68 protein-coding genes and 1 pseudogene (1 of these 69 cut by a window edge) are annotated in these 53,080 nt (G+C 74.7%); 42 read left to right on the top strand and 27 right to left on the bottom strand.

All coding sequences use genetic code 11. The annotated features are described in order from the left end of the window. Positions 1–660 carry the 5' portion of a class I SAM-dependent methyltransferase gene (locus ACL02T_RS31595; RefSeq protein ID WP_412834468.1) on the bottom strand. The gene continues 138 nt to the left of window position 1, outside the view, so only the first 660 of its 798 coding nucleotides appear in the window; it begins with the start codon at positions 658–660; its stop codon lies off the left edge, out of view. A 256-nt stretch (positions 661–916) separates the two neighbouring features. On the opposite strand from ACL02T_RS31595, the gene ACL02T_RS31590 reads away from it, so the two are divergent. The 3 genes from ACL02T_RS31590 to ACL02T_RS31580 all read left to right on the top strand — a co-directional run bounded on the left by ACL02T_RS31590 (position 917) and on the right by ACL02T_RS31580 (position 2,577). Next, positions 917–1,756 carry a SigB/SigF/SigG family RNA polymerase sigma factor gene (locus tag ACL02T_RS31590; RefSeq protein ID WP_412834467.1) on the top strand — a complete coding sequence of 280 codons (840 nt, stop codon included), beginning with the start codon at positions 917–919 and terminating at the stop codon, positions 1,754–1,756. A gap of 82 nt (positions 1,757–1,838) precedes the next feature. Beyond that, positions 1,839–2,141, top strand: coding sequence for a hypothetical protein (locus ACL02T_RS31585; RefSeq protein ID WP_412834466.1), 303 nt, complete (start codon positions 1,839–1,841; stop codon positions 2,139–2,141). Positions 2,142–2,268: 127 nt separating this feature from the next. After that, the gene (locus ACL02T_RS31580; protein WP_412834465.1) at positions 2,269–2,577 is read left to right on the top strand and encodes a hypothetical protein; all 309 of its coding nucleotides are present in this window, start codon (positions 2,269–2,271) and stop codon (positions 2,575–2,577) included. Between the two features lie 177 nt (positions 2,578–2,754). On the opposite strand, the gene ACL02T_RS31575 is transcribed toward ACL02T_RS31580, so the two are convergent. Continuing rightward, entirely contained in the window at positions 2,755–3,636 is an 882-nt protein-coding gene (locus tag ACL02T_RS31575; RefSeq protein ID WP_412834464.1) for a manganese catalase, read from the bottom strand. Between the two features lie 235 nt (positions 3,637–3,871). Here ACL02T_RS31575 and ACL02T_RS31570 point away from each other — a divergent pair, with 235 nt between their 5' ends. Beyond that, positions 3,872–4,456 carry a hemerythrin domain-containing protein gene (locus ACL02T_RS31570; RefSeq protein ID WP_412834463.1) on the top strand — a complete coding sequence of 195 codons (585 nt, stop codon included), beginning with the start codon at positions 3,872–3,874 and terminating at the stop codon, positions 4,454–4,456. A 75-nt stretch (positions 4,457–4,531) separates the two neighbouring features. Here ACL02T_RS31570 and ACL02T_RS31565 read toward each other — a convergent pair whose 3' ends face one another. Continuing rightward, the gene (locus ACL02T_RS31565; protein WP_412834462.1) at positions 4,532–5,332 is read right to left on the bottom strand and encodes a sigma-70 family RNA polymerase sigma factor; all 801 of its coding nucleotides are present in this window, start codon (positions 5,330–5,332) and stop codon (positions 4,532–4,534) included. A 167-nt stretch (positions 5,333–5,499) separates the two neighbouring features. On the opposite strand from ACL02T_RS31565, the gene ACL02T_RS31560 reads away from it, so the two are divergent. Beyond that, a complete protein-coding gene (locus ACL02T_RS31560; RefSeq protein ID WP_412834461.1) occupies positions 5,500–6,279 on the top strand; it encodes an ATP-binding protein in 780 nt (259 codons plus the stop codon). Positions 6,280–6,358: 79 nt separating this feature from the next. Further along, positions 6,359–7,075 carry an ATP-binding protein gene (locus ACL02T_RS31555; protein ID WP_412834460.1) on the top strand — a complete coding sequence of 239 codons (717 nt, stop codon included), beginning with the start codon at positions 6,359–6,361 and terminating at the stop codon, positions 7,073–7,075. A gap of 25 nt (positions 7,076–7,100) precedes the next feature. On the opposite strand, the gene ACL02T_RS31550 is transcribed toward ACL02T_RS31555, so the two are convergent. From ACL02T_RS31550 to ACL02T_RS31540, 3 genes are read right to left on the bottom strand one after another with little or no spacing between them, the layout of a single operon-like run. Continuing rightward, positions 7,101–7,469 (bottom strand): hypothetical protein, encoded by a 369-nt coding sequence (locus ACL02T_RS31550; RefSeq protein ID WP_412834459.1) that lies wholly within the window; start codon positions 7,467–7,469, stop codon positions 7,101–7,103. A gap of 18 nt (positions 7,470–7,487) precedes the next feature. Then, complete coding sequence (locus ACL02T_RS31545) at positions 7,488–9,383, bottom strand: CheR family methyltransferase (protein WP_412834458.1); 1,896 nt, start codon at positions 9,381–9,383, stop codon at positions 7,488–7,490. Positions 9,384–9,426: 43 nt separating this feature from the next. After that, positions 9,427–10,536, bottom strand: coding sequence for a chemotaxis protein CheB (locus ACL02T_RS31540; RefSeq protein WP_412834457.1), 1,110 nt, complete (start codon positions 10,534–10,536; stop codon positions 9,427–9,429). Positions 10,537–10,671: 135 nt separating this feature from the next. On the opposite strand from ACL02T_RS31540, the gene ACL02T_RS31535 reads away from it, so the two are divergent. Next, a complete protein-coding gene (locus tag ACL02T_RS31535) occupies positions 10,672–11,658 on the top strand; it encodes a chemotaxis protein CheB (RefSeq protein ID WP_412834456.1) in 987 nt (328 codons plus the stop codon). Positions 11,659–11,712: 54 nt separating this feature from the next. Here ACL02T_RS31535 and ACL02T_RS31530 read toward each other — a convergent pair whose 3' ends face one another. Together ACL02T_RS31530 and ACL02T_RS31525 are read right to left on the bottom strand one after the other, a co-directional pair. Continuing rightward, a complete protein-coding gene (locus ACL02T_RS31530; protein WP_412834455.1) occupies positions 11,713–12,822 on the bottom strand; it encodes a GAF and ANTAR domain-containing protein in 1,110 nt (369 codons plus the stop codon). A 93-nt stretch (positions 12,823–12,915) separates the two neighbouring features. Next, positions 12,916–13,497, bottom strand: a complete 582-nt coding sequence (locus tag ACL02T_RS31525) for a DUF6328 family protein (RefSeq protein WP_412834454.1) — start codon at positions 13,495–13,497, stop codon at positions 12,916–12,918. 201 nt (positions 13,498–13,698) lie between these two features. On the opposite strand from ACL02T_RS31525, the gene ACL02T_RS31520 reads away from it, so the two are divergent. From ACL02T_RS31520 to ACL02T_RS31470, 11 genes are all read left to right on the top strand, one after another. Then, positions 13,699–14,232: a CinA family protein gene (locus ACL02T_RS31520; RefSeq protein ID WP_412834453.1), complete on the top strand. Its 534-nt coding sequence runs from the start codon at positions 13,699–13,701 to the stop codon at positions 14,230–14,232. A 191-nt stretch (positions 14,233–14,423) separates the two neighbouring features. Beyond that, positions 14,424–15,266: an oxygenase MpaB family protein gene (locus tag ACL02T_RS31515; protein WP_412834452.1), complete on the top strand. Its 843-nt coding sequence runs from the start codon at positions 14,424–14,426 to the stop codon at positions 15,264–15,266. 88 nt (positions 15,267–15,354) lie between these two features. After that, positions 15,355–15,561 carry a hypervirulence associated TUDOR domain-containing protein gene (locus tag ACL02T_RS31510; protein WP_412834451.1) on the top strand — a complete coding sequence of 69 codons (207 nt, stop codon included), beginning with the start codon at positions 15,355–15,357 and terminating at the stop codon, positions 15,559–15,561. Positions 15,562–15,608: 47 nt separating this feature from the next. Then, a complete protein-coding gene (locus ACL02T_RS31505; protein ID WP_412834450.1) occupies positions 15,609–16,439 on the top strand; it encodes an SDR family NAD(P)-dependent oxidoreductase in 831 nt (276 codons plus the stop codon). A gap of 17 nt (positions 16,440–16,456) precedes the next feature. Then, positions 16,457–16,888, top strand: a complete 432-nt coding sequence (locus ACL02T_RS31500; RefSeq protein ID WP_412834449.1) for a ChaB family protein — start codon at positions 16,457–16,459, stop codon at positions 16,886–16,888. A 105-nt stretch (positions 16,889–16,993) separates the two neighbouring features. Then, entirely contained in the window at positions 16,994–17,557 is a 564-nt protein-coding gene (locus tag ACL02T_RS31495) for a hypothetical protein (protein WP_412834448.1), read from the top strand. Positions 17,558–17,616: 59 nt separating this feature from the next. Beyond that, a complete protein-coding gene (locus ACL02T_RS31490; protein ID WP_412834447.1) occupies positions 17,617–17,811 on the top strand; it encodes a hypothetical protein in 195 nt (64 codons plus the stop codon). Further along, the gene (locus ACL02T_RS31485) at positions 17,811–18,662 is read left to right on the top strand and encodes an SDR family oxidoreductase (RefSeq protein WP_412834446.1); all 852 of its coding nucleotides are present in this window, start codon (positions 17,811–17,813) and stop codon (positions 18,660–18,662) included. The genes ACL02T_RS31490 and ACL02T_RS31485 overlap by 1 nt, the downstream gene beginning before the upstream one ends. 59 nt (positions 18,663–18,721) lie before the next feature. Beyond that, positions 18,722–19,687: an SDR family NAD(P)-dependent oxidoreductase gene (locus ACL02T_RS31480; RefSeq protein ID WP_412834445.1), complete on the top strand. Its 966-nt coding sequence runs from the start codon at positions 18,722–18,724 to the stop codon at positions 19,685–19,687. Between the two features lie 23 nt (positions 19,688–19,710). Continuing rightward, on the top strand, positions 19,711–20,142 hold the full coding sequence (locus ACL02T_RS31475) for an SRPBCC family protein (protein ID WP_412834444.1): 432 nt from the start codon (positions 19,711–19,713) through the stop codon (positions 20,140–20,142). Further along, complete coding sequence (locus tag ACL02T_RS31470; RefSeq protein WP_412834443.1) at positions 20,139–21,740, top strand: phytoene desaturase family protein; 1,602 nt, start codon at positions 20,139–20,141, stop codon at positions 21,738–21,740. The genes ACL02T_RS31475 and ACL02T_RS31470 overlap by 4 nt, the downstream gene beginning before the upstream one ends. Before the next feature lie 181 nt (positions 21,741–21,921). Here ACL02T_RS31470 and ACL02T_RS31465 read toward each other — a convergent pair whose 3' ends face one another. From ACL02T_RS31465 to ACL02T_RS31455, 3 genes are all read right to left on the bottom strand, one after another. Continuing rightward, positions 21,922–22,182 (bottom strand): hypothetical protein, encoded by a 261-nt coding sequence (locus ACL02T_RS31465; protein WP_412834442.1) that lies wholly within the window; start codon positions 22,180–22,182, stop codon positions 21,922–21,924. A 111-nt stretch (positions 22,183–22,293) separates the two neighbouring features. Continuing rightward, positions 22,294–23,757, bottom strand: coding sequence for an MFS transporter (locus ACL02T_RS31460; protein ID WP_412834441.1), 1,464 nt, complete (start codon positions 23,755–23,757; stop codon positions 22,294–22,296). Positions 23,758–23,901: 144 nt separating this feature from the next. Continuing rightward, positions 23,902–24,297 (bottom strand): STAS domain-containing protein, encoded by a 396-nt coding sequence (locus tag ACL02T_RS31455; protein ID WP_412834440.1) that lies wholly within the window; start codon positions 24,295–24,297, stop codon positions 23,902–23,904. Between the two features lie 199 nt (positions 24,298–24,496). Here ACL02T_RS31455 and ACL02T_RS31450 point away from each other — a divergent pair, with 199 nt between their 5' ends. Genes ACL02T_RS31450 through ACL02T_RS31435 form a run of 4 tightly spaced genes read left to right on the top strand, consistent with a single transcriptional unit; the run spans position 24,497 to position 26,576 of the window. Beyond that, positions 24,497–24,733: a hypothetical protein gene (locus ACL02T_RS31450; protein ID WP_412834439.1), complete on the top strand. Its 237-nt coding sequence runs from the start codon at positions 24,497–24,499 to the stop codon at positions 24,731–24,733. Positions 24,734–24,768: 35 nt separating this feature from the next. Further along, positions 24,769–25,968, top strand: a complete 1,200-nt coding sequence (locus ACL02T_RS31445) for an alcohol dehydrogenase catalytic domain-containing protein (RefSeq protein ID WP_412834438.1) — start codon at positions 24,769–24,771, stop codon at positions 25,966–25,968. Between the two features lie 49 nt (positions 25,969–26,017). Further along, entirely contained in the window at positions 26,018–26,251 is a 234-nt protein-coding gene (locus ACL02T_RS31440; protein WP_412834437.1) for a DUF3140 domain-containing protein, read from the top strand. Between the two features lie 49 nt (positions 26,252–26,300). Further along, on the top strand, positions 26,301–26,576 hold the full coding sequence (locus ACL02T_RS31435) for a DUF3040 domain-containing protein (RefSeq protein ID WP_412834436.1): 276 nt from the start codon (positions 26,301–26,303) through the stop codon (positions 26,574–26,576). Positions 26,577–26,603: 27 nt separating this feature from the next. On the opposite strand, the gene ACL02T_RS31430 is transcribed toward ACL02T_RS31435, so the two are convergent. Both ACL02T_RS31430 and ACL02T_RS31425 read right to left on the bottom strand, forming a co-directional pair. Then, positions 26,604–27,224, bottom strand: a complete 621-nt coding sequence (locus tag ACL02T_RS31430) for a ribonuclease H family protein (RefSeq protein WP_412834476.1) — start codon at positions 27,222–27,224, stop codon at positions 26,604–26,606. 112 nt (positions 27,225–27,336) lie between these two features. Beyond that, a complete protein-coding gene (locus tag ACL02T_RS31425; RefSeq protein WP_412834435.1) occupies positions 27,337–28,302 on the bottom strand; it encodes a TIGR03557 family F420-dependent LLM class oxidoreductase in 966 nt (321 codons plus the stop codon). Between the two features lie 219 nt (positions 28,303–28,521). On the opposite strand from ACL02T_RS31425, the gene ACL02T_RS31420 reads away from it, so the two are divergent. From ACL02T_RS31420 to ku, 12 genes and pseudogenes are all read left to right on the top strand, one after another. Beyond that, positions 28,522–28,974: a hypothetical protein gene (locus ACL02T_RS31420; RefSeq protein ID WP_412834434.1), complete on the top strand. Its 453-nt coding sequence runs from the start codon at positions 28,522–28,524 to the stop codon at positions 28,972–28,974. Between the two features lie 300 nt (positions 28,975–29,274). After that, a complete protein-coding gene (locus tag ACL02T_RS31415) occupies positions 29,275–29,967 on the top strand; it encodes a hypothetical protein (RefSeq protein WP_412834433.1) in 693 nt (230 codons plus the stop codon). Continuing rightward, positions 29,960–31,243, top strand: coding sequence for an SRPBCC family protein (locus tag ACL02T_RS31410; protein WP_412834432.1), 1,284 nt, complete (start codon positions 29,960–29,962; stop codon positions 31,241–31,243). Before ACL02T_RS31415 ends, ACL02T_RS31410 begins: the two co-directional genes overlap by 8 nt. 4 nt (positions 31,244–31,247) lie before the next feature. Beyond that, positions 31,248–31,685 (top strand): gas vesicle protein GvpJ, encoded by a 438-nt coding sequence (gvpJ, locus tag ACL02T_RS31405; protein ID WP_412834431.1) that lies wholly within the window; start codon positions 31,248–31,250, stop codon positions 31,683–31,685. Beyond that, entirely contained in the window at positions 31,682–32,413 is a 732-nt protein-coding gene (locus ACL02T_RS31400) for a GvpL/GvpF family gas vesicle protein (protein ID WP_412834430.1), read from the top strand. The genes gvpJ and ACL02T_RS31400 overlap by 4 nt, the downstream gene beginning before the upstream one ends. 3 nt (positions 32,414–32,416) lie before the next feature. Next, positions 32,417–32,647, top strand: a complete 231-nt coding sequence (locus ACL02T_RS31395; protein WP_412834429.1) for a gas vesicle protein GvpG — start codon at positions 32,417–32,419, stop codon at positions 32,645–32,647. A 12-nt stretch (positions 32,648–32,659) separates the two neighbouring features. Then, on the top strand, positions 32,660–33,058 hold the full coding sequence (locus tag ACL02T_RS31390) for a gas vesicle protein GvpO (RefSeq protein WP_412834428.1): 399 nt from the start codon (positions 32,660–32,662) through the stop codon (positions 33,056–33,058). After that, a pseudogene (locus tag ACL02T_RS31385) lies at positions 33,055–33,375 on the top strand (gas vesicle protein); the annotation flags it as partial. The gene ACL02T_RS31390 and the pseudogene ACL02T_RS31385, both read left to right, overlap by 4 nt. A gap of 251 nt (positions 33,376–33,626) precedes the next feature. Further along, entirely contained in the window at positions 33,627–34,373 is a 747-nt protein-coding gene (locus tag ACL02T_RS31380; RefSeq protein ID WP_412834427.1) for a GvpL/GvpF family gas vesicle protein, read from the top strand. Then, entirely contained in the window at positions 34,370–34,606 is a 237-nt protein-coding gene (locus ACL02T_RS31375; RefSeq protein ID WP_412834426.1) for a gas vesicle protein, read from the top strand. The genes ACL02T_RS31380 and ACL02T_RS31375 overlap by 4 nt, the downstream gene beginning before the upstream one ends. Then, positions 34,599–34,895, top strand: coding sequence for a gas vesicle protein K (locus ACL02T_RS31370; RefSeq protein ID WP_412834425.1), 297 nt, complete (start codon positions 34,599–34,601; stop codon positions 34,893–34,895). Before ACL02T_RS31375 ends, ACL02T_RS31370 begins: the two co-directional genes overlap by 8 nt. Before the next feature lie 134 nt (positions 34,896–35,029). Beyond that, positions 35,030–35,950: a non-homologous end joining protein Ku gene (gene ku / locus ACL02T_RS31365; protein WP_412834424.1), complete on the top strand. Its 921-nt coding sequence runs from the start codon at positions 35,030–35,032 to the stop codon at positions 35,948–35,950. Positions 35,951–35,959: 9 nt separating this feature from the next. Here the strand turns inward: ku and ACL02T_RS31360 are convergent, their stop codons facing one another. Together ACL02T_RS31360 and ACL02T_RS31355 are read right to left on the bottom strand one after the other, a co-directional pair. Next, positions 35,960–37,036 carry a carboxylate-amine ligase gene (locus tag ACL02T_RS31360; RefSeq protein ID WP_412834423.1) on the bottom strand — a complete coding sequence of 359 codons (1,077 nt, stop codon included), beginning with the start codon at positions 37,034–37,036 and terminating at the stop codon, positions 35,960–35,962. A 66-nt stretch (positions 37,037–37,102) separates the two neighbouring features. After that, on the bottom strand, positions 37,103–37,615 hold the full coding sequence (locus tag ACL02T_RS31355) for a hypothetical protein (protein WP_412834422.1): 513 nt from the start codon (positions 37,613–37,615) through the stop codon (positions 37,103–37,105). Positions 37,616–37,749: 134 nt separating this feature from the next. Here ACL02T_RS31355 and ACL02T_RS31350 point away from each other — a divergent pair, with 134 nt between their 5' ends. Then, positions 37,750–38,757 (top strand): TIGR03557 family F420-dependent LLM class oxidoreductase, encoded by a 1,008-nt coding sequence (locus tag ACL02T_RS31350; RefSeq protein WP_412834421.1) that lies wholly within the window; start codon positions 37,750–37,752, stop codon positions 38,755–38,757. Here ACL02T_RS31350 and ACL02T_RS31345 read toward each other — a convergent pair. Continuing rightward, positions 38,735–39,445 (bottom strand): HAD family hydrolase, encoded by a 711-nt coding sequence (locus tag ACL02T_RS31345; protein ID WP_412834420.1) that lies wholly within the window; start codon positions 39,443–39,445, stop codon positions 38,735–38,737. The genes ACL02T_RS31350 and ACL02T_RS31345 overlap by 23 nt on opposite strands. A gap of 172 nt (positions 39,446–39,617) precedes the next feature. Between ACL02T_RS31345 and ACL02T_RS31340 the strand changes: the two genes are divergently transcribed. Further along, positions 39,618–40,799, top strand: a complete 1,182-nt coding sequence (locus ACL02T_RS31340) for an FAD-binding domain (protein ID WP_412834419.1) — start codon at positions 39,618–39,620, stop codon at positions 40,797–40,799. A 7-nt stretch (positions 40,800–40,806) separates the two neighbouring features. Further along, the gene (locus tag ACL02T_RS31335) at positions 40,807–41,427 is read left to right on the top strand and encodes a TetR/AcrR family transcriptional regulator (RefSeq protein ID WP_412834418.1); all 621 of its coding nucleotides are present in this window, start codon (positions 40,807–40,809) and stop codon (positions 41,425–41,427) included. 26 nt (positions 41,428–41,453) lie between these two features. On the opposite strand, the gene ACL02T_RS31330 is transcribed toward ACL02T_RS31335, so the two are convergent. Further along, a complete protein-coding gene (locus tag ACL02T_RS31330; protein WP_412834417.1) occupies positions 41,454–42,215 on the bottom strand; it encodes a DUF1990 family protein in 762 nt (253 codons plus the stop codon). Continuing rightward, on the bottom strand, positions 42,158–42,352 hold the full coding sequence (locus ACL02T_RS31325; protein WP_412834416.1) for a hypothetical protein: 195 nt from the start codon (positions 42,350–42,352) through the stop codon (positions 42,158–42,160). The genes ACL02T_RS31330 and ACL02T_RS31325 overlap by 58 nt, the downstream gene beginning before the upstream one ends. Before the next feature lie 64 nt (positions 42,353–42,416). Between ACL02T_RS31325 and ACL02T_RS31320 the strand changes: the two genes are divergently transcribed. Next, positions 42,417–43,211, top strand: coding sequence for a DUF1990 family protein (locus ACL02T_RS31320; protein WP_412834415.1), 795 nt, complete (start codon positions 42,417–42,419; stop codon positions 43,209–43,211). A 284-nt stretch (positions 43,212–43,495) separates the two neighbouring features. Here ACL02T_RS31320 and ACL02T_RS31315 read toward each other — a convergent pair whose 3' ends face one another. Both ACL02T_RS31315 and ACL02T_RS31310 read right to left on the bottom strand, forming a co-directional pair. Next, on the bottom strand, positions 43,496–44,233 hold the full coding sequence (locus tag ACL02T_RS31315) for a M24 family metallopeptidase (RefSeq protein ID WP_412834414.1): 738 nt from the start codon (positions 44,231–44,233) through the stop codon (positions 43,496–43,498). A gap of 138 nt (positions 44,234–44,371) precedes the next feature. After that, on the bottom strand, positions 44,372–44,695 hold the full coding sequence (locus ACL02T_RS31310) for a putative quinol monooxygenase (protein WP_412834413.1): 324 nt from the start codon (positions 44,693–44,695) through the stop codon (positions 44,372–44,374). A 232-nt stretch (positions 44,696–44,927) separates the two neighbouring features. On the opposite strand from ACL02T_RS31310, the gene ACL02T_RS31305 reads away from it, so the two are divergent. Together ACL02T_RS31305 and ACL02T_RS31300 are read left to right on the top strand one after the other, a co-directional pair. Continuing rightward, positions 44,928–46,166, top strand: coding sequence for an MFS transporter (locus ACL02T_RS31305; protein WP_412834412.1), 1,239 nt, complete (start codon positions 44,928–44,930; stop codon positions 46,164–46,166). Further along, positions 46,163–47,755 carry a thiamine pyrophosphate-dependent enzyme gene (locus ACL02T_RS31300; protein ID WP_412834411.1) on the top strand — a complete coding sequence of 531 codons (1,593 nt, stop codon included), beginning with the start codon at positions 46,163–46,165 and terminating at the stop codon, positions 47,753–47,755. The genes ACL02T_RS31305 and ACL02T_RS31300 overlap by 4 nt, the downstream gene beginning before the upstream one ends. A gap of 114 nt (positions 47,756–47,869) precedes the next feature. Here ACL02T_RS31300 and ACL02T_RS31295 read toward each other — a convergent pair whose 3' ends face one another. Both ACL02T_RS31295 and ACL02T_RS31290 read right to left on the bottom strand, forming a co-directional pair. Next, positions 47,870–48,115, bottom strand: coding sequence for a MarR family winged helix-turn-helix transcriptional regulator (locus tag ACL02T_RS31295; protein WP_412834475.1), 246 nt, complete (start codon positions 48,113–48,115; stop codon positions 47,870–47,872). A gap of 3 nt (positions 48,116–48,118) precedes the next feature. Next, a complete protein-coding gene (locus ACL02T_RS31290; protein ID WP_412834410.1) occupies positions 48,119–48,283 on the bottom strand; it encodes a hypothetical protein in 165 nt (54 codons plus the stop codon). On the opposite strand from ACL02T_RS31290, the gene ACL02T_RS31285 reads away from it, so the two are divergent. Beyond that, complete coding sequence (locus tag ACL02T_RS31285; protein ID WP_412834409.1) at positions 48,284–48,604, top strand: cupin domain-containing protein; 321 nt, start codon at positions 48,284–48,286, stop codon at positions 48,602–48,604. It begins immediately after the preceding gene. On the opposite strand, the gene ACL02T_RS31280 is transcribed toward ACL02T_RS31285, so the two are convergent. The 3 genes from ACL02T_RS31280 to ACL02T_RS31270 all read right to left on the bottom strand — a co-directional run bounded on the left by ACL02T_RS31280 (position 48,594) and on the right by ACL02T_RS31270 (position 49,959). After that, the gene (locus ACL02T_RS31280; protein ID WP_412834408.1) at positions 48,594–48,995 is read right to left on the bottom strand and encodes a DoxX family protein; all 402 of its coding nucleotides are present in this window, start codon (positions 48,993–48,995) and stop codon (positions 48,594–48,596) included. The genes ACL02T_RS31285 and ACL02T_RS31280 overlap by 11 nt on opposite strands. A gap of 104 nt (positions 48,996–49,099) precedes the next feature. Beyond that, positions 49,100–49,330 carry an L-lactate permease gene (locus tag ACL02T_RS31275; RefSeq protein ID WP_412834407.1) on the bottom strand — a complete coding sequence of 77 codons (231 nt, stop codon included), beginning with the start codon at positions 49,328–49,330 and terminating at the stop codon, positions 49,100–49,102. Between the two features lie 209 nt (positions 49,331–49,539). Next, positions 49,540–49,959: a pyridoxamine 5'-phosphate oxidase family protein gene (locus tag ACL02T_RS31270; protein ID WP_412834406.1), complete on the bottom strand. Its 420-nt coding sequence runs from the start codon at positions 49,957–49,959 to the stop codon at positions 49,540–49,542. Between the two features lie 506 nt (positions 49,960–50,465). On the opposite strand from ACL02T_RS31270, the gene ACL02T_RS31265 reads away from it, so the two are divergent. Next, positions 50,466–50,651: a hypothetical protein gene (locus ACL02T_RS31265; protein ID WP_412834405.1), complete on the top strand. Its 186-nt coding sequence runs from the start codon at positions 50,466–50,468 to the stop codon at positions 50,649–50,651. 359 nt (positions 50,652–51,010) lie between these two features. Here the strand turns inward: ACL02T_RS31265 and ACL02T_RS31260 are convergent, their stop codons facing one another. Further along, on the bottom strand, positions 51,011–52,186 hold the full coding sequence (locus tag ACL02T_RS31260; protein WP_412834474.1) for a cytochrome P450: 1,176 nt from the start codon (positions 52,184–52,186) through the stop codon (positions 51,011–51,013). A 226-nt stretch (positions 52,187–52,412) separates the two neighbouring features. After that, positions 52,413–52,985 (bottom strand): DinB family protein, encoded by a 573-nt coding sequence (locus ACL02T_RS31255; RefSeq protein WP_412834404.1) that lies wholly within the window; start codon positions 52,983–52,985, stop codon positions 52,413–52,415. Positions 52,986–53,080 lie beyond the last annotated feature (95 nt).

The following is a 53,080-nucleotide window of genomic DNA, read 5'->3' as shown; positions in this document are numbered from 1 at the left end:
GGTGCCGGTGCAGAAGCCGGCCGCCACCGCGGCGGCGGAGGGCGCGCTGCCGGTCCGGACCACCCGCTCGAGCTCGACGTCGGTGAACCCGGCCGCCGCGAGGTCGGCCCGCACCCGGGCCGGGGCCGGGTAGCCGTGGGGCACGTCCTCGACGAAGCGCGGCGGATCCGTGGGGAAGGCCGCGCGCAGCCCGGCGCACAGGGCGTCGGCGAAGGCGTGGGTCGCCACCTCGTCCCAGGTGGTGAACAGGAACCGGCCACCCGGTGCGAGTACGCGCCGGACCTCGGCGTACGCGGCCGGGCGGTCCGGGAAGAACATCACCCCGAAGCCGCAGACCACCAGGTCCACCGTCCCGTCGGGGGCGGGGAGACGAGCGGCGTCGGCCTGCTCCCAGCGGGCCCGGGGCTCCCGGCGGGCGCCGTGCCCCACCATCGCCGGATTGAGGTCGGTGGCGAGCAGGTCGATGCCCGGCAGCGACTCGGCGAGCGCGCGGGTCACGACACCGGTCCCCGCGGCGATCTCGAGCACCCGCCGCGGCGTGCCCGTGCTCGCACGGCTGGCGAGCTCGGCGGCGAAGGGCGCGAACACCGGCGCCTCCAGCCCGCCGGCGTAGGCCTCGGGCATCGACTCCGTCCAGACCCGGTCCCGCTCGCTCGGCATCGGCCGACGATACGATGTCCGGCCCGGCGGCAGTGCCGCCGGACGGTGCAGCGGCCGAGGTGTGTGTGACGCGCGACACCGATCGTTTGGCGACGCGGGCGGGGTGGGACCCGGGCCGCAGGAGGGTCGAGACCGACGGCCCGTACCGGCGAGACCGCCCCGGGGGGTCGCGGCGTCGTCCGGGTCCCGTCGGGTGACCCGGACGCGTGACCCCACCGCTCCGGCCCGCCCGCCCCCGACCACGGCGAGGAGCGACGTGACCCTGCACGCCCTGTCCGACGTCCGCGACGCGAGCCCCGAGCCGGCCCCCGAGCCGGCGCCGATCGGCCGGCCCAGCGAGTACGCCGACGAGATGCCGAGGCTGCGCCGGTTCGCCGCGCTGCCCGAGGGCTCGCCGGAGCGCGCCCGGCTGCGCTCCGAGCTGATCGTGGCCTTCCTCCCGGTGGTGCGGAACCTCGCCACACGGCACGGCGCGGGCTACCGCGGTGGCCAGGAGGACCTGGTGCAGGTGGGCACGCTCGGGCTGATCAACGCGATCGACCGGTGGGACCCGGAGCGCGCCCAGGGTGAGTTCCTCGGCTTCCTCATCCCGTCCGTGCGCGGGGAGATGCTCCGGTACTTCCGCGACCGCACCTGGTCGGTACGGGTGCCGCGGCGGCTCAAGGAGCTCAGCGTCGAGATCACCCGGGCCACGGGGCCCCTGGCGCACCGGCTGGGCCGTGCCCCGAAGCCGAGCGAGCTGGCCCGGCACCTGAACGCCGACGTCGGCGAGGTCGTCGAGGCGCTCAACGCCAAGGCCAACCAGCACGCCGCGCCGCTGGAGGCCGTCGCCGGCGACGAGCCCGGCACCGGTGTCGTCGACAGCCTCGGCGACCTGGACCACAACCTGGAGAAGGTGGAGAACCGCGAGGCGCTCCGCCCGCTGCTCGCCGAGTTGCCCGAGCGGGAGCGCGGCATCCTCGTGATGCGCTTCTTCGGCGAGAAGACGCAGACCCAGATCGCCGAGCACTTCGGCATCTCGCAGATGCACGTCTCCCGGCTGCTGTCCCGCACCCTCGCCCGGCTGCGGGAGGGGCTGACCGAGGAGCGCGGCTGACCGGTGTCGCACGCGGTGTGATCCGTCGTCGCGGCCGGGGTTGGGAAGGAGGACCAGTGGCAATCCGTGCGGTGTGTCCGGGATGAACGACGACGCCGGGGAGCGGGCGCGGGCGGCGGAGACGATGCGATCGGCACCGGCGTTGCGCGCAGGGTTCGCGCTGTGCGAGCTGACGCTGCGCGAGTTGTGGACCGCGCAGGTCGCCCTGGGCGGCATGCTGACCGAGGACGAGCTCCGGGAGACCCTGGAGCTACGCCGCGAACCCAGCTGGGCGCAGCACGACGTGATCGCGGCGGCGCTCAACGAGTGGTTCACCGAACGCGGCCAGGACCATCCCGTGGCCTACTCCGAGGAACTCCGGTCCGAGGGCGCGGACGGGCTGTGACGAGCGGGCTGTGACGGACGGGCTGTGACGGACGGGCTGTGACGGACGGTTGGCGGCCGGGGCCTGCGGGAACCCGAACCCCGATCGGGTGAGCGTGCCCGAACCGACGGAACCACGGGGAGCGACCATGACCTCGACCGACCGGCCGACGTCCCGCCGGGACGACAGCGACCGTGCGGACGGTGCCGACCGGGGCGCCGACCGCCCGCACCCGCGCGAGATGTTCATCCGCCTCCTGTTCGACACCGTGCGGCAGGACCCGTTCCCCAGCGGCACCCAGCTCGACCTCATCGAGGAGTCGATCCCGGCCCACATGGTGCCCGAGTACGTCGAGCTGCTGATCGACAAGTCGCGGGAGGGGTGCTTCCCCAGCACCGACGTCCTGCGCCGCATCCAGCGGATGTCCGCCGGGCCGGGCCCGGCGTCGCGCTGCTGACCGCCACCTGAGGGTGCGACCGGACTCGGGTCTCGCAGGCGCACGTCGGGTGGCTGCCCGCCCGGTGAAAGCCTGCGCACCGACCTGCTCGACGACGGCCGCCCGGTGCGGGCGGATGAGGCCCGAGCCCGAGCCGGCCGCGGGCGGCGCGCCCGCGCCCGCGGCCGGGGGCGGGGCTCACTCCTTGTGCAGCGTGTCCTGAGCCAGACCGGCGGCCTTCTCCATCGTGTTCGGCAGCTCGGTGGTGCCGTAGAAGCGGCTGTCCGGGTGCGTGGGCGGCGGCATCGGGGCCGAGGTGGTCGGCCCCTCGTGGTAGGTGAACTCGCCGTTGCCGTCCGGTGTGGGTCCCGAGGCCCAGCGGCCCGCTCCGGCCTCGGCGCCGTCGGAGAAGTTCAGGTACTGGTAGGAGACCTCGGTGAACTCCTTGTTCTGCGGGAAGTTGCTCGGCACGGGCAACTTCTCCGCGCCGGCCTCCTTGAGCTCCTCGGCCGCGGCGAGCCACATGTTCTGGTGCATGGTGTCGCGGGCGAGCAGGAAGGACAGCAGGTCGCGCACGCCGGGGTCGTCGGTCATGTGGTAGAGCCGGGCGACCTGTGTGCGGCCCTGCATCTCGGCGTTGGCGTTGGCGGTGAAGTCGGCCAGCAGGTTGCCGCTGGCGGTGACGTAGCTGCCCTGCCACGGGTTGCCCATGCTGTCGACCGGGCGGGCGCCCGCGCCCGCGACCACGGCCTGCTGGATGTCGGTGCCGCCGATGACCGCGGCGACGGTCGGGTCGTCCTGCAGCGCGTCCTTCGTGACCCCGAGCGGGGCCTTCTCCAGCAGCTGGGCGATCATCGTCGCCAGCATCTCGACGTGCCCGATCTCCTCGGACGCGATGCCGAAGACGAGGTCCCGGTACTTGCCGGGGGTGTGCATGTTCCAGCCCTGGAACATGTACTGCATGGCGACGGTGATCTCGCCGTACTGACCGCCGAGCACCTCCTGCAGCTTGCGGGCGTAGACGGCGTCGGGCTTGTCGGGGGTGGCCTTGAACTGCAACTCCTGACGGTGCAGGAACATGCGGGCTCCTCAAGGGGCTTCGACGGCGCCGTCCGTGGACGGCGGGGACACGCGGCGTCTGCTCCACCGCGACGGACCGGCGCGTGCGCTCGGCCGGCGCGGCGCGGATGCCCGCCGCCGGTCGTCGTAAACCGGACCGGTTCCGCGGCAGAGCTCGGACACCGGCCCGGATTGAGGGGGCGTCGGCGGGGTAGCCGCCCGGTCCGGACCGACCCCCCACGAGGAGGCCCCGCCCATGACCGAGACCGTCGCCCGCGACGACGTGCCCTCCGGCGCCGACGTCGTCGACGAACTGACCGAGGACCACCACCAGGTGCTCGACCTCCTGGAGCGGATTTCCGCGACGCGGGACGCGCAGGAGCGCCGGGACATGGCCGACACCGCCATCGCCGAGGTGGTGAGACATTCCGTCGCCGAGGAGATGTACGTCTACCCGGCGATGTCGAAGTCGCTCGACCACGGTGGCGACACCGTCGAGCACGACAAGGAGGAGCACAACACGCTCGAGCGGATCATGAAGGACCTCGAGGGCGTCGACGGCGACGACCCGCGGTTCGACACGCTCGTGGCCGACCTGACCCGGGCCCTGCGCCACCACGTGCAGGAGGAGGAAGGTGAGCAGTTCCCGGAGATGCGCCGACGGATGTCGCAGGAGACCCTGCTGGAGCTGCGGCGCAAGGTCGAGCAGGCGAAGAAGGTCGCGCCGACCCGGCCGCACCCCGGCGCGCCCAACGAGGAGATGTTCCACAAGATGGCCGGGCCGGGCGTGGGCCTGGTCGACCGGCTGCGGGACCGGCTCACGAACCGCTCAACGAGCTGAGCCGACCGCCGTGGCCGACCACCGGTGTCCGGGCGTCGCGATCGCGCCCGGCCGCCGGCGGTCCGGGCCTCGTGTTCAGCGGCGCAGCTCGGCGCGCAGGTGCGCGAGCGTGCGGGCGAGCAGCCGGGAGACGTGCATCTGCGAGATGCCGACCTTCTCCGCGATCTGGGTCTGCGTGTACTCGCCGTAGAAGCGCAGCAGCAGGATCGTGCGCTCCCGCTCGGGCAGGGCGGCGATCAGCCGCCGCAGGTCGCCGCTGTGCTCGACGAGGTCGAGCCCGGCGTCGGCGGCACCCAGCCGGTCCCCGGCGGTGAACCCGGTCTGCGACTCGGGCTCGTCGAGGCTGTCGGCGCGGTGCCCGGCCAGGGCGTCGAGGGCTTCGACGACCTCGTCGAGCGGCCGGTCGAGCTCGGCGGCGATCTCGCTGGGCCGCGGGGCGCGGCCGAGCCGCTGGGTGAGGTCGACCGTGGCCCGGTTGACCGCGACCGCCAGGTCCTTGACGGCGCGCGGTACGCGCAGGGCCCAGGTGTGGTCGCGCAGGTGACGCAGCATGGACCCGCGGACGCTCGGGACGAGGTAGGCGAGCGGCCCGCCCGTCGTCACGTCGGGGTCGTAGTTGTCGATGGCACGGATCAGGCCGACGACGCCGGCCTGCTCGAGGTCCTCCGCCGCCGAGGTCGCGTAGCGCCGGGCGATGTTGCGCACCAACGGGAGGAACTGCGTGATGAGGAACTCCCGGCGCCGCACGTGCTCGGGGTCCCCGGTCCCGTTCTGGGCGTGCGCGCGCAGCAGGGGCTCGAGATCGTCGTAGGCGTGCGGACCGTCCCGGTTCTCGACCGGAGGACGTCCCGGCACGGTGAGCGTGGTCGTGGGCACAGGCTCGCCTACCCGGGTGACCTGCCGGGAAACGGCCCGATCCGCCGCACTCGGCGAGCGGGGCATCCGATGATTGCCCGGATGTTGCGATCGGGCGGCCGCGCGGGGATCGTGGCGGGAAGCCCGCGAGACCGTCGGGAGGACCCGCCACACCGTCGGGAGGACCCATGCGGGGCGAGGCACTGCTCGGCACCACCGTGGCCGAGGCGTCCGGCGCGTGCCTGCTCACAGTCGACGGGGTCCTCGGTACGCGCACCGGCCCGGAGCTCGACGGGCTCCTGCGCAAACAGCTGCTCGACCGCGGGCGTCTGCTGGTCGACGTCACCCGGCTGGAGCTGTCCTCCACCGCGGTGCTGGCCTCCTTCCCGGCTGCGCTGGCCGCCACCGGGGGCTGGCCGGCGGCCCGGCTGGTGGTGTTCGCGGCCGGGGGGCCGGTCGTCGACGGGATGCGGCAGGCGGGGCGGCACCGCGAGGTGCCCGTCGCGCGCGACCTGCCCGAGGCCCTGGCCCTGCTCGAGCGGCGTCCCGCTCGGGTGCGGAGGACGACCGACCTGCCCGGCGGGCCGGAGGCGGCCCCGTTCACCCGCCTCGTGCTGCGCTCGGCGGGCGAGGACTGGGGCCTGCCCGCTGATGTCGTCGACCGGGCGGTGATCGTGGCGAACGAACTGGTCAGCAACGTCGTGGAGCACACGATGGGCCCGGGCGAGCTCGGGCTGGCCCACTCGCGGCGCGGTCTGTGGATCTCGGTACGCGACGGGTCGTCCGCCCGCCCCGTCCTCACCGCGGAGTCCCAGGGTCTGGGTCTGCGGGCCGTCGCCGAGTTGAGCCGGACCTGGGGGGTCACCCCGACGCGCAGTGGCAAGTCCGTCTGGGCCCTGATCGGCGACGGGTCGGCCGGCGACGGGTCGGCGGACGGGCCGGGGCCGGCCTCGGGACGTCGGGCATGAACCGGTGGCGGCGTGGTACGCGCTGCAGACCCGACCGGGAGCGCCATCCGGTGACCCACGACGAGCACGGAGGGCGGGTGTGTCACACGACGAGCTGACGTGCCGCGTCGACGAGGGTGGTGTCCCGGTCCTCGTCCTCGACGGGCCTTTGACGGTCCGCACGGCCTCCCGGGCGGAGGAGGCGCTGCGCAAGCTGCTGCTCGATCGGGGGTCCCTGCTGGTCGACGTGCACGACCTCGATCCGGTGGTGCCCTCGCTGCTCGTCCTGTTCGCGAGCAGCCTGGCGGGTGCGGGCGGCTGGCCCGCCGCGCGGCTCGTGCTGGTCGCGCCCCGGGAGCGGCTGACGGCCGCGCTCCGGCGCAGCGGTATCCAGCGCGAGGTCGGCGTGGCCGAGGACCGCGAGCAGGCGCTGGCCCTGCTGTCGTGCCGTCCGGCGCGCGTCCGGCGCAGCACCGAGCTGCCCGAGACCGTGCTCGCCGTGCGGTTCGCGCGCGCCCTGGTGCGCGAGGCCTGCCGGGAGTGGGAGCTGCCTGCCGGCACCCCCGCCCGTGCCGAGCTCGTCGCGGACGAGCTGGTGGCCAACGCGGTCCTGCACGGCGGTGGGCGCCGGACCCTGCTGCTGACGCTCGACGGTGCCGGGCTGCGGGTCGGGGCGCGGGACGAGGGCCCGGGCGTGCCGGACCCGGACACCGCCACCGGGCAGGGACTGCACGTGATCGCCGAGCTCGCGGACGGATGGGGGACGAGCCGGCACGTCGTGGGCAAGACGGTCTGGGCCCTGCTCCGCACGCAATGACGACCGGGTCACCGGCCGGTCGGGGTCACTCCGTCGACCGCTCCGCGGCTGCGTCGTCGAGGGAGCGGCGCGCCGCACGACGTTGCTCCGCCGCCGCCTTCCGGTGTCGTTCGGCGGCGCCCAGGTCCCCGGTCGCCATGAGGGTCCGGGCCGCGGCCTCGTGCCTCTCGGCGGCGAGCAGATGCCGGCGGGCGGCCCGCTCGTGCGCCGTCTCGGCGTGCCGCCGGGCCGCCCGGGCCATTTCCTCGGCGGCCTCCACGTCCTCCGGGCTCGATCCCCGGCGCCGGCGCGCGGCGAGCTCGCGGCGCCGCGCGCGCAGCTGCTCGAGCCGCGCGTCGATCTCCGCCCGCCGCCGCTCGACCTCGGCCACGAAGTCGGCCTCGTCCGCGCCCACGGCCACCCCCCGCCGTCGCTACCGGGCAGGAGCGCCGTCGGCTGCCGACTCCTCCATCGTCAGGATCGCCCCGACGACCGAGTCGCCCTCGCCGTGCAGCGGGCTCGCCATGACCCGGACGTCGATGCTGCGGCCGCGCCGGTTGATCGCCGGCAGGACCGCCTCCTGCGGTCCGTCCTCGCCCGAGAGGGTACTGCGCACGAGCGGCCGCACGCGGTCCAGCGGCAGGCCGATGTCGAGGTTGAGGAAGTGCTGGCCCACGGCCTCGTCCCGGCGCAGACCCCACAGCTCCTCGGCCTGGTGGTTCCAGATCTGCACGTGCAGCTCGGTGCCCACCACCACGACGCCCGCCCGCAGGCTCGTCAGGATCGTCTCCAGGAAGTCGTTGGTCCGGTCCAGCTCGCCGGTGCGGTCCTGCAGCTCGTCGTTGATCGTCTGCAGCTCGTCGTTGGTGGACTGGAGCTCCTCGTTCATGGTCTCCAGTTCCTCGTTGGTGGACTGGAGCTCCTCGTTGGTGGTCTCCAGCTCCTCCACCGTCGACTGGAGTTCCTCGTTGGTCGTCTCGAGCTCCTCGTTGGTGGACTGGAGCTCCTCGTAGGCGGTCTCGAGCTGCCGGTTGGCCTGCTCGAGCTCGTCCTGCAGCCGGCGGAAGTCCGTGACGTCGTGGAAGGCGACGCTCACGCCGAGGACCTCGGTACCCGATCCGACGAGCGGGCTGACCTGCACCTCCAGGTGCATCGTCTCCGGGCCGCGGTGATAGGTGACGTCGGTGACCCGGACCGTGCGCCGCTCGGTCTGCGCCTTCTCGATGTGCCGGCGCAGCTCCAGCGGCCGGTAGGAGAGCTCGAGGTCCCGGAAGGGTCGGCCGATGTCGCGGGTCGACACCCCGAACAGCACCTCGGCCTGTCGGTTGACCACGGCGGTCACGCCGTCGTCCGTGAGCACCACCTGGGCGAGCGGCGAGGCGAGCACGGCCTCGCTGCGCAGCAGGTCGAGGCCGACCAACGGGGCCCGGCTCGACGCCGGCGGCATGTCGGGGAACAGGGTGCCGTTCGGCGGAGCCGTCCGGGGCGCCTTGCGGAAGGTCCGCCTCTTGAGGTCGATCGGCAGGAACAGCGCGCCGTGGCTGAGCAGCATCTCGGCCTTGCCCAGGAACAGCACGCCGGGCTCGGCGAGGGCGAAGTGGAACCGGGTCAGGATCCGGGCCTGGGTCTCCGCGTTGAAGTACATCAGCGTGTTGCGGCAGACGAGCAGGTCGATCCTGGAGATCGGGGCGTCCTGCACCAGGTCGTTGCGGCCGAAGATCACCGACCGGCGCAGGTCCTTGCGGAAGGCGAACCGGCCGCCGGTCCGCTCGAAGTACTTCTCCCGCAGCTCCGGCGGGATGCCGCGGATCTCGCGGTCGGAGTAGGTGCCGTGCCGCGCGTGGGTCAGGGCCTCCTCGTCCACGTCCGTGGCGTAGATCTTCACCCGGTCACGGAACTCCGTCGTGCCCATCATCTCCGCCAGCACCATCGCGAGGGTGTAGGCCTCCTCGCCGGACGCGCAGCCCGCACTCCACACCCGCAGCGGCTCGGTGGGGCTCTTGGCGGCCAGCAACGTCGGCAGCACCTCGGTGCTCAGGTACTCCCACGCCTCGGGGTCCCGGAAGAACCCGGTGACGTTGATCAGGATGGTGTTGAACAGCGCCGTGAACTCCTCGGCGTGGAGCTCCAGGTAGTCCAGGTACTCGGCGTAGTCCGTGAGGCCGACCTGCGACATCCGGCGGTCCACCCGGCGGATCAGGCTGGATCGCTTGTACCCGGTGAAGTCGAAGCCGCGGTTGACCTTCAGGTGCTGGAGCAGGGCTTCGAAGGCCGGATCCGGCTGGTGCGACAACGACTTCTCTCCCGCTCCCCTCGAAAGGTCCGCCATGAGGCGGGGCGCTCGGGGAGCCTAGCCGATACCGGGCCCGCGCTCAGTCCTCCGGGAGGTCGAGCGTGAGCATCCGGCGCAACAGCCCGGCCTCCGACCCGGTCCGGTCGGCCCGGCGCCGGTGCGCCCGGGCGGCCAGGGGGCGCCCGTTCGCGCCCGCGGAGTCGGACAGCCAGCGTTGCAGGGCCGCCTTCTCCTCCAGCGCCCGCAGCGCGGCCCACAGCACGACATCGACCTTGTCGGACTGCTCGGCGGCCAGGCTCGCCGGGGACCAGGCGTGCCCGACCCGACAGCGGAACCGCGGCCCGGGCTCGCCGTCCAGGCGGAACAGCACCCCGTCGCAGTCCGGGCAGGACAGCGGGGCGGGCTCGCCCAGCTCCGGCAGGGGGCCGGGCACCGTCGCGGCCGCGACACCGGTCTCCTCGACCGCGAGCGGGTCCGCCCCTGGCGGGTCCGGGTCGGCCGGATCGCCGTGCGGGTCCTGGAGGAGTTCGGCGACCGCGGCCCCCAGCTTCGCCGCCGGGAGCGCCTTGGCTCCCGGGACGTGGTCGAGGGCGCTCTGCGGCATCCCGGCGTACAACGCCTCCGCCGGCTCCTGGACCAGCGCCGTGCCGCCCTGGCGGGCGATCACGACGAGGCCCGCGGTCCCGTCGTCGCGGTTGCCGGACAGCACGATCCCGATCGCGTGGGAGCCGAAGTCCACGGCGGCGGAACGGAAGAGCGGATCGATCGACGGACGGTGGCCGTTCTCCCGCGGCCCCCGGGACAGGTGCAGGTGCCCGTCGGCGACCAGCACGTGGTGGTCGGCGGGGGCGGTGTGGATCCGGCCGGGTTCGAGCCGCATCCCGTGCCGGACCGTCACGGCCGGTAGCGGCCCGGCCCGGTCGAGGATCGCGGCGAGCGCGCTGGGCGCGTCGCTCGGGATGTGCAGGACCACGACCACTGCCGCGGGCAGGCCCACGGGCAGCGAGGCCGCGAAGGTGCGCAGCGCCTCCACCCCGCCGGCCGACGCCCCGACCACGACGACGGCGGCGGCCGTGAGGTCCGTGGCGTCCGGGGGCGCGGGGGCATCACCCGGAGGTGGGGCGTGCGGAGGACCCGCAGCGCCCGTCGGTCCCTCCGGGAACGGTCCAGCGGCGGACACGTCCGGCACGGGCACCGCCTCTCGGCTCGTCGTCGGGCGGGTCCGGGCGGGTGCCGTCCGAACCTCGCCGCACCGTACCCGGTACGGGCCCGACCGACCGACCGCCGGACGGTTCGACCCGCACGCCCGGGGAACACCCGGTGCGTGGCCCCCGAACCGCTGCTCGTGCTGGGCGCCTCCGCCGGAGGCGTCGAGGCGCTCCTCGAGCTGGTCGCCGGCCTGCCCGGCGACCTGTCCGCGGCGGTCCTCGTCACCGTGCACACCGGGGACCGCCCGCACAGCACCCTGGCCCGCGTCCTCGACCGCGCGGGGCCGCTCCCCGCCGAGCAGGCGGCCGACGGGGAGGCGTTGCGCCCGGGCCGGATCCTGGTGGCCCCGCCGGACCGGCACCTGCTCGTGAGCCGGGACGGCGTGGCGCTGAGCGCGGGGCCGCGGGTCAACCGGCACCGCCCCGCGGTCGACGCGATGTTCGCCTCGGCCGCACGGGCCGGCGGTCCGCGGGTGGTCGCGGCGGTGCTCTCCGGGGCCCTGGACGACGGTGCCGTCGGCGCCGCCCTGGTCGCCCGCGCCGGCGGTCGGGTGGTGGTGCAGGACCCGGCCGACGCCCTCTTCGGCTCGATGCCGCGCGCGGCGGCGGCGGCCGTGCCGGACGCCCGGGCGGCACCCGCCGCCCGGCTCGGCCCGATGCTCGCGACACTGGTGGAGGAGCTTCCCCTGGGAGGTGACCGCATGGCGGAGACACCCTGGATCCCGACGGTCGACGACGGCATGGCCGGCAGCCCGGACCCGGCCTTCCTCCGGCCGGACGAGAGCGCCACGACCCGGATGGCGTGCCCGGAGTGCGGTGGCGGGCTGGCCCGGATCGACCTGCCGCGCATCGGCTACTTCCGCTGCCACGTGGGACACCAGTACAGCCCCCGGTCGCTCGAGGCGGCCCAGCGCGAGGCGGCGGAGGCCAAGCTGTGGACGGCGATCGCCGCGCTGGAGGAGCACGCGACGATGGCGCGCTACCTCGACGGCGCGCAGGGGGTGGCGCCGCACCCCGACGGGGGCTACCGGCTCGTGGCGGAGCACTCGGCGGAACTGGCCCGGGTGATGCGGGAGCGGCTCATGCGCAACCGTGAGCCCTGAGCGGGTGCCGAGCGGTCGCCGAGCGGGTGCCGAGCGGTCGGTGCCGTTCCGCGGTCAGGGCCGGTCGGTGGGCGGTTCCCCGGGCCGTTCGGGGTCGGTCCGGCGGGACACGCCCTCGACGGCGCGCCGGGCGACCTCGACGAGCTTGGTGTTGGTGTCCCGCGAGCGGCCGCGCAGCATCTCGAACGCCGCCTGCTCGTCGACGCCGTGGGCGTGCATGAGGACGCCCTTGGCCTGCCCGATCAGATCCCGGCTGGCCAGCGCGCGGACGAGGTTCTCCGACTGCAGGGCCCAGGTCAACGCCACCGACGCCTGCGCCGCGCAGAGCCTGGCGCTGACGAGCTCGGTCGCACCGAGAGCGCCCGGCGTGGTCGCGTGCCACAGCAGGGCGGCGGTGGGCCGGCGCGACACCCCGGGGAGGGGGACCGCCGCGACCGACCGGAGCCCCAGCCGCACCGCGGGTCCCGCGAACGCGGGCCACCGACCGGTGACCTCCGCGGCCCGGAGGTCCCGGGCCACCGCCGGAACGCCGTCGCGGAGTGCGTCGGGTCCCGGGCCCTCGGCCAGGCGGGTCTGCAGCGCGCAGGCCAGCTTGCCGAGCGGGTCGCCCGTGGCGCGCACCGAGGGCCCGTCCCCGGTGTCGACCAGGAGCCCGACGTGCGCGGCGGCCGGTACGGCGCGCCGCGCCGCCTCCACGGCCGCCGCGCAGGCGCCGTCGGTGTCGCGGGCGCCGAGGAGGGCGCGGGTGGCCTCCTCGATCCGCGCGACGTGATCGGCCACGGGCGCCGGGCCCGCTGCGGGGCGGCGGAGCGCGCCCGCGTCGCGACGGGTGCTCCGCACGCTCGCCTGCAGCGCCATGAACCGCTCGGCCAGTTCGGCGTGTCGCCGATGCAGCTCCGCGGAGCGGGCCCGGGCGAGCCGGGCCGCGGCGAGCCGGACCGCGCGGTTCTCGTGCGCCTCCGGTCCGCTGCCCGAGACGGACCCGTCGTCGGTCGCGCCACGGGCGGCAGCGCCGCCCGGGCCCGCGGGTCCGTCGCGGCGGCCTTCGACGCCCACGGCTGCCAGCTCGTCGTTCAGCACCTGCAGCGTGCGCTCGACCAGGTCGAAGGCCTCCGCCAGCCCGTCCCGGAGCACGGGTGCGTCGGTGGTGTCGCCGTGCGGCACGTCGTCCCCCTTTCCACTCCTTCCCACTGCTCGGCGACGTTAGCGCCGGTCGTGCACTCCGGCCATCGCTGCCGGGGGCCGGGGGCCGCGGGATCAGGGACCGCCCAGGCGCCGCCGGACGGCGACCGGTACCAGGCCCCAGAGCACACCGAGCAGGGCCAGTGCCACGGCGGCGGCGATCACGCCGGCGGTCGGACCGAGGACGACGTCGAAGATCAGCCCGACCACGCCGACGACGGCGAGCCCGAGCGTCGCCAGCCCGGCGATCGCGAACCGCTGGCCCGCCGCCACGAGCGGGCGCCGCCCGTGCAGCCGGAACAGCACCCGATGCAGCATGACGGGCGCGATGAGCAGCCCGGTGGCGATCACCGACAGGGCCGTGGTGACGAGGTAGACCACCCGCTGGTGGTCCGTGAGCTCCGGGAAGCGGCTCTGGAAGGGCACGGTCAGCAGCAGGCCCGTGAGCAGCTGCACGCCGGTCTGCGCCACCCGCAGCTCCTGGAGCAGGTCGGCCCAGTTCCGGTCCAGCCGCTCGGTCGGGGTCTCCCGCCGCTCCCGGCGGTTCCACGCGGCGTCGTCGGCGGTGCTGTCGGCGGTGCTGTCGGCGGTGCTGTCGGCGACCGCGTCGTCCCCGGGATCGGCCCGGACGTCGCGGGACTCGCGCTCGGCCTCCACGGGCCACCTCCGCTCCGTACGCCGGTACCGAACCTGCCGTCCGGGTGCCCGTTTCGCCCCCGCCGCGGGGGGTATCGCCCGCAGGCCGAACGACTCCCCGACGATCACACCGACGATCCCACAGGTGTCGGCTCCACGGGCGACGACGGCACGGCGACTCCACCGGCACCTGTCCCGAACCACCGCGAGGCAGCACATCCCATGAGCGAAGAGACCCTCGACGACATCGCCGCGACGATCGCGGAGCGCGCCTCGGCGGCCGGGCGCACCGTGGCCGTCGCCGAGTCACTCACCGGAGGCATGGTCGCGTCCGCGCTCGCGCGGGCCGAGGGGGCCTCGGCGTGGTTCCGCGGCTCGATCGTGGCCTACTCCAGCGAGGTCAAGCACGACCTGCTCGAGGTCCCGGCCGGGCCGGTCGTCAGCGAACCCGCGGCCCGGACCATGGCCCGGCGGGTGCGCGAGCTGCTCGGCGCCGACCTCGCCGTCGCGCTGACCGGGTCCGGCGGGCCCGACCCGCAGGACGGTCAACCGCCGGGCACCGTCCACATGGCGGCCACCGGCGAGCCCGGCGGGGAGGAGGTGCTCCGGCTCGACCTCGAGGGCGAGCCGGCGGAGATCTGCGGGTCCGCCGCACGCGAGGCCCTCCGGCTGATCGCGGCCCGCCTGCAGGCGGAGCAGGAGGACCGGGAGGTGTCCGCGCAGGTCGGCGCGGGCCGGGGCGGTGGCGCCGGATGACCGGCGGCGCGACGGGTACCGCCGCCGTCGTCGCAGGCCGAGCGCAGCCGGAGCGGGATGGCGAACGCCCGGCACCGCACCGTGCCCGAGCGCGCGGGCGTGCAGGCCGTCACCGACCTCGTCACCGGCGCGCGCCGTGGCTGCGGGTGCGGTACGCCTGCTGAGTACACCCTCTGCCGAGGAGGCCGCCGATGACCGTCGACACCGCACTCCGGACCGACCACGGCCTCTTCGGGCCGGAGTCGGTGACCTGGCGCGTGCACCTCGAACCCGTCCTGTGGGTGGCGGGGATGCGCGCGCTGCTGCTGCAGTCGCTGCACCCGTGGGTCATGCGCGGCACCTTCCAGAACAGCGCGCTGTTCGACCCGGCCAAGGCCTGGCCGCGCTTCCAGCGGACGGTCGAGTTCGTCGGCACCCGCACCTTCGGCTCGCGCGCCGAGGTGGAGGCCGCCGGCGCCCGGGTGCGCCGGCTGCACCACAAGCTGCGCGGGGTCGACCCGGAGAGCGGCCGGGGGTTCCCGATCGACGCGCCCGAGGGCCTGCTGTGGGTGCACTGCGGGGAGATCGACTCCTACGTCGACGTCGCCCGGCGGGCCGGGATCGTCACCGCCGCGGAGGCCGACGCGTACGTGGCCGAGAGCGTGCGGGCCGCGGAGGTGGTGGGCCTGGACCCGGCCGCGGTACCGGCCTCGCGCGCCGAGCTCGCGGCCTACTTCGCCCGGATGCGGCCGCGGCTGCGGGTCACGGACGAGGCACGGGTCGCGGTGGGCGGGCTGCTCGCGCCCCCGGCCGGTGCCCCCACCTGGACCCGCACGGCGATCTCGGCCACCGCGACGACCGCGCTCGCCACCCTGCCCCGCTGGGCCCGGCGGATGTACGGGCTGCCCGGCCTGCCGACGACGGATCTGGCCGCGTCCGCGCTGCTGGCCGGCCTGCGCCGGGCCACCCACCTGCTGCCCGACCCGCCCGCCCCGCCCGAGGTCCGGGAGGCGCGCCGGCTGGTGCGGCTCGCCCGGGCGGGCGAGCCGGGGTGAGCTCCGCGGCCGTTGCGGGTATCGCCCGGTACGCCCGTTCGGACGCAGGGTCCGGACACTGGGTTCCGGCACGAACCGGGAGGACACGGTGAGCGAGTTCACGAAGGGTGACAAGGTCCGCTGGAAGAGCCACGGGGGCTGGGCCGAGGGCGAGGTGCTGAAGAAGATCACCGAGGACACCGAGGCCGCGGGGCGCACGGTGCGGGCGTCGAAGGACGAGCCGCAGTACCTGGTCCGCAGCGAGAAGAGCGACAGCGAGGCCGTCCACAAGCCGGACGCACTCGACCGCCGCTGAGTCCGGCCCGGCCGGTTGACCGGGGCGCGGGCGGGTAGCCGACCGGCATGTCGACCCGAGAACTCGCCCTGGTCACCGGTGCCTCCAGCGGTATCGGGCTGGAGCTCGCGCGCGAGCTGGCCCGCCGCGGCTACGACCTCGTCGTCACCGCGGAGGACGCGGCCCTGGAGACCGCCGCCGGGAGGATCCGCGAAGCCGGCACGGACACCGACGGCGGGACCGACGGCGGGGTGGACGTCAGGATCGTGCACGCCGACCTGCGCCGCCGCGAGGGCGTCGAGGAGGTGTGGGCGGCCGTCGGGACGACGGGGCGCCCGCTCGCCGTCGCCGCCCTGAACGCCGGCCTCGGCCTCGGCGGCCCGTTCGTGGAGAACGACCTCGACGCCGAGCAGGACGTCATCGACGTCAACGTCACCTCGACCGTGCGGCTGGCGAAGCACGTGCTGCAGCACATGGACGCCCGGCACGAGGGGCGGGTCCTGATCACCTCGTCGATCGCGTCCCAGATGCCCGGCACCTACCAGGCCGTCTACAACGCCTCGAAGTCGTTCCTGCAGTCGTTCGCCCAGGCCGTGCAGGCCGAGCTGGAGGCGCGGGACAGCGGCGTCTCCGTGACCTCGCTGATGCCCGGGCCCACCGACACGAACTTCTTCCACCGCGCCGAGATGGACGACACCAAGATCGGCGCCTCCGACTCGAAGGACGACCCGGCCCAGGTGGCGAAGCAGGGGATCGACGCCCTGCTGGGCGGCAAGGACAAGGTCGTCGCCGGCGCGCTGTCCACGCGGGCGCAGAGCGTCGCGAACGACGTGCTGCCGGACAAGCTCAAGGCGGGAGCACACCGGAAGATGGCCGAGCCCGGCTCGGCGGAGAGCTGAACGGGAGGGAGAGACCCATGGCGGGCGAGCACGAGGAAGCGGAGAAGATGCGCGACGACGTCCCGTCGACGATCGCGCGCTCCGACGACAAGGCCGTGCGCACGTACAAGAAGACGCTGGAGTCGGCGGAGGACAGCTACGGCGACGGCGAGCGCGCCCACCGCGCGGCCTACGCCTCGCTCAAGCACACCCACGAGAAGGTCGGCGACCACTGGGAGCCCAAGGACGAGGCGGGCCCGTCGGACGAGCAGGCCGAGAAGAGCACCCCGCAGTCCCGGTCGGACGACGACACCGCCGGTGGCGTCGACGCCAAGGCGAAGAAGAGCCACCTCGTGGACGTCGCGAAGAAGCTCGACATCGACGATCCCGACGGGAAGAACAAGGACGAGCTCGTCAAGGAGATCGAGAAGGCCAACGACCGGGAGACCGCCCGCGCCCGGAAGACGTGACGACGGACCGTGAGCACGCTCGCGCCGTTCTGGTGACACGCGTTTGACCGGCGAAAACCCCGGGGATCCCGGACGCACGCCCGATCCCACCCGCAGGGAGCTGCCGTGACCGACGTGCACCCGGAGGGCCTCGTCGCGGATCCTGCCCGGGTCCGTGCCCGCCCCCGTCTCGGAGCCCCGCTGTGGCTCTGGGCGATCATCTCCGCCGTCTGCTCGCTGGTGGCGGTGGCCGCCTTCGTGCGGTGGGACCCGCTGGGCGGGGCCGGCACCACGCCGGACCCGGGCGCGTCGAGCGGCCTCACGGTCGGCGGCACGAGCCTGCTGCCGCTCGAGAAGTCCTCCGGGCCGGGCGGGGACCTCTCCGGGTTCGCCGGCCGCACCGTCACCGCGGAGGGCGTCGCCGTGCAGTCGGTCCCGTCCGACGAGGGTTTCTGGCTGGGCACGGCCGCCGACGAGCGGGTGTGGGTCCGGCTGGTGGGGCAGCCGGGCGAGTCGCCCTTCGTCGCCGCCACGGGGGACCGGGTGTCGCTGCGCGGGCAGATGGTCGCGCACCCGGAATCCTTCGCCGCCCGGGCGGTGCCCGGCGACCCGGCCGCCGCCGCGCTGCTGTCCCGCCAGCGGGCGCACGTCGAGGTGGACAGGTCGGACCTGGAGATCGTCGCGCCGTAGCCGACCCGGCAGCGACGCCGAGAGGGTTAGGTACGCCGTGGGCCGGTTACGCCCGGGGCATGACCGCACGCGACGAGCACGACGAGACCGTGACCGAGCAGATCCTGCGGGAGTCGACCATCACGGGTGACCCCGAGGTGGATCCGGGTCCGGGTCCGGAGCAGCCGCAGGCTGCGGCCTTCCCCGGTGCCGGCGCGGACGAGGCCGAGAGCGCCGGCCGGCCCGAGGACGACCGGCGCGGGCAGGACCGCTGATGGCGCCGGAGCAGCCGGCACAGCAGCAGGAGCCGCCGGGTCGCACGGCGGAGATGGAACCCGAGCCGTCCGACGAGATGCGCGGGTATGCCGGCCGCGACCTCCTGGCCGGCAAGGTCGCGCTGGTGACCGGCGGCGACTCCGGGATCGGGCGGGCGGTGTGCGCGGCCTTCGCCAAGGAGGGGGCCGACGTCGCACTGGCCTACCTCTCCGAGGACGACGACGCCGAGCACACCGCGAAGCTCGTCCGTGCCGAGGGCCGTCGGTGCCTGACCCTGCGCGGCGACCTCGGCGACGGGCAGCACTGCGTCGACGTGGTGGAGCGGACCGTCGCCGAGCTGGGCCGGCTGGACGTGGTGGTCAACAACATCGCCACCCAGGACCCGGTCGACGCGCCGGAGGAGATCGGCGACGAGCGCTGGTTGCGGACGTTCGACGTGAACATCCACAGCTTCTACCGGGTCATCCGGGCGGCCCTGCCGCACCTGCCCGAGGGCTCGGCGATCATCAACACCGGCTCGGTCAACGGCCTGCGCGGCAACAAGAGTCTCATCGACTACTCGGCGACCAAGGGCGCGGTCACGGCGCTGACCTACTCGCTGGCCCAGTCCCTGGTCGACCGGAACATCCGGGTCAACTGCGTGGCGCCCGGCCCGGTGTGGACCCCGCTGATCCCGGCGACGATGCCGCCGGGGAAGGTCGAGTCCTTCGGTGAGCAGGTCCCGATGGGGCGCGCCGCCGCGCCGGACGAGATCGCGCCCTCGTACGTCTTCTTCGCCTCGCCGACGCTGTCCTCGTACTACACCGGCGAGGTGCTCGCACCGGTCGGCGGCGAGACCATGCCGGGCTGAGTCCCGTCGATCCCTGCGCGACGACGTGTGACGCGGGCGGGGACGGGTAGCTCGCCGACGTGGAGATCGCGGGGAGCGTCGTGGTGGTGACCGGCGCGTCGAGCGGCATCGGGCGGGCGACCGCGCTCGACCTGCTCCGGCGCGGCGCGACGGTGGTGGGCGTGGCCCGCGACGCCGCCGCCCTGAGCGAGCTGCAGACCGGACACGGCCTGCACCCGGCCCCCGCCGACGTCGCCGACCTCGCGGCCGTCGAGGGCGTGGTGCGGGAGGCGACCACCCGGTTCGGGCGGATCGACGCGTGGGTGAACTGCGCCGGCGTCGTCGAGTTCGGGGCCTTCCTCGACGTCCCGCTCGACGACGTCCGGCGGGTCCTCGACGTCGACCTCATGGGATACGTCCACGGCTGCCGCGCCGCGCTGCCCGGGATGGTGGAGCGCGACCGCGGCGTGATCGTGAACGTCTCGTCCGTGCTGGGGATCGTCGCCCTGCCCTACGGCGCCTCCTACTCGATGGCGAAGTTCGCGATCCGCGCGCTCGGGGTGAGCCTGCGCCAGGAGCTGCGCACCTCGGGCGTGCGCGGGGTGCGGGTGGGCACGGTCCTGCCCGCGGCCGTCGACACGCCGATCTGGCGGGCCGCCGCGAACCGCACGGGCGCACGGCCGCGACTGGCCGCGCCGACGTACACCCCCGAACGCGTCGCCCGCATCGTGGTGAACCAGATCCGCCGGCCCCGCCGCGAGGTCGTGGCGGGCGGCGTGCTGGCCCGGCTGATCCTGCTGCAGCACAAGGTGTGGCCGGAGAGCGCCGAGCGGTTCTTCGCCGAGGAGGTGCACCGGTACGTGCTGGCCCGCCCCGGCGGGTCCGGCCGGGACCGGGGGACCCTCGACGAGCCGCCCGACGGGCCCCGGCGGGTGCACGGTGGCTGGAACGGGCCGGGACGCGAGGGGGCGCGGCGGCTCGCGGCCGGGATCGCGGCCGGCGTCGTCGTGGGAACAGTGGCCGGCCGCCTGGCGGCGCGCCGGTGAGACCGATCCGGGAAGGGAGCGCGATGGAGGTCGACCGGTTCGTGGCCGTGGAGCCGGCCCGGGTGTGGCAGGTGCTCGCCGACGGCTGGAACTACCCGTTGTGGGTCGTGGGTGCCACCCACATGCGGGCGGTCGACGAGGGCTACCCGGCCGTCGGCACGCGGTTGCACCACAGCGTCGGCAGCTGGCCGCTGCTGATCAAGGATCGCACCGAGGTGGTGGCCTGCGAGCCGGAACGCCTCCTGGAGCTCAGGGCGCACGCCTGGCCGTCGGGAGCGGCGCGGGTGCGGATCTCGCTGCGCCCGGAACCGGACGGCACCAGGGTCGGCATCACCGAGCACGCGGAGTCCGGGCCCGCCGTGCTCGTCCCGCCGCCGATCCAGCAGGCCCTGCTGGTGTTGCGGAACCGGGAGTCCCTGGCCCGCCTCGACGCCCTCGCCCGGCGCCGGACATGACGGGGGCCGGCGACGCCGATGCCGACGCCGTCGTCGTCGGGGCGGGGCACAACGGGCTGGTGGCGGCCAACGTGCTCGCCGACGCCGGCTGGAGCGTCCTGGTCCTGGAGGCCGCGGACGCCCCGGGCGGCGCCGTGCGCACCGCCGAGATCACCGCCCCCGGGTTCCACAGCGACCTGTTCAGCGCCTTCTACCCGCTCGGGGCGGCGTCGCCGGTGCTGCGCGAGCTCGGCCTCGACCGGTACGGCCTGCGCTGGCGGCACGCCCCCGAGGTCCTCGCGCACGTCACCCCGGACGACCGCGGCGTCCTGCTGTCCCGGGACCTCGACATCACGGCCGGCTCGCTCGACGCGTTCGCCCCGGGGGACGGGGCGGCCTGGCGCGAGCTGGCGGGGGAGTGGGCGCGCATCCGGGACCCGTTGCTGGAGACCGTGCTGCGCCCGTTCCCGCCGGTCCGGGGCACCCCGCGGCTGCTGCGCGCGCTCGGCACCGCCGACGCGCTGCGGTTCGCGCGCATGATCGTCCAACCGGTCCGGCGGTTCGCCGAGGAGCGCTTCGCCGGGGAGGGCGCCGCGCTGCTGCTGGCCGGCAACGCGCTGCACACCGACCTCGGGCCGGACGCCGCGGGCAGCGCGGTGTTCGGCTGGCTGCTCGGCATGCTGGGCCAGGACGTCGGCTTCCCGGTGCCCGAGGGCGGCGCCGGGCGGATCGTCGACGCGCTGCTGGCGCGGCTGGAGGAACGCGGCGGCCGGGTCGAGTGCGGGCGCCCGGTCCGCGAGGTCCTGCTGCGCTCCGGTCGGGCGGCCGGGGTGCGCGACGCCGAGGGCACGCCGGTCACGGCCCGCCGCGCCGTGCTCGCGGACCTGCCGGCGCCGGTGCTCTATCGGGACCTGGTCGGGGAGGCGAACCTGCCGCCCCGGTTCGTCCGCGACCTCGAGCGGTTCCAGTGGGACACCGCGACCGTCAAGCTCGACTGGGCGCTCGACGGGCCGGTGCCCTGGACGGCGGCGGAGGCCCGCGGGGCGGGCACGGTGCACCTCGGTGCGGACCTGGACGGGCTGCGCGGCTACGCCGGCGACCTCACGGCCGGGCGGGTGCCGCGGGAGCCGTTCCTGCTGTTCGGGCAGATGACCACCGCCGATCCGGTGCGTTCCCCGGCGGGCACCGAGTGCGCCTGGGCGTACACGCACGTGCCGCGCGGGCTGGGCTGGGGCGAGGCCGACGTGCTCCGGCACGCCGACCTCGTCGAGCGCACGGTGGAGCGCAACGCCCCGGGCTTCCGGGACCTGATCCGCGCCCGCAGCGTCGCCGGGCCCCCCGACCTGCAGCGGCGCAACCCCGCCCTGGTCGACGGGGCGATCAACGCCGGCACCGCGGCGGTGCACCAGCAGCTGGTGTTCCGGCCCGTCCCCGGCCTGGGTCGGGCGGACACCCCGATCGACCGGTTGTTCCTCGCGGGCTCCTCCGCGCACCCCGGCGGCGCGGTGCACGGCGGGGCGGGCGCCAACGCGGCCCGCGCCGCCCTCGCCGCCTCGGGCCGCCTGGGACCGGTCTACCGCGGCGTGATCCGCGCGGCCCACAAGCGCATCTACGCCTGACCTCCGACCGCACCACACTCGGCAACGCCGTCTCGACCGGGCGCCGAAGTGCAGTATGGCTCCACAACGCGGATCTGGGCCGGGCTGGAGCGCATCATGGTTCCATAACGCTGCTCGAGGGCGGCTCTGAAGCGCAGTATGGCTCCATCATGCGGTGGCGGGATCGGCGAGGGGCCGGTCGTCAGTAGTCGGGGTCGCCCGGGCGGGGCGGCGAGCAGTTGTGGGCCACGTTCAACTGCTGGGCCAGCTCGTCGACCCGCTGCTCGTGCACCCGCTCCTCGTGCACCCGCTCCTCGTGCACCCGCTCCTCGTGCACCCGCTGCTCGTGCACCCGCTCGTCACTGCGGGCGGTCTCCGCGCGGGCCCCGGACCCGGCGTCGGTCGCCGGGTCGGTCGCGGTGTCGGGCCCGGTGCGGGTCTCCCGGTCCTCGCGGTCCTGCACGGGGGCCTCCCCTCGCTGCGTGGTGTGCCGGCCGGACGTGTCCGGTGCCCGCGTACCCGATCACCCCGGCGCCGGACGTGTCCGGGGCCCGCATACCCGATCACCCCGGCCTCACACGTCCGTCCCGCCGCCTCGCTCCCGCAGTACCGCCGCCACCGGCCGGGAGTGGAAGGCGGTCCCCTCACCCGCCGTCCACCGTCGCAGGTCGGGCTTCTGCGGGCCGGTGCCGCCGAGCAGCAGGATGCCGGTGAGGACGACGGCGCCGCCGCCGGTGACCACGACACCGAGCAGGATCGTCCGCTCGATCGCGGCCGGGTCGCCGGACATGGCCAGCTTCAGCACCACCGGCGCGGCCAGGAACGCCGCCTCGGACCGGAGCAGCTGGACGAGCGCGAACGCCGGCCCGAGCCGGGGCGCCGGGACGCTGAGCGCGCCGAGGAACAACCCCGGCCCGACCCCCGTGCCGGCGCCCAGCCCGAGGAGGAACCCCGCCACCGCGGTGCGCGCCAGCCCGCCGCCGGTGAGCAGCACCCCGCCGCCCGCGCACACGGTGAGCAGCCCGCCGAGCACGAGCGCCGGGAGCCAGCGGGTGGGCAGCACGCGGACGATCAGCCAGACCGCCAGCAGCATCCCCGCGGTCTCGGTCGCGAGTGCGCCCCCGATGACCTCGGGCGGGTGCCCCTCCACCTGCTGGCTGCGCAGCACGGCGAGCTCGGTGAAGGCGGTGAAACCCGCGCCGGTGACCATGGCCGCCCCGATCCCGGTGACCGGCAACGTGTGCGCGATGAGCCGGGCCGGCATGAGCGGGTCCTCCTTGCGGTGCTCCCGGACCACGAGCAGCACCAGGGCGGCCAGCCCCACCACCGTCGGCACGAGGAAGCCCGGCGAGGTCGGCGCGTGCCCCACGAGCACGCTCACTCCCACGAACGGCAGGAAGGTCGCGACGGCGGCCAGCGGGATGCCGGACGGGTCGAAACCCATCCGTGGCGCCTCCGCCTCGCCGCGCTCGAAGCCCAGCAACCCGACCACGAAGCCCGCCAGGGCGATCGCCGCGGCGGCGACGAACACCCACCGCCAGACGCCCGGCGACGCCGCGAACCCGCCGATCGACGTGCCCAGCACGGCCCCGCCGAACAGCCCCAGGTTGATCAGCGCGACGGTGACCGGGATCGGCCGCGGGCCGTGCCCGGTGACGGCGGGTGGCAGCGAGACGACCAGCAGCATCCCGCTGCCCAGCCCCAGCAGGACCCGGCCCGCGACGAGGGCGCCGTTCGACCCGGCCAGCGCCGATACCCCGGCCCCGACCGCCACGAGCAGGGTGCAGCCCAGGTACAGCCGCCGGGGTGGGACCCGGCGGATCAGGTCGGCGGCGACCACGACGCTGAAGGCGTACGAGGCGTTGGCCAGGCCCTGGCCCAGCTGCAGGCCCGCCCGGTCGGTCCCCAGCTCCTGCGCCAGCACCCCGGTGAACAGCAACGGTGCCGTGGAGAGCAGGACGAACGGGGCGAGCGCGAGCAGGGCCATCGTGATCCCGGTGGACCACCGACCCGTGAGCCCCGGCCGCGGCAGCGTCACCGGAACCTCCGCACGTGCGCAGCGCACGCTCTGCGGGAGGACCGGGCACGGGGCGCTCGGGCGCGGGGTGATCGGGGCATGCGGCCCGGCTTCCCGCCGATCCGGCCCCTCAACCGGCCGGGGGGAGGGGCCCTCGGACGGCCGTCAGTCCGACCGACGGCTGCGCGTCCCGGCGTAGGCCGCCGCACCGGTGTCGACCGTCGCACCGGTGTCGGGCAGGGCGGCGAGCGCCGGGATCCCCAGGGCCCGCAGGATCATGCGCGCCGGTCGCTGCTCGTCGCAGACCAGGTGCAGCCCGCCGCCGCGGCGTTCCAGGTCCTCGCGCAGGTACAGCAGTTCGCGGACTCCGCTCGCGCAGAGGTGCTGCAGGTCGTCGAGGTTCACGGCCACCACGACGCGATCCGCGGCGGCGAGGCGCTGCAGCGCCGTGCGGAAGCACCCGAGGCTCGCGAGATCGACCTCGCCGCGCAGGCGCGCGACGAGGTAGTCCGGTTCCGGACGGTCCTCGATCTCGATCTCGACCATGTCCCTGTCCTGCATCGGTGGTGGCGCCTCCCCGTGGCGGGAGAATCGCGCGCTGCGCGGTTGAACGCGGCGACTCCGAGTGCCCCCATGCTGGCACGCCCGTCCGGGTCCCGGGAACCCCCGGGCGTCGAGGGGCGTGCGTGCCGGCGGCCGTTTGCCGCCCTTACGGGCGGGTATCGCCCAGGACGACCGAGGACCCAGTCGGGAGACCCGCATGCTGACCGCACCCGCGCCGAACCGCACGCTCGACCCGGCACCGACCGGACCGAGCACGCAGCGGACGGTCGACGAGGTGCCCGCCGCCCGCACGCGGCCCGGCAGCGACCACCCCGGCAGCGACCACGAGGACCTCGACGGGACCGCGGTCCCGGTGGCGGCCACGGCCGCCACCTCCGCCGCCGACGCGGCCCACCCGGACCGGTTGCGCAACGAGCACCGGTACCCCGCCTGACGAACGCCCCCGACCGGGGGCGGAGAGGAGACCCCGTGCGCGCGGTCACCTGGCACGGCAAGCGCGACGTCCGGGTGGACACCCACCCGGACCCGTCCGTCAAGGACCCCGACGACGTGATCGTCCAGATCACCTCGACCGGGCTGTGCGGTTCCGACCTGCACCTGTACGAGGTGCTCGGCCCGTTCCTCGGTGAGGGCGACATCCTCGGCCACGAGCCGATGGGGATCGTCGCGGAGAAGGGCCCGGGGGTGACCTCGCTCGAGGTCGGCGACCGGGTGGTGGTGCCCTTCAACGTCTCGTGCGGGACCTGCTGGATGTGCGAGCACGGGCTGCACTCGCAGTGCGAGACCACGCAGAACCGCGAGCAGGGCATGGGCGCGTCGCTGTTCGGCTACACGAAGCTGTACGGGCAGGTGCCGGGCGGGCAGGCGGAGTTCCTGCGCGTGCCGTTCGGCGACAAGCTGCCGATCAAGGTGCCCGAGGGCCCGCCGGACGACCGCTTCGTCTACCTCTCCGACGTGCTGCCCACGGCGTGGCAGGCCGTCGCCTACGCCGACCCGCCGCGCGACGGCAGCCTCGTCGTCCTCGGGCTGGGCCCGATCGGCGACATGGCCGCCCGGATCGCCCGGCACCGCGGCGTCGAGACGGTGATCGGCATCGACCTGGTGCCCGAGCGGCTCCAGCGGGCGCAGAACCGCGGTGTGACCACCATCGACCTGCGCGACGCCGGCAAGGACGTCGCCGACGCGGTCCGTGCGCTCACCGGCGGCCGCGGCGCCGACGCGGTGATCGACGCGGTCGGGATGGAGGCGCACGGCTCGCCCTTCGGCAAGATCGCCCACCAGCTCGCCGGCTACCTGCCCGACGCGCTGGCCGCGCCGTTCATGAAGACCGCGGGCGTCGACCGGCTGGCCGCCCTGCAGATGGCGATCGAGCTCGTCCGCCGCGGCGGCACCGTCTCGCTGTCCGGGGTCTACGGCGGCATGGCCGACCCGCTGCCGATGCTGCAGATGTTCGACAAGCAGATCCAGCTGCGGATGGGGCAGGCGAACGTGCACCGCTGGGTGCCGGACCTGCTGCCGCTGCTCACCGACGACGACCCGCTGGGCACCGAGGACTTCGCGACCCACCACGTCCCGTTGGAGTCGGCGCCCGACGCGTACAAGATGTTCCAGGAGAAGCGCGACGGTGCCGTCAAGGTTCTCTTCCAGCCGGGAACGACGACGGCGTGAGCGGTAGGAGCGCGCAGGACGTCCGCGGGGATTCGGCGAGGCGGTCAACATGGCCCCCGCCGAGCTCGAGAAGTGGCTGCGGTCGGACGAGTCGGGGCGGCGGATCGTGGAGATCCTGCGGAAGAAGAAGGCCGACGTCGGCGAGGACGACGAGGAACACATGCGCACGGTCGTCGGGTACGTGCACCGGCACCTGGCGCAGCGGCCGAAGGGCGACGTCACCGGGACGACGTGGCGGTACTCGCTGATGAACTGGGGGCACGACCCCCTGAAGGACGGTTGACCAGCCGGGATCGGAGTAGTTCGCTCACGGGGAGAGCCGAGGGGGAGCCATGCTGAGCGACGAGGACCGGCGTCGGCTGCAGGACATCGAGGCGGCGATCCGGATGGAGGACCCGCGCTTCGCCGAACGCCTCGGCCACGGCAGGTTCCCGGCCCGCGGGGGCCGCGTCCTGGCGGTGCTGCTGATCGTCGTCGGCCTGGTCGGGCTGCTCGCCGGGCTGGCCCTGCTCAACGGGCCGACCGTGCTGTTCGCCGCCCTGGTCACGGTGCTGGGGGCGACGTTGTGGGCGCGGCTGGGCCGCACACGTCGCCGCCCGAGCGGCTGAACGGGCCGGCCCTCCCCGGGCCCCCGCTCAGGCGACCGCGCGGGACTGCTCCACGGCCAGCGCGTCGACCAAGTCGTTCATCGGGTCACCGGAGTGGCCCTTCACCCAGCGGAAGGACACGTCGCCGCGGTCGTTGACGAGCGTGATCAGCGGCTCCCAGAGGTCGCGGCTCACCACCGGCTTGCGCGCGCTGGTCGTCCAGCCGCGGGCGAGCCAGCCCCTCCACCAGCCGTCCCGGAAGCAGTTCACGACGTAGGTCGAGTCGCTCACCACCACGAGCGGGCCGTCGAGCGACCGCACCGCCTCCAGGGCGGCGCGGATCTCCATGCGCTGGTTGGTGGTGCCCGCCTCGCCGCCGCTGTCCTGCCGCCCGTCACGGGTGGCCCAGGCCCAGCCGCCGGGGCCCGGGTTGCCCGAGCACGCGCCGTCCGTCCACACCTCGAGCGCGCCGTCGGCCGCGGGCATGTCGGGCCGGGGCGCCGAGCGCGCGGGCCGGGCCGCCAGGGTGGCGGCACCGGTGGCGCCCCCGGCCGTCGCACCGCCCGCGCACGCGGCGTGCGCCCACGCGGTGCCCGCCTTCGCGATCTCCGCGCCGGGCCGGATCGGGTTCGAGCAGACGCCGCAGGTGGTGGCGTACTTCGCGGTCATCGGCACCCGGCCAGCCTACGATGCGGGGGCACCGGCACCGCCCGGGCTCCCGGCATGCCGCGTCGGTACCGCTCGCTCCGGTGGTGGCGGTCGAGCGCGGGACGCCCCCTCCTCAGGACAGCTGCGGCAGCACCTTCTCGGCCCACCCGCGGAAGAAGCCCTCGTGGTCGGCGCCGACCTGCTGCACGTACACCTCGTCGACGCCGGCGTCGAGGTACTGCCGGACCCGCTCGAGGTGGGCCTGCGGGTCGTCGCCGCACACGATGGCCTCGGCGACCTGCTCGCGCGGCACCAGCGTCATCGCGTCGGCGAAGTCCTGTGGGCGGGGGAGGGTCTGGCCGAGCTGGCCCGGTAGCGCGTCGTTGGCCCAGAGGCGGTGCGCCCGGTCGATCGCGGCCTCGCGGTCGGGCTCCCAGCAGACCTTCATCCCGGCCTGGACCGGCTTGTCCCCACCGCCGGACTCGCGGAAGGTCCGGACCAGGTCGCCGTCGGGCACCACGGTGCAGTAGCCGTCGCCGATCCGCCCGGCCAGCTCGGTGGCCTGCGGGCCGAACCCGGAGACGTAGATCGGCACCGGCTGCTCGGGGAGGGTGTAGATCCGCGCGTCCTGGACCTCGTAGTGGGTGCCGTGGTGGCTGACCTGCTCCCCTGCCCGCCCGGCCCGGTGGAGCAGGCGGATCACCTCGACCGCCTCCTCCAGCATCGCCAGCCGCTCGCCGACGGAGGGCCAGGCGTCGCCGAGGACGTGCTCGTTGAGCAGCTCGCCGCTGCCGACGCCGAGCACGAACCGGCCCTCGAGCTGCACGGCGGCGGTCGCCGCGGCCTGCGCGATCACGGCGGGGTGGATGCGGACCGTCGGGCAGGTGACCGCGGTGCTCACCGGCAGCGACACCGCCTCGGACAGCGCCCCGATCACGGACCAGACGAAGGGGCTCTGGCCCTGCTCGTCGTTCCAGGGGTGGTAGTGATCGGAGATCCACAGCTTCGCGAAGCCCGCCCGTTCCGCCGCCCGCGCTTGGGCGACGAGCTCCTTGGGGCCGTACTGCTCGCAGGACAGGAAGTAGCCGATGCTCGCCATGTCGGATCCCTACCCGGGCGCGGCCCGGCGAACCGCGCCGCGGCCCCGGCACCGCGGCGGGCCGGCTCGGCCGCCCGGGGGAGCGCGCGACACGTCGCGCTGGGACGGACGGGCGTATTCGGCGCCGGAGGGGGCCCGGGGCGAGTGGTGCCGGCCCGGTTCGGGGTAGACGGCCACGAGCGCGGCCACCCCCGGGCGGCGCAGCGGGGAGGAGCACCGATGCGGCCCACGACGGCGCTGGAGATCGACGACGAGGCCCCGCGGCCGCGCAACGGGACCCGGCCTGCCGCGCCCGGCCCCGTCGAGCGCCGGGACGCCGCGGTCGCCGAGCTCAAGGACAGCCTCCGCGATCTGCTGCGCACGCTGCTGCGGACCTCTGTCGGGCTCGTCCTCGAGCGCGTGGAGGACCTCGGCGGGACGATCCAGAAGATGGCCGCGTCGGGCGGGGTCGCCGTCGGCGGGCTGCTCGGCGGCGTGCGCGCCGGGCTGGCCGGGAAGAACCCGATCTGGGGCGCCCTGAAGGGTGCGGTCGGGGCGATGAGCACCGGGATGCGCGTCGCGATCGTCCTCGCCCTGGTCCTCGCGATCGTGCTGTTGCCGATCACCGTGGTGCTGCTGCTGGTCGCGCTGATCGTGCTGATCGTCGTGGCGGCGGCGAAGGCCGGTTCCTGACCCCGGCCGAGGGCCTCCGCCCGGCCCGGGCAGATCCGCCCGGGTGAAAGACCCCCGTCCGGCGCAACTTGGTCGCGCGTGCGTAGTGGTCCTCACGCATTCGTCTCGCAGCCGTGCCGGTAAACGGACCGCGCGGGTGAACCGCACGGCGCAAAATCGTCGGGAAACCGTAAGGAGCGTGTGCGGCTCCACCCGTTCGGGTAAATGCTGCCAGACCCGGGCTACGGGGCCCGGGCGCGGACGGTTCGGTGACGTCGGTCTCCGGCACGAGCGGGGCCGGCCGCCACACGAGGAGGCACGATGAAATGCGGCGCACGGGTGGCGCTCGGGGTGGCCGGCGGCTACTTCCTCGGACGTACCAAGAAGATGAAGCTCGCCCTGATGCTCGGCGGGATGGCCGCCGGGCGTCGTGCCGGCGGGCCGGGTGAGCTCCTGGCGCAGGGCACCAAGCTGCTGAACAGCTCCCCGGAGCTGCAGGCGCTGACCGATCAGGTCCGCGGGCGGCTGCTGGAGGCCGGCAAGGGCGCGGCGATGGCCGTGGCGGCGCGCCAGGTCGCCTCGCTGACCGACCGGGTCGGCCAGAAGGTCGAGTCGCTCGGCGAGACCGGGTCCGGCGCCACGGACACCGCCCGGGACACCGCGAAGGCGGGGACCGATGCCACCGAGAGCGCGGTGTCGAGCGCGCGGGAGGCCTTCGGCGGTGGGGCCGACGACGAGGCCGAGGAGGCCCCCGACTCGGGCGACGACGTGCGTGCCGACTCCGACGGGGCCGACGAGGGCGAGGCCGAGGAGCCCGAGGAGCAGCCGAAGCGACGCCGCACGGCCAAGGCGCAGGGTGCGGGGCGCGGGGCGGCCTCCCGCGGTGCCGGACGGCGCACGGCGGCCGCGGGCACCTCCACCGCCCGGGCCGGGGCCAAGGCCGCCGCGGGCGGGGCGAAGGCCGCCTCCGGGCGTGGCCGGACCGCGACCAAGCGGAGGAGCACCGATGGCTGACACCCCGAAACTCGCCGAGGCGCTCCCGGCCGACCAGCTGAAGGACGCCGGCCAGCGCCTGCTGTCCCTGCTGGTGCAACGGGCGGCCGAGGCCGCGACCGACCGGGTGACGAACCTGACCGACCGTCTCGACACCGTCACCGAGAACGGCGGCGCCGGGCTGCGCGAGGCGCTGGGCCGCGGGCAGGACGACACCGACGAGGACGCCGACTCCGACGAGTCCGACGGCGGCGGGGGCGGCTTCTTCTCCGGTCTGAAGGAGAAGGTCGGCGGCCTGCTCGGCGGCGGCGAGGACTCCGAGGGCGGAGGCGGTGGCAGCGGCGGCGGCAAGAAGGTCAAGCTGATCAACATCGTCGAGGAGCAGGACGTCGGCCTGCCCGTGCGGACCACGTACGACCTGTGGACGCAGTACGCCGACTTCCCCGGCTTCATGAAGAAGGTCGAGAGCGTCGACCAGATCGCCGACGAGAAGACCCACTGGAAGGCGCAGATCTTCCTGTCCCACCGCGAGTGGGAGGCGACGACCATGGAACAGGTCGCCGACTCGCACGTCATGTGGCGGTCGAAGGGCGCCAAGGGGCACGTCGACGGCGCGGTGAGCTTCACCGAGCTGGGCCCGAACCTCACCCGGGTGCTGCTGGTGCTCGAGTACCACCCGCAGGGCCTGTTCGAGCGCACCGGCAACATCTGGCGCGCGCAGGGCCGCCGCGCACGCCTGGAGTTCAAGCACTTCCGCCGGCACGCCATGACCACCGCGATGCTGCACCAGGACGAGATCGAGGGCTGGCGCGGCGAGATCCGCGACGGCGAGGTCGTGCGGACCCACGAGGAGGCGCTCGAGGAGGAGCGGCGCGCCCGGGAGGAGGAGGGCGAGCCCGAGGAGCGCCCCGAGTACGCCGAGGAGGCCGACCGCGGCGACGAGTACGAGGAGGGCGAGGAGGAGGGCGCCGAGCCCGCCGCCGAGTACGCCGAGGACGAGGGCGAGGAGGGCGCCGAGCCCGCCGCCGAGTACGCCGAGGACGACGAGGAGGAGCCCGCGGAGGAGACGGACGAGGGCCCCGTCGACGAGTCCGACGAGTACGCCGACGAGGAGCCCGAGGAGGACTACGAGGAGGCCGACGAGTACGCCGACGAGGAGCCGGACGAGGAACACGAGGGAGCCGACGAGGCGGACACGGCCGCCGACGAGGACACCGAGCCCGAGGAGGAGCCGCCCCCGGCCCGCCGCCGCACCGCGCGCCGGCAGCCCGCGGGCGCCGGTGGAAGGAGCCGATGACGCGATGACGGTGGCGACGCAGACGCAGGGCGGGGGCCACGTCGACCGCGGCGGCGGGGGCGGCTCGAGCGGTCTCGCCGACGTCGTCGAGCTGATCCTGGACAAGGGCCTGGTCATCGACGTGTTCGTGCGGGTGTCGCTGGTGGGGATCGAGATCCTCACCATCGACGCGCGCGTGGTGGTGGCGAGCGTGGACACCTTCCTGCGCTTCGCCGAGGCCACCAACCGGCTCGACCTGTACGGCAAGGGCAAGGGCGGCAAGGACCTCACCGAGCTCACCCAGGGGATCACCGAGGGCGGGGCCAAGGGCAAGACCTCCGGGATGCTCGACGCCGCCGTCGACAAGGTCGAGGAGCTCCTGGGCGGCGACGACCGCGACCAGGAGCCGGTGGAGGCGCCGCGCCGGCGCCCCCGGCAGCGGACGCGGGAGCGTGAGGGGTGAGCGCGACGTACGTCTACGGGCTGGTCCGGTCCGACGCCGAGCTGCCGGACGACCTGGTGGGACTGGGCCCCTCGGGCACGGTCACCACCGTGACGCACGAGAAGATGGCGGCGATCGTGGGCGACGTCCCCCTCGACCGACCGCTCGGCACCCGGGACGACCTGGTCGCCCACGAGGCCGTCGTGGACACCGTCGCCTCGATGACGACCGTGCTCCCGATGCGGTTCCCGGCCGTGATCGAGGAGGAGGGCGTGGTCGACGAGCTCCTCGTCCCGCACCACGACCGGTTCGTGCGGGCGCTGGAGCAGCTCGAGGGCACCGTCCAGTACACCCTGAAGGGACGCTACGACCAGGACGTCCTGCTCGGCGAGATCATCGAGGAGGACTCGGGGGTGCGCGAGCTGCACGAGCGCATCCGAGGGGTGCCCGAGGACGCGGCCTACTACGACCGTGTCAAGCTGGGCGAGCTGATCGTCAAGGCGCTCGAGGAGCGCCGCGAGGTCGACGCGAAGGACATCGTCGACCGGATCGGCCCGTTCGCCGAGGCGGTCTCGACCACCACGCCGACCCAGCCCGAGGACGTCGTCAACGCGGCGTTCCTCGTGCGCCGGGACGGCGCGGAGGAGTTCGAGCAGGCCGTCGAGGAGCTGGGCGCGGACACCCACGAGTGGCTGAAGCTGCGGCTGCTCGGTCCGCTGGCGCCCTACGACTTCGTCCCGGAGGAGTGAGCGATGGGTCTCGTGTCGGGCCTGGTCGGGCTGCCGCTGGCCCCCGTGCGCGGGGTGGTGTGGCTGGCCGGTCAGATCCAGGATCAGGCCGAACAGCAGTACTACGATCCGGCGCGGATCCGCGCCGAGCTGGAGTGGGTCGACGAGGCGCGCCGCACCGGTGAGCTCCCCGAGACCGAGGCCGTCGAGCGGGAGAACGAACTGCTGCAGCGGCTCATGGTGCGCCGCACCTGACCGGCGGGACGTATGACGGACGAACACGAGGACACCGGGACCGGCCGTCCCGCCCGCCGCGCCCCCGCCCGGCGCGGCGAGCGGGCGCCCGCGAAGCGGACGTCGACGACGGCCGCGGCCGGGTCGGCCGGGTCCGGGCGCAACGGCCACGTGCTCCCGGCCGACGCGGCGCGTCGGGCGGCCGAGCAGATCGTCTCGCTGACCGGCCGCGAGCTGGAGTCGGTCGTGTCGATCGAGCGGCGCGACGAGGGCTGGCTGATCGGGGTGGAGGTGGTGGAGACCCGCCGCATCCCGGACTCGGCCGACATCCTGGCGGTCTTCGAGGCGGAGGTCGACGAGCACGGCGACCTGTACGGCTACAAGCGCACCGGCCGCTACAGCCGGGGGCAGCTGCACCGAGGAGGACGATGACGACCGGAGGTCTTCCGGTACCCGGCCGGACGGCGCGACCACCCGAGCACCGCGTGGAGTCGACGAACCTCGCCGACATCCTGGAGCGCGTGCTCGACAAGGGCATCGTGATCGCCGGTGACATCCGGGTGAACCTGCTCGACATCGAGCTGCTCACCATCAAGATCAGGCTGCTCGTCGCCTCGGTCGACAAGGCCCGCGAGATGGGCATCGACTGGTGGGAGCACGACCCGACGCTCAGCTCCGGGCAGCGCGACCTGAACGAGGAGAACCGCCGGCTGCGGCAGCGCATCGGCGACCTCGAGGCGGCCCGCACGCGCGAGCTGGAGGGCGGCTCGGGGAACGGCACGGCACCGGACGACACGGTCACCGACGACGCGGTCACCGACGACGCGGTCACCGACGACGCGGTCACGGGCGACGCGGTCACGGGCGACGCGGTCACGGACGACACGGTCCGGGACGACACGGTCACGGTCGCCGAACCCGAACCCGAACCCGAACCCGAACCCGAACCCGCGCCGGCGCGGACGCGGGCGCGGACCGCCCGGGCGCGGAAGGAGCGGGAATGAGCCTGGTGTGGCTGTACGCCGTGCGCCGGGGCGGGGCGGACGCACCGGCCGGCCCGGGCGTCGACGACGAGCGCCCCCGGCTCGTCGCCGAGGGCCCGCTCGTCGCCGTGGTCGGTACCGTGCGCGAGGAGGAGTTCGACGAGGCGGCGCTCGCCCGCGCCATGGAGGACCTGCGGCGTATCGAGGCGCTGGCCCGCGCGCACCACGCCGTGATCGTCGAGGCGGCCGGCGAGCGGCCGACCGCGCCGCTGCGGCTGGCCACCGTCTACCGCGACGACGAGGCGGTCGCCCGGATGCTGCGTGAGCGGGCCGCCCAGTTCGACGCCGTGCTCGACCGGGTCACCGACCGCCGGGAGTGGGGGGTCAAGATCTACGTCGACGCCAAGCCCGACGCGCCGGCCGAGGACCCCTCGCCCTCCGGGCGGCCCGGGACCGCCTACCTGCTGCGCCGGCGCGCCGACCGGGACCGCGGCGCGCGGGCCCGTGAGCAGGCCCGCGCCGTCGCCGACCGCATCGACGAGACGCTCGCGCAGGTCGCCGCCGGTGCGCACCGGATGACGCCGCAGGACCCCCGGCTCAGCGGGCGCGAACAGGAGATGGTGCTCAACGCGACCTACCTCGTGGACGTGGCCGGTGAGGAGGAGTTCCGCGCCGCGCTCGCCGGGATCGAGGCGGAGGGGGCGACGGTCGAGCTCACCGGGCCGTGGCCGCCCTTCTCGTTCGCCACCCTGGGGGACTCGTGACGCTCGCCCACCCGGACGACGAGCTGAGCCTGGTCGACCTGCTCGACCGGCTGCTCGCCGGGGGCGTGATGCTCACCGGCGACATCACGATCTCGCTGGCCGACATCGACCTCGTGCACGTGTCGCTCCGGGCGTTGATCAGCTCGGTCGGGAAGCTGCACGAGGGCCGGGAGACCGGGCTCCCGGAGGCGGCGCTCGCCGACACCGAGCTCACGGAGGTGCGTCGTGCCTGAGCTGCCGAGCCGCGTCGAGGCCCAGCCGGACACGGTCGGCCGGGACCTCGGCCGGCTGGTGCTGACGATCGTCGAGCTGTTGCGCCAGCTGATGGAGCGGCAGGCGCTGCGCCGGGTCGACGCCGGCGACCTGCCGGACGAGAAGATCGAGCAGCTCGGCCTGGGCCTGATGCGCCTGGAGGAGGCGATGGTCGAGCTGCGCGAGCACTTCGGGTTGGAGCCGGGCGACCTGAACATCGACCTGGGTCCGCTGGGCAACCTGCTCGGGCCGGAGGCCGGCAGCCGCTGACCCCCGGCCGAGGCCGGCAGCCGCCGGCCCCCGCCCGGGGACGGGTACCGGACGGAACACCGGGCGACTGCCCGGCGCCGATCCCGGGTACCCGGACGGCACCCGGACGGCCGGGTCGGACGGAGGGAGGCGGCGTGGCACGCGCGATCTGGACGGGCTCGATCACCTTCGGGCTGGTGTCGATCCCGGTGGGGCTCTTCACCGCGACGGACGACCACACCGTGCACTTCCACCAGTTCCAGCGGGGCACCTCGGACCGGATCCGCAACCAGCGGGTCAACGAGCGCACCGGCGAGGAGGTCGACTACGGCGACATCGTCAAGGGTGCCGAGGTGGGCGACGGCGAGTACGTCGTGGTCGAGCCCGAGGAACTGGAGCAGATCGCCCCCGGCCGCTCCCGCACCCTCGACATCACCGACTTCGTCGACCTCGCCGAGATAGACCCCGTCTACTTCCAGCGTGCCTACTGGCTCGCGCCGACCGGCGAGGAGTACCGCAGGCCCTACGCGCTGCTGCGCGAGGCGATGACCCAGGGGGACAAGGCCGCCATCGGCACCTTCGTGATGCGCGGCAAGGAGTACCTGGCCGCCGTGCGCGCCGACGGCGACGTGTTGGCCCTGCACACCCTGCACTTCGGCGACGAGGTCCGGGACCCGTCGGAGGAACTGGAGAACGTCCCGACCCGCCGGACGAAGCCGGGGGAGAAGGAGCTGCGGATGGCCACGCAGCTCATCGAGTCCATGAGCGGGCCGTGGAAGCCCGACCAGTACCGCGACACCTATCGCGACCGGGTCGGGAAGCTGATCGAGGACAAGAAGCAGGGCCGGGAGATCGTCACCGAGTCCGAGGCGCCGGAGCCCACCGAGATGTCGTCGCTGCTGGAGGCCCTCCAGCGCAGCGTCGAGGAGGCGAGGGGGACACGGTCGGGCTCGGGCGGGAAGTCCGGGGGCAGGACTGGCAGGGGCAAGACCGGCGGGGGCAAGACCGGCGGGGGCAAGACCGGCGGGGGCAAGACGGGCGGGAAGTCCTCGGGTTCGCGCCGCAAGGCCTCCTGATCCGGCGGGTCACTCGCGCGCCGCGAGCGCGTCGAGCACCACCGCGCGGAGGTCGCCGCCCCGCTCGAGGGCGCGGCGCTGGTGGACCGCGCCCGGCCGGCGGGCGTTCAGCCCCTGCCACAGCTCCCCGACGGTGTCGAGCTCGCCGGCGTCCCGCAGAGCGGGGCCGACGTGCTCGATCAGCGCGCGCACCACGTCCGCGGCCGGCGCGGGGTGCCAGGTGTGCGGGTGCAGCAGGTCCGTGTCGAGCCCCGAGCGGCTCGCCCGCCACGCCGCCAGCCGCAGGACCTCGGTGCGCACCGGGTCGGCCGGCACGTCCTCCGCCCACTCCCGGGCCGCCGTCTCGACGAGGGCGCGGGTCAGGGCGGCCACGAGGACGGCGTCCGCCGGCTCGCGGCACACGTCCGCCACCCGCACCTCGAGGGTCGACTGGTGGTGCGAGACCCGGGCGTCGAAGTAGAGCATGCCCTCGTCGAGCAGCGTGTCGGTGCCGAGCAGCGTTTCGGTGAGCTCGCGGTACGCCGCCGCCGAGCCGTAGGGGCCGGTCGGGCCCGCCGAGGGCCAGCGGCCCCACACCTGGGTCCGGAAGCCGGCGTAGCCGGTGTCGGTGCCCGCCCAGAACGGCGAGTTGACCGAGACCGCGAGCAGCACGGCGAGCCAGGGCCGGATCCGGTCGAGCGCACCGACCGCCTCGTCGTCGGATCCCACGGCGACGTGCACGTGGCAGGCGCAGGTGAGCTGCTCGCGGCCGGTGCGGCCGAACCGCTCGACCATCGCGCGGTAGCGGGCGTCGGCGGAGACGTGCGGGTCCGCCGGGACCGGCGGGGTGCCGAGCGGGACGGCCTCCACGTCCGCCGCCCGGGCCGCCCGGGCGGCCTCGGCGCGCCGGGTGCGGATCTCGCCGAGCAGGTCGCCGAGGTCGCGGCACGGGTCGGTCGCCGTCTCGACCTGCTGGGCCTGCAGCTCGCCGGTGAGCTCGCCCTCCCCGGCGCGGCGCAGCACGGTCGCCCCGACCGCGCGGGGCTCGCCCGAGTCCGGGTCGACCAGCAGGAACTCCTCCTCGACGCCGAGCGTCCGCACCGCCACGCGAGCAGTATCGCGGGCCCGGGCGCACGGCCCCGGTGAGGGGCCGGGTGCGGGGACGGGGAGTGCTCAGCCGCCGGGTTCCCGCGCCGGCAGGGAGCGCCACCAGAACCCGCCCGCCGCCGCCATCGCCGCGCCGATCAGCGCGTAGCCCGGCCTCCCGGCCACGAGGCCCACGAGCAGCCCGATCGCGGCCAGGACCGCGAGCAGGGCGATCGCGGCGACCTCGGGGCCCGCGGAGGGCGGTTCCTCCTCGTCCTCCTCCGCAGCCGTCCCGCCCCGACCCCCGTCGGCCCCGTCGGCCCCGTCGGTCCCGTCGGCCCCGTCGGCCCCGTCGGCCCCGTCGGCCCCGACGGTGTCCTCGGCTCCGTCGGCGCCGGCTCCCGGTGCCGAGGCCGGCGCGGCCGCTCCGAGCACCGGGTCGGGGACCGGCGTCGCGGGGGCCGGGGGCCCGGGGCTCGGTTCGACGGCCCCCGGCACCTCGCGCGGGTCCGCCGTGAGCTGCCGGGCGAGCCGTGGGTCCTCCCGTTCGAGCAGTCTGCCGATCGCCGCGAGGGCGGCCCGTTCCTTGCTGGTGAGCACCAGGGACTCCTCTCGTCCGAACCCCGGCTCGTCTACCCCGGACCGGCGCGCCGAACCGCTCGGCTCCTGCCTCCTCGCGCGCCGACGGACGCCCCCGGCGGAATCGCCGGGGGCACCGCGGGTACCCGCCGCGCATGACCTCCTTCGGCTACACCCTGATGACCGAGCAGCGCGGGCCCCGCGAGCTCGTCTCCGACGCCGTCGGCGCCGAGCAGGCCGGCTTCGACTTCGAGGTGATGAGCGACCACTACTTCCCGTGGCTCGACGAGATGGGCCACGCCCCCTACGCCTGGAGCGTCCTCGGTGCCGTCGCGAGCGCCACCGAGCGGGTCGGGCTCATGACCTACGTGACCTGCCCGATCATGCGCTACCACCCCGCCGTCGTCGCGCAGAAGGCGGCGACGATCGGCCTGCTGTCCTCGGGCCGGTTCACCCTGGGGCTCGGTGCGGGGGAGAACCTCAACGAGCACGTCGTGGGGCGCGGCTGGCCCACCGCCGACGTCCGCCAGGAGATGCTCGACGAGGCCGTCACGATCATCCGCCGGCTGTTCGAGGGCGGCTACGTGACCTACGAGGGGACGCACTTCCGGGTCGACTCCGCCAAGCTCTGGGACCTCCCGGAGGGCGGCGTCCCGCTGGCGTTGGCGGTGTCCGGCGCCCAGGGGGTGAACCGCTACGCGCCCGTGGCCGACGCGATGGTCGCCGTCGAGCCGGAGCCCGACCTCGTGCAGGGCTGGGACCGCGCGGCGGGTGCCGACCTCCCGAAGATCGGCCAGCAACCGATCAGCTGGGGCCCGGACACCGACGCCGCCGTCGACCGGGCGCACGCGCTGTTCCGCTGGTTCGCCGGCGGGTGGAAGGTCAACGCCGAGCTGCCCGGCACCGCCGGGTTCGCCGCGGCCACGCAGTTCGTGCGCAAGGAGGACGTCGCGTCGGCCATGGCGTGCGGACCGGACGTGTCGGCGCACATCGAGGCGGTGCGGCCCTTCGTCGAGGCCGGGTTCACCCACGTCGCCCTGGTCGAGGTCGGCGGGGAGATGCAGCCGGACTTCCTCGAGTCCGCCCGCACCGAGCTGCTGCCGGCGCTGCGCGAGGAGTACGGGCAGGCGAAGGACCCCGCTATCGGCGTGCGAGCGCGCTGACCAGGTGGTCGCGGAGCTCCGGGACGGAGTCGAACACCTCCCGGGCTCCCGCCTCCCGCAGCTCGGACTCCGAGAACCCCCCGGTCCGGATCGCGTATCCCGCACAGCCGGCCCGGTGGGCCGCCTCGAAGTCCCACACCGAGTCGCCCACGACGAGCCCGCTGCGCCCGTCGACCTTCTCCATCGCCACGCCGATCAGGTCCGGCTGGGGTTTGGTCGCCTCGACGTCCTCACTGGTGGTCCAGGCGTGGGCGAACTCGCGGCCGCCGAAGAGGTCGAGGTAGGCGTCGACGTGCTCCGGCTTGCCCGAGCTGGCCAGCACGACCTTGAGCCCGGCCTCGCGCAGCGTGCTCAGCAGCTCCCGCACCCCCTCGAAAGCCTGGACCTCGGGTAGCAGCGGCTCGAACTCCTCCGCCCACGCCGCGCGCGCGTCGTCGCCGTGCTCGTCCTCGAACCTCTGCCCGGCGACGGCGGGCACCAGCTGGTCGCCGCCCATCCCGATCGCCCGGTGCAGCCGCCACACCGGCAGGGTCACGTCGAACCGCCGGAAGGCCCGGAACCAGGCCAGGGCGTGGTGGTAGTTGGTGTCGACGAGCGTGCCGTCGACGTCGAGGACGGCGGTGTCGAGCGCCGAGAAGTCGGGCGGACCCACCTGCGAGGTCCTGTCCACCGTGGTCTGCGAAGCCATGGGGGCCGGGTACCCGCCCGGCGCCCGGTGACTCGCCGGCCGGTCGGTGCGCACGGCCGAGCATCCCGAAGCCGCCCGCGGAGGGCGGTCGCGGGTGTAGACTGCTGGTCGAACCAGCAGTCCACACATGGTGGACCGGGCAGGAAGGCACGACGGACAGGGAGGTCGGGCCATGCGGGTGTTGATCGTCGGGGCCGGGATCGCCGGGCCCACGCTGGCGTACTGGCTGCGGCACCTGGGGCACGAGCCCACCCTCGTCGAGCGGGCACCGGAGCCCCGTCGCGGCGGCTACCTCGTGGACTTCTGGGGCGCCGGCTTCGACGTCGCCGAGCGGATGGGCCTCGTGCCCGAGCTCCGGCGCCTGGGCTGCCGCATGACCGAGGTCCGGTCCGTCGACCGGCACGGTCGGCGGGTGGCCTCGTTCGCGCCGGAGGCGGTCGTGGGCCGCCGCACCGACCGCTACGTCAGCATCGCCCGCTCCGACCTGGCCTCGGCCCTCCTCTCCGCGGTGGACGGGCGCGTCGAGACCGTGTTCGGCGACACGGTCGCCGCGATCGACGACGACGGCGAGGTCGTGCGCGTGGCGTTCGAGAGCGGGACGCGACGCGAGTTCGACCTGGTGGTGGGGGCCGACGGGCTGCACTCGCGCGTGCGCGAGCTGGTCTTCGGGGCGCAGGAGGGGTTCGAGCGCTACCTCGGCATCGTCGTCGCCGTGTTCGACGTCGCCGGGTACCGCCCGCGCGACGAGCTCACCGCGGTCATGCACGCCGACGTCGGGTTCCAGCTGGTGCGGGTGTCGCTGCGCGACGACGTCACGATGTTCTTCGTCTCCCTGCGCGACGAGGGTGGCGCGTGGCCGGACGGCCCGCGCGAGCAGCAGGCGCTGCTGCGCCGCCGGCTCGCCGGGGCCGGGTGGGAGACGCCTGCGGTCCTCGAGGCGATGCACCGCGCCCGCACGTTCTACTTCGACCGGGTGAGCCAGATCCGCATGCCGTCCTGGACCCGGGGCCGGGTCGCCGTGGTGGGCGACGCGGCGGCCTGCCCGTCGTTCCTGGCCGGGCAGGGCTCGGCGCTGGCGATGGTCGAGGCCTACGTCCTGGCCGCCGAGTTGGCCCGGGCGGCCGGCGACCACGCCCGCGCGTTCGCCCGCTACGACGAGCGCCTCGGTCCGCTCCTGCGGTCCAAGCAGGACGCGGCGACGGGCCTCGGCGTGGCGTTCGCGCCCCGGACGAGGGCGGCGCTGGCCGTGCGGAACACGGCGATGAGGCTCATGGGGCTGCCGTACGTGCCGAACCTCGTCATGGGCCGCAGCCTGCGCGACGCCGTCGAGCTGCCCGCCGTCCCGGTCGCCTGAGCCGCCCGTGGTCCGCCCCCGCTTCGCGCGGCTCCCCCCGGCGCAACAGCAGGCGATCCTGCGCGCCGCGCTCGACGAGTTCGCCGCCCACGGCTTCCACGACGCCTCGCTCAACCGCATCATCGGGACCGCCGGCATCTCCAAGGGCTCGATGTACTACTACTTCGACGGCAAGGAGGACCTGTTCGCACACGTCACCCGGGTCGAGTTCGAGCGTCTGCTCGCCGACGTCGGACCGGTCCCCCTGCCGACCGGACCGGGGCCGGATGCCTTCTGGGCGGCCGTGGAGCGCTACTACCGTGACTCGGTCGCGCAGCTGGCCGCCCGCCCGCGTCTGGCGTCACTGGTGCGGGCCTGGCTCGGGGCCTCGCCGAACCCGGCCCTGCAGCGGGCGCAGCAGGAGCTGGAGGGGGAGGTCATGCCCTGGGTCGAGCGCGTCGTCGCCGCCGGCCGGTCCTGCGGCGCGGTGCGCACCGACCTCCCGTCCGGCCTGCTGATCGCCGTCGCCCTCGGCATGGGCAGGGCGATGGACACGTGGCTGATGACGCAGCCGCCCGAGGACGCCGCGTCGCCGCCGATCGGCGCGCTGGTCGGGATGCTCCGCCGGGCCCTGGAACCACCGGTGTGAGCCCGTGCGCGGGGGTTCCGACGGCGTCAGGGGCAGAGCCCGGGCCGGACGACGTCGATCGCGAACCTGTCCCACCAGGGGTCGGGCCGGTGCCGGGGCACGATGACCAGCCCGGCCTGCCGTTCCGCCGTCACCGGCGGGTCCCGGTCGACCAGCTCCTTGGTGCGTTGCCCGACGCGGCGGTAGAACTCGAGCTGGGTGACGCGTCCGAAGAGCGCCCAGCCGACCCGGTAGAAGGGGTTGGGCACCGGGGCGCGCCGTGAGTAGGCGTGGATCCAGAACGTGACCTTCCCGGTCTCCTCGTCCTTGACCACCTCGTAGCTCAGCCGGCCCTGCTCGAGGTGCCCGCAGAGGGTCCGGTAGGTCCAGCCCCACACGCGCAGGCCACCGCGGACGGTGTCGTAGGCGTCCGTGACCCGCACCGGCATGTAGAAGCGCAGCAACAGGAACCGGCCCTGCAGCACCATGTCCCGGCCGAGGAGCGTGGCCTCGCGCCGGTAGACCCCGCGCAGCAGCCGGTGGTCGGTGAACTCGTAGTTGCGCACGATCCGGCAGGCGCGCTCCCAGACGCCGCCGGTCTCGGGCGGTCCGGGCGCCTCCACGCCGAGCTCGGCGTAGCCGGAGTCGACGTGCCAGTCGGGATCGTCCGTGGAGGTCGGCGCCTCGTCCTCGGCGTAGTTGACGTCGAGGCCGGCCAGGTACGCGAGCTCGGCCTCCAGTTCCGTGCGGTTCAGGAGGCCTCCTCGCGCCGCACCGTCTCGCTGATCAGCCAGAACGTCGGTGGCCACAGGCCGACGAACAGGGCGCGCCGCTCGGCGTTGCCCCGTTCCTCCTGGTCCACCGCCTTCGCCCGCATCCACATCCCGATGCAGAGCGCGATGCACCCCAGCGAGACGCTCTGCAGGTGGATCGCGCGGATGCCCACGCGTCGGAGGATCGTTCCGATGGTCACGCCGCATGGGTTCCCGCTCCTCGGGTACTCACACCCGATGACCGTGCTCCGTTACCACCCGCGGCACCCGGTGACGGGCACCCGGCGGTCCCGCCGGGTCGGCGCGATCGTGCGCTGGCCGGTCGGCGTCGGGATCGTGGCCTGGCGCTACCTCTGGCGGACGACGGTGACGCACCGCAGCGAGGAGGCCGGGGACGCGACGGACCTGCCCGAACCGCTCCCGCCCGAGGTGTGCGACGACCGCGTCCAGCACGTCGAGGAGGGGTACGGCGACCTCCTGCACCGCCGCTACTCGGTGACCGTGGCCGGGGGTGAGTGCGGCGCGGAGGCGCTGCTGGAGCGGCTCGCCGCCGACCCCAACGTCTGGGCCCCCTCGGGCATGGCGGTGTTCCGGCGGACGCAGGGCAGCGACGGCGCGATGCGGGTCGGTGACGAGTTCCTCGTCCGGCTGCCGGGGCCGTGGGACGGGCCGGTCCGGGTCGTCGGGTCGGGGCCGCGGCACTTCCGGCTGGCCACCCTGCACGGCCACCTCGAGGCCGGGCAGATCGAGTTCCGGACCGAGGACGCCGGGGAGGACGTCCGGTTCGTGATCGAGTCCTGGGCCCGGCCTGGCGACCGGATCTCGCACCTTCTCTACGACCAGCTGCTCGTGGCCAAGGAGGTGCAGCTGGTGATGTGGACCCACGTCTGCCTGCGCGCGGCCGCCGTGGCCGGTGGCCGTGCGCGCGGCGGGCTCACCGTGCGCACCCGGCGGCTCGACATGGCGCAGTGCTCCGACGCGTCGACGCGGCCGCGGGACGCGAATCCGATCGATTCGCCGGAACAGGTGTAGGCGGCGCGCGGGGCGGGGATCCCCGGACCGGCACAGACCACGGCTGTCCGTCGTTGGGGAGCGGATCGGGCAGTCCTTCGGGCCGGGGTCGCCGTGATCGGGGTGGCGGCCCCGGCCTCGCCGTTCTCGGAGGCGGCGACCCGTGACCCCGGTGCGCCGCGGCTCCCCGGACCCCCGCGCGCGAGCCGGACCCCCGCGCGAGCCGGCCTCCTCGTGGTCCACGCCCGGACGTCCGCGCCCGCCGCCCGTCCGGCGGGGCCCTGTCGCCGGGGGCCCGGACGGCCTCAGTGGTGCAGTGTCAGCAACTGCTCGAAGAACCCGCCGAAGCCGCGCTCCCGGTCCACGAGGTGCACCTCGAGGATCCAGTGGCACCGCCGTCCCGACGGGTCGGTGCGGCGCATCGGATGGTCGCTGCCGGGGGCGATGTAGCTCTCGATCCGCTCGCCGTCGATCCACTCGTGCGGGAACTCGCCCACGAGGTGGCCGCTGTGCGCGCCGCCGAACTCCCAGCCCGCCTGCTCGGCCAGCCCGACGACGTGCGCGTACAGCTCCGCGCCGCTGATCCCCGGGTGCGCCTCGAAGTGGTCGCGGCCGGCCGCGAAGAGGCGCGGCAGGTCGTCGCGGAGCCGGTGCTTGACGGGGTCGTCGCCCAGCACGAAGGTGCGCCCGAAGTCCGCCTCCCAGTCGGCGAAGATCGGGCCGAGGTCGAGGAAGACGATGTCGTCGGCCCCGATCGACCGGTCCGGCGGGTTCTCCTTGTAGGGCAGCAGGGTGTTCGGTCCGGAGCGCACCACCCGTTTGTGCCAGTGCCGGTCGGTACCGAACAACTCCGCGCCGAGATCGCGCACCCGGTCGCTCAGGGCCCGCTCGGACTCGCCCGGCGCGATCAGCCCGCGGCGCTCGACCTCCTCGAACAGGTGCAGGGCCTTGCGCTCGGCCTCGACGAGGTTCCGGGCACGGGCCTCCTCGTCGACGGGCGCGGTGCCGGTCGCCTCGCTCATCGCACGCCTCGCCTCGCTCATCGCACGCCTCCTCGGGTCGCACCGGGACCCGGGCCGACCTCCGGGCCGGAGCGGGTCGTGGCGGTGTGGTGGTGCCGCAGGTTGGCGGCGCCGCTGCTCCGCGGGACGCGGGCGCCCCGCGGAGCAGGACCACCCGGGCTACTCGGGGGTGACCTCGGCCATGTCGTTCCAGGCCTCGCCCTCGAGATCCTGGTAGTTGATCTTCGGGCGCTCGGCGACGACCGTACTCATGAACGGGAAGAACTTCTGGGCGTGCTCGGTCTGCACGTGGGCGGCACCGGCGTCGCCGTCGGCGAAGGTCTCGACGATCGCGAACTCGTTCGGCGTGGTGCCGCTCTCGTAGAAGTCGAACGCGACGTTGCCCGGCTCGGCCCGCACGTTGTCGGTGTACTCCTTGATGCCGGCCAGCCAGTCGTCGCGCTTCTCGGGCTTGATCGTCACCTTGAGAACGATCAGGATCACGGCCACCTCCGGGTCGTCGTAGGTCGGCCCCGGGCACGCCACCCGGGACGGTGGGGGCAGCCTCCCACTCCCGCGCGCGGGTCGGTGTCTCAATCGGCGACGTCGCGCCCGTCGGGTGAGCTCCGGGTCCGCCGCACCGCCCGCCGCGCCGCTTCCGCCCACCGGAAACGTGCCCCGACGGGATCGGACGGGCCCGCTCATACTCCGGCCACCGGACAGCGAGGAGGGTTCCATGACAACGGGGTCGGCAGGACCGTCGGGGAGGGCCGGGGCGCGGGCCGGCTGGGTGGCGCCGCTGTGCTGGTCGGCGGTCGCCCTGGAAGGGTTCGACCTGGTCGTGCTGGGCGTGGTGCTCCCGACGCTGCTGCGCGACCCCGCCTGGGGGCTGAACCCCGGCTCCGCCTCGGTCATCTCGGTCGCCGGCCTGGTCGGCGTCATGGTCGGCGCGCTCACCGTGGGCCCGCTCACCGACCGGTACGGCCGCCGCTCGATGCTGCTCGTCACCGTCACCGCGTTCTCGGTGCTGACGCTGCTCTGCGCCTTCGCGCCCGGCCCGGTCCTCTTCGGTGTGCTGCGCTTCCTCGCCGGGCTCCCCCTCGGCGGCGTCCTGCCGGTGGCGATCGCGATGGTCAACGAGTTCGCCCGGTCCGGCCGCGGCGGCAGCGCCACCACGGTGCTGATGACCGGCTACCACGTCGGCGCGGTGGTCACCTCGCTGCTCGGCATCCTGGTCATCCCGTCGCTCGGCTGGCGGGCGATGTTCGTCATCGGCGCGCTGCCCGCGCTGGTGCTGGTGCCGCTGATCTGGCTCCGGCTCCCCGAGTCGATCCCGGTCGAGCGCGGGCCGGCCGCCCCGCGCAACCCGGTCGCGACCCTCTTCCACGGCGGCTACCTGCGGGCGACGATCGCCTTCTGGGTCACCTCGTTCATGGGTCTCCTGCTCGTCTACGGCCTCAACACCTGGCTGCCGGAGATCATGCGCTCCGCCGGCTACGCGCTCGGCGCCGCGCTGGCCCTGCTGCTGGTGCTCAACGTCGGCGCGGTCGTCGGGCTGCTCGTCGCCGGCCGGGTGGCGGACCGGATCGGGGTGCGGACGTCGACCATCGCCTGGTTCACCGCCGCCGCGCTCTTCCTCGCGCTGCTGTCGGTCAGGCTGCCCGGGATCGGGGTGTACGTGAGCGTGCTGCTGGCGGGCGTCTTCGTCTTCAGCTCGCAGGTGCTCACCTACGCCTACGTCAGCCAGCACTACCCGGCCGAGGCGCGCGCGACCGCCCTCGGCAGCGCCTCCGGTGTCGGCCGGCTCGGTGCGATCTGCGGCCCGGTGGTCGGCGGCAGCCTGCTGTCGGCCGGTCTCGCCTACCCGTGGGGCTTCTACGTCTTCGCGGTCGTCGCGGCGATCGGCGCGGCGGCGGTCTCGGTCGTCGGCAGCAGCCGGGCCGGGGCGAGGGAAGGCCGGGTGGAGACCGGATGAGGACCGTCCGGGACGAGACCTTCGACGTCCTGCGCCGGTACGGACTGACCACGGTCTTCGCCAATCCCGGGTCCACCGAGGTCGCCCTGCTCACCGACCTCCCGGCGGACCTCCGGTTCGTCCTGGCCCTGCACGAGGGACCGGTGGTGGGGGTGGCGACGGGCTGGGCCACCGCGCACGACCGGCCTGCGCTCGTCGTCCTGCACACCACGGCCGGGCTGGGCAACGCCGTCGGCGCGCTCGCCACGGCGAGGGTCAACCGGGTGCCGCTGGTGGTCGTCGTCGGGCAGCAGGACCGGCGGCACCTGGCGTTCCGGCCGTTCCTCACCGGGGAGCTGGAGGGCCTGGCCGGCCGCTACCCGGTCTGGACGACGACGCCCGCCCGGCCCCAGGACGTCCCCTCCGCCGTGGCCCGGGCCCATCACGAGGCGGTCGCCGGCCGCGGGCCGGCGCTGGTCGTGGTGCCCAGTGACGACTGGTCCGCGCCCGCGAGCGACGACGTCGCCGCGCCCGCGGTGGTGCGCCGCGGCACGGGAGTCGGACCCGAGGTCGTCGAGGAGCTGGTCGCCGCCCTCGCCGCGGCGACGTCGCCGGCGCTGGTCGTCGGGGCGGACGCCGACGGCGAGGCCGCCTGGGCCGCCCTCGTCGCCCTCGCCGAGCGGCTCGACTGCCCCGTGTGGCAGGAGTCGTTCGCGGCGCGGGCGGGCTTCCCGCAGGACCACCGGCTCTTCGCCGGGCACCTGCCCGCCGGACGGGCGCGGCTGCGCGAGACGCTGGCCCCGCACGACCTCGTGCTGGTCGTCGGCGCGCCGGCCTTCCGGCAGTACCCCTACGAGCCGGGGCCGTTCGCCGGGGAGCGGACGCGGCTGCTGCTGGTCACGGACGACCCCGAGGACGCCCACCACAGTCCGGTCGATCTCGCCGTCGTCGCCGATCCGGCCTCGCTGAGCCGGGCCGTCGCCGACCGGGTGCCCACGCGGTCCGGCGGGCGTTCGCTCCCGAAGGCGGCAGCCCCGGAGCCGCCGGGGGAGGGCGCGCCGCTGCGCGCCGCGCACGTGCTCGCCGCCCTCGCCGCGCGGCTCCCGGCGGAGACGGTCGTGGTGGAGGAGACCCCGTCGAGCCGCCCGGACCTGCACCGGTTGCTCCCGGCCCGGCGCCCCCTGGGCTTCCTGTCCGCGGCGATGGGCGGGCTCGGCTTCGCGCTCCCGGCCGCGATCGGGGTGCGGATGGCGCGGCCGGATCGACCGGTCGTCGCGGTCGTGGGGGACGGGTCGTCGCTCTACGGGATCCAGGCGTTGTGGACCGCGGCGCACTACGGCGTCGGCGCGGTCTTCGTGGTGCTCGCCAACGGCCGCTACGCGATCATGGACCGGCTCGCCGAGAAGCAGGGCGGCGCGGCCCCGTGGCCCGCGTTCACCGAGGTCGCCGTGGCGGGGCTCGCGCAGTCGCTGGGGTGCCCGGCCCGGCGCGTGGCGACGTGGGAGGAGCTCGGCCCGGCCCTCGACGCGGTCGTCCCGACCCTCGCCACGCGCACCGGACCGCTGCTGCTCGAGGTGGTGGTGGAGCCCGACCCGACCTTCGACCCGTGATCGGCGGGTGTGTCGAGCCGGCCCGTCGGGACGGGCGCGGTCGTCGACGGGGGCAGCAGTCGCGGTGCCCTCGGCCGCGTCGGGGGCCTGCACCGCCACGCTCGTGCGGTCGGGTCAGCGCGTGAACCAGGCGGGCGCGTCGAGGCGAGGGCCGGAGGTGGCCCGGCCGAGTGCGTCCTCGACCGTGCGGACCGCGTCCTCGCCGAGCTCGCGCGCCCAGCGCGCCCGCAGCTCGTCGAGGATCTCGGCGGAGCGGGCGAGCAGGTCGCGGCCGCGGGCGGTGGGGCGGACGAGGACCCGGCGGGCGTCCGCCGGGTCGGGCGTGCGCCCGACGTAGCCGGCCGACTCGAGCGCGGCGATCGTCTAGGCCGCCGCCTGCGTGGTCACGCCGAGCCGGCGACCGAGCTCCGCGGCCGTCGTTCCCGACCCCACGGCCTGCAGCGCGAACCCGTGCATCGGCCGGGCCTCGGCGCCGCGCAGTCGCTCCGGCAGGTACGGATGCGGCCGGGCCAGGTGGGGTCGGACCACGTGATGGACGTGGAGCAGGTGTGGACCGTCGTCGACGGCGGGATGACGCTCCGGACCGCGGGCGGCGAGGCCGTGCTGGCGGCGGGGGACACCACGGTGCTGCCCGCCGGGGCGCCCCGAACGATCCTCGCCGACCCGAGGAGGGGCTGTCCGCGCTGGTCACCGGGCCGGGTTCGGGTCATGCCCTGCTCCCCGACGGGACCGACCGGGGTGTGCCGGACTGGATCCGGTGACGCCGCGGGCGCGCCGGGGACCCCTCGACCCCGGCGCGCCCGCGCGGCTGTGACCCCCGGCCCGACCCGGGTCCGGCTCACCGCCTGACCAGCGCCCGGATCTCGTCCCGGCGGACCCGGGCGATCAGGGCGAACAGCAGGCCCAGGACGATCGGGGTGTAGACGTACTCCGCCGTGCCGATCACGGCGACCTGGAAGAACACGGCGCCGGTCATCAGCACCACGAAGCAGGCCGCGGCGAGGCCCGCCAGCATCGGGACCATCAGGGCGATGCCGCCCACGACCTCCAGCGCGCCGATCAGGTAGCGGAACCAGTCACCGGCGCCGATGGCGTCGAACGCCAGCACGGCGGTGGCCTCGCCGAACAGCTTCGGCGCACCGGACCCGACGGCCATGAACAGGCCCAGCACGACCTGCAGGACGGAGAGGGCGACGCGGGCCCTGCTGCGGGGGCGGGCGGTGGGGGCGGCGGCGATCATGGTCTCGGTCCTCTCGGTGCGGGGCGGCGTCCGCCGCGGTGTCACGGGGAAGACCGCGCGCCCGCCGAGAACTCATCGTCGCCGGCGCCTCCGGGTCCGCGCGCCTACGGCAATATCCAGCCCAGCACCGGCGTGGACTGCAGGTAGATCAGGATCGCGAGCACCACCAGCATGCCGAGGCTCCACCCGAAGACCTTGCGGAGCAGCACGCCCTCCGGCCCGTCGAGCTTGACGGCGGCGACGGCGATCGTGAGGTTCTGCGGCGAGACCATCTTCCGCCGCGCCCGCGAGCCTGCGTGACATCGCCCGACCGGCACCCGGGTTCCCGAGTTCACCGCGCTGCGCTACTTCACCCTCGACGGCAGCGACTACCCCTCCCACACCGCCCAGGAAGCCGCGATCGCCGGCTACGTCCGCTGGGTCGACCGCCACGCCCGACCCAAGCGCCACTTCGCACCCGAGTCCAAAAAATCCGCAGACCCGATGACCTACCGAACGTCGCCTGACGCGGCACCAGCGGTGGCTTCAGGCTGATACCTCGGCTTCACGCCCTCGACGGAGTGAGCCGACCGTGCAGGATCTGCAGGGGGATCGAGATCGTGTGCGCAGTGTCGCCGTCGGCCCACCAGGGCGACAGCGCCAGCTGTAGCGCATTCAGCCGGCCCGGCTCGACCACCTCGTAGGCCTCGCCGATCCCGTTGACAGTCCATCCGGTGCGGGTGTCGAGATCGACGTGGTCGACCTGGAAAGCCACGACGGCGTGCATGACAGCTGCCGCGAGCGTGCCGCCGCGGGGTGTGCGGAAGACGACCTCCTCCCCGTCCAGCACATAGTGGACGGGATGCGCGGCGGGCAGGCTTCCTTGGGTGACGACGACGCGCCCGACGCCCTCCCCGGCCAAGAGGTGCAGGCACTCGTCGCGGCCGAGTTCGACCAGCCTCGGCTCTGGGTGAATCGTGGCCACCTCCTCCGGTGAAGATCGATCACCAGCACCGTAGGTGAGCCGGACAGACTCAAGCAGGGCCCTAGGTCCCGGACCGGACACCCAACACGCGGCCTCTCGCAGCAGTGCACGGCGGAGCCGCGTTGGTTGGAGGTGGCGAGAGCGCTCGAGGAGCGGAAGGCCGCCCTGACGGCAACGGTTTGGGTCGGGGCGGCCTTCCTGTGCGGCTGCCTTCACGGCCCCGCCGCACACGCGGGCTACTCGCCGAAGCATCCCGCTCCTCGACCATCCACTATGGCGCCGCCAGCGTGGAAGCACCCGAACGAGGCATTAACGCTGTGCGGCGACCCGATCACCATGATCGGTGGTGAACAGGAAGCGGGACAGCGCCCGCCGCCGGCAGGCGCTACGCCGCCCCCTGCCACCCGCTCGCCGACCAAGCCGAGCTGCTCTGGCGGATCAACTCCGACGCGGCGACCCTTCGCTTCGAACGTGCGCTCGGCGGCGAGCGAATCCCCGACGAACTCATGTACTGGTTCGAGACCACGATCGAGCAACTGCGGGACGGCCAGATCGACGACCTCACCGAGCTGCAGGAACTCGCTGCTGAATGGGCCCGACGACGTCGGCACTACCGCTACTTCCGCAGCGACACGGAGTGGGCCGACGTGGTGATCCTCGAGCCCCTCGAACGCCCACGGCCGGGCTGGTAGTGGGGTTCTGGCACGTAGGCGAGCCCACCGCCGATCTCCTGCGGCAACTACCGACCTCCCGCCCAGGGGGCGGCGTAACGGACTGAGCCGAATAGTCGAGCAACTTGATGACGGTGCGTGCCCGTGCCGTCGCTGTTTGTCGGCCGGCCCGTCGTGAGGGGATCCCCTCCCTCCCGCCACGGGCCGGCTGACGCGCACTCGGGCGCCCTAGCCCTGGCTCCCGTGCTCCGCGACGGTCTCGGCGAGCTTCTCGATCGCTGCCGCGATGGCCGACAGGGCGTCGGTCCGGGCTGCCTCGGGCCTGACCGGAGACCGTCAGTGGAAAAGCCAGGTCCCGCGGTCCGCCCGGAGCGCGCTCATCACGCTCCTCCCCAGGTCACGGGGAGGCTCTCCATCCCGTAGACCACGTTGAACGACCGGAACCGACGGTCCTCCGACGCCGGCCGCAGGTCCGGGAACCGCCGCAGCAGCGCCGGGAAGGCGATCCGCATCTCCATGCGGGCCAGCGGTGCGCCGAGGCAGTGGTGCACCCCGTGCCCGAAGGCGACGTGGCCGAGCGCGCCCCGCCGGACGTCGAGCCGCTCGGGGTCGGGGAGGAGCTCGGGATCGCGGTTCGCGGCCGGGATCGAGAGCATCACCAGGTCGCCCTCCGCGATCTCCTGGCCGGCCACGGTCGCCGGTCCCGTCGCCGACTTGATCGTCCCCGAGTGCACGATCGACAGCCACCGCAGCAGCTCCTCGACGGCCGGCCCGACGGCGTCCGGGTCCTCCCGGACCAGGGCGAGCTGATCGGGATGGTCCATCAGCGCGAGCGTGCCCAGCCCGAGCATGTTCGACGTGGTCTCGTGTCCCGCGATCAGGAGCAGGTTCGCGATGCCGACCAGCTCGTCCGTGTCGAGCTCCTCGCCGTGCTCGCGCACCAGCATCCCGAGCAGGCCGTCGCCGGGCTCCGCCCGCTCCTGCGCGACGAGGGAGCCCATGTACTGCCGCTGCTCCTGCTGGGCGCGCATCCGCTCGTCCATCGGCATCGACAGGTCGAGCAGCTTCGCGCTGCGCCGTTGGAACTCCGTCCGGTCCTCGTACGGGACGCCGAGCAGCTCGCAGATCACCAGGGAGGGCACCGGCAGCGCGAAGTCGGCGACCAGGTCCGCGGGCGCCCCGGCCTGCTCCATCGCGTCCAGGTGCTCGTCGACGATCTCGCGCACCCGGGGCTCCAGCCGCGCCATCCGCCGCCCGGTGAACTCCGGGGTGAGCATCCGCCGCAGCCGGGTGTGCGCGGGCGGGTCGAACGCCAGCAGGTTCCCGGCCCGCATCCGGGCGATCTGCTCCGGGCTCTGCTCCGGCATGCCCGGCACCCGGAACGCGCCCTGCCACTCGTTGCTGAAGCGCGCCGGGTCGCCGAGCACCTCGCGCACGTCCGCCCAGCGGGTGACCAGCCACGCCTCCATCCCGAAGAGCGTGCGCACCTTCCGCACCCCGGCGCCCTCGCGAATCGCCCCCAGCTCCGGCGCGGGGTCGAAGCCGGCCCGCTGCATGTGCAGCGGCAGCTCCTCGATCCTCGTGGCACCCGGTGCGGCACCAGCTGCGGCACTCGTCGCGGCACCCGCCTCCGCAGCGGCCTGCGCGGTTTCCGTCATGCACCCTCCCCGGTCCGGGCTGCTCCCTGCCGCCACTCTCACACCGTGCCGCCGGGCGGGCACGCACCCCGCTGAGAAGGCGCTGAGCGAGCCGGACATCTCCCCACGACCCGGACGGCGGTGCTCATCCGTGCAGGTTCCGGTACAGGTCCCGGAGCAGCAGGATCTCGGCGCCGTGGTGGATCGCCTCGCGCGAGATGTGCAGCACCAGGTCCGCCAGCGGGAACTCGGCGTACGGACCCTCCGCCGGCCCGCAGGGCCGGGCCAACCCGGCGTCGTCGAGCGCCTCGACCCCGCCCATCCACGCCGCGTAGGCCCGGTCCAGCTGGCGGAGCGCCTCGGCGGCGGTGCCCGCGTAGGCGTGCTCTTCGTAGGAGGTGGGCGGCCCACCGAAGTGGGACGCCGCCCGGACACCGAACACGCCGACGACCAGGTGCCCCATCCGCCAGGCGATCGTGGTGAGCGGCGGGGGATCGGGTTCGGGGAAGGCGAAGTCGATCCGGAACTCGCCCGACCCCGCCTGCACCGCCCCCGGCGCGGGGCTCCCGGCCGGGCGGACGCTCCAACCCGGCGCCGGTTCCCAGCGGTACTCCGCGTCGGTGAGCCCCTCGAGCTTCGGCCGCAGCAGGGCCTGCCAGTGGAAGGACAGCTGCTCGGCGAGCTGGGTGGTCGCGCTGCGGGTGGTGGTGTCCGTCATGCGGTGCACGTTAGTGCGGACCCACGACGGTTCCCGGTGTCGTGGGGGGGGGGGGGGGGGGGGGGGGCCCCCCCCCCCCCCCCCCCCCGGGCCCG

The sequence above is a fragment of the Pseudonocardia oceanicola genome, assembly GCF_047200735.1.
GTDB lineage: Bacteria > Actinomycetota > Actinomycetes > Mycobacteriales > Pseudonocardiaceae > Pseudonocardia.
This window is presented reverse-complemented; position numbering and strand designations above follow the sequence as displayed.

Bases quoted from the DNA above. Each gene is read 5' to 3' on its own strand.
- ACL02T_RS31260 (WP_412834474.1), bottom strand. From the start codon at position 52,186: ATGCAGCGGGCCGGCTTCGACCCCGCGCCGGAGCTGGGGGCGATTCGC.
- ACL02T_RS31265 (WP_412834405.1), top strand. From the start codon at position 50,466: ATGTACTGGTTCGAGACCACGATCGAGCAACTGCGGGACGGCCAGATC.
- ACL02T_RS31395 (WP_412834429.1), top strand. From the start codon at position 32,417: ATGGGTCTCGTGTCGGGCCTGGTCGGGCTGCCGCTGGCCCCCGTGCGC.
- ACL02T_RS31345 (WP_412834420.1), bottom strand. From the start codon at position 39,445: ATGGCTTCGCAGACCACGGTGGACAGGACCTCGCAGGTGGGTCCGCCC.
- ACL02T_RS31420 (WP_412834434.1), top strand. From the start codon at position 28,522: ATGCGGCCCACGACGGCGCTGGAGATCGACGACGAGGCCCCGCGGCCG.
- ACL02T_RS31505 (WP_412834450.1), top strand. From the start codon at position 15,609: ATGTCGACCCGAGAACTCGCCCTGGTCACCGGTGCCTCCAGCGGTATC.
- ACL02T_RS31435 (WP_412834436.1), top strand. From the start codon at position 26,301: ATGCTGAGCGACGAGGACCGGCGTCGGCTGCAGGACATCGAGGCGGCG.
- ACL02T_RS31485 (WP_412834446.1), top strand. From the start codon at position 17,811: ATGGCGCCGGAGCAGCCGGCACAGCAGCAGGAGCCGCCGGGTCGCACG.
- ACL02T_RS31415 (WP_412834433.1), top strand. From the start codon at position 29,275: ATGAAATGCGGCGCACGGGTGGCGCTCGGGGTGGCCGGCGGCTACTTC.
- ACL02T_RS31305 (WP_412834412.1), top strand. From the start codon at position 44,928: ATGACAACGGGGTCGGCAGGACCGTCGGGGAGGGCCGGGGCGCGGGCC.
- ACL02T_RS31500 (WP_412834449.1), top strand. From the start codon at position 16,457: ATGGCGGGCGAGCACGAGGAAGCGGAGAAGATGCGCGACGACGTCCCG.
- ACL02T_RS31430 (WP_412834476.1), bottom strand. From the start codon at position 27,224: ATGACCGCGAAGTACGCCACCACCTGCGGCGTCTGCTCGAACCCGATC.
- ACL02T_RS31475 (WP_412834444.1), top strand. From the start codon at position 19,711: ATGGAGGTCGACCGGTTCGTGGCCGTGGAGCCGGCCCGGGTGTGGCAG.
- gvpJ (WP_412834431.1), top strand. From the start codon at position 31,248: ATGACGGTGGCGACGCAGACGCAGGGCGGGGGCCACGTCGACCGCGGC.
- ACL02T_RS31315 (WP_412834414.1), bottom strand. From the start codon at position 44,233: ATGAGCGAGGCGAGGCGTGCGATGAGCGAGGCGACCGGCACCGCGCCC.
- ACL02T_RS31255 (WP_412834404.1), bottom strand. From the start codon at position 52,985: ATGACGGACACCACCACCCGCAGCGCGACCACCCAGCTCGCCGAGCAG.
- ACL02T_RS31575 (WP_412834464.1), bottom strand. From the start codon at position 3,636: ATGTTCCTGCACCGTCAGGAGTTGCAGTTCAAGGCCACCCCCGACAAG.
- ACL02T_RS31515 (WP_412834452.1), top strand. From the start codon at position 14,424: ATGACCGTCGACACCGCACTCCGGACCGACCACGGCCTCTTCGGGCCG.
- ACL02T_RS31580 (WP_412834465.1), top strand. From the start codon at position 2,269: ATGACCTCGACCGACCGGCCGACGTCCCGCCGGGACGACAGCGACCGT.
- ACL02T_RS31410 (WP_412834432.1), top strand. From the start codon at position 29,960: ATGGCTGACACCCCGAAACTCGCCGAGGCGCTCCCGGCCGACCAGCTG.
- ACL02T_RS31455 (WP_412834440.1), bottom strand. From the start codon at position 24,297: ATGCAGGACAGGGACATGGTCGAGATCGAGATCGAGGACCGTCCGGAA.
- ACL02T_RS31470 (WP_412834443.1), top strand. From the start codon at position 20,139: ATGACGGGGGCCGGCGACGCCGATGCCGACGCCGTCGTCGTCGGGGCG.
- ACL02T_RS31490 (WP_412834447.1), top strand. From the start codon at position 17,617: ATGACCGCACGCGACGAGCACGACGAGACCGTGACCGAGCAGATCCTG.
- ACL02T_RS31380 (WP_412834427.1), top strand. From the start codon at position 33,627: ATGAGCCTGGTGTGGCTGTACGCCGTGCGCCGGGGCGGGGCGGACGCA.
- ACL02T_RS31340 (WP_412834419.1), top strand. From the start codon at position 39,618: ATGCGGGTGTTGATCGTCGGGGCCGGGATCGCCGGGCCCACGCTGGCG.
- ACL02T_RS31570 (WP_412834463.1), top strand. From the start codon at position 3,872: ATGACCGAGACCGTCGCCCGCGACGACGTGCCCTCCGGCGCCGACGTC.
- ACL02T_RS31320 (WP_412834415.1), top strand. From the start codon at position 42,417: ATGACCGTGCTCCGTTACCACCCGCGGCACCCGGTGACGGGCACCCGG.
- ACL02T_RS31390 (WP_412834428.1), top strand. From the start codon at position 32,660: ATGACGGACGAACACGAGGACACCGGGACCGGCCGTCCCGCCCGCCGC.
- ACL02T_RS31545 (WP_412834458.1), bottom strand. From the start codon at position 9,383: ATGGCGGACCTTTCGAGGGGAGCGGGAGAGAAGTCGTTGTCGCACCAG.
- ACL02T_RS31300 (WP_412834411.1), top strand. From the start codon at position 46,163: ATGAGGACCGTCCGGGACGAGACCTTCGACGTCCTGCGCCGGTACGGA.
- ACL02T_RS31440 (WP_412834437.1), top strand. From the start codon at position 26,018: ATGGCCCCCGCCGAGCTCGAGAAGTGGCTGCGGTCGGACGAGTCGGGG.
- ACL02T_RS31520 (WP_412834453.1), top strand. From the start codon at position 13,699: ATGAGCGAAGAGACCCTCGACGACATCGCCGCGACGATCGCGGAGCGC.
- ACL02T_RS31350 (WP_412834421.1), top strand. From the start codon at position 37,750: ATGACCTCCTTCGGCTACACCCTGATGACCGAGCAGCGCGGGCCCCGC.
- ACL02T_RS31280 (WP_412834408.1), bottom strand. From the start codon at position 48,995: ATGATCGCCGCCGCCCCCACCGCCCGCCCCCGCAGCAGGGCCCGCGTC.
- ACL02T_RS31560 (WP_412834461.1), top strand. From the start codon at position 5,500: ATGCGGGGCGAGGCACTGCTCGGCACCACCGTGGCCGAGGCGTCCGGC.
- ACL02T_RS31425 (WP_412834435.1), bottom strand. From the start codon at position 28,302: ATGGCGAGCATCGGCTACTTCCTGTCCTGCGAGCAGTACGGCCCCAAG.
- ACL02T_RS31585 (WP_412834466.1), top strand. From the start codon at position 1,839: ATGAACGACGACGCCGGGGAGCGGGCGCGGGCGGCGGAGACGATGCGA.
- ACL02T_RS31450 (WP_412834439.1), top strand. From the start codon at position 24,497: ATGCTGACCGCACCCGCGCCGAACCGCACGCTCGACCCGGCACCGACC.